The organism is Bacillus sp. MUM 13, from assembly GCF_001866725.1.
Taxonomy (GTDB): Bacteria; Bacillota; Bacilli; order Bacillales; family DSM-1321; genus Peribacillus.
In genome coordinates this window covers 1-45,487 of record NZ_MLYQ01000061.1, presented here as the reverse complement: position 1 = coordinate 45,487, position 45,487 = coordinate 1, and the positions used below count along the sequence as shown (strand labels likewise).

Below are 45,487 nucleotides of genomic sequence, written 5' to 3'. Positions count from 1 at the left end.
ACAAAGACGTTGCCGCAGGACGTGGCGTTGTTAGTCTTTGATCCTTCTCACAAGGCGCTTCAGCATTTTCTTATGTAATCCAGCTTCAGCGCCTAGCTTGCTGTGCAAAAGATGCATAGACCTCAGAAGGCAAAGAGCGCCTTCCAAGGTCTATGCCCTATTTGCTTCGCAAGCTGACCAGGCGCTTGCGCTTTTTTGTGCATAAAGTTTTTGTACAGGCATACATTTTAATAAATGATTGAGGCCTTACAGGAGGTTCCGTGAAATGGAGACGATTCTTGCAGTTCTGCCAAAAAGTATCAGTACTGAATTTGAAAAAATCCCGGCACATGAAGCACAACGAGCAGAGGAGCTGCGGATACGGGTTGGCCGTCCGCTGGAAGTCATTATTGGAGGAAGGCCGACTTTTCTGCCTTATCTGGTGTCGGCTGCAGATGCTGAACAATTGCTTGGCCATTTGAGCCGTTTTTCCATGTACACCCTGGAAGAAGAGCTGAAGCGGGGATATGTAACAATTGCAGGCGGCCACAGGGTAGGGCTTGCCGGAAAGGTGATATTGGAAAACGGCATGGTAAAAGCAATAAGGGAGGTTGCATCCTTCAATATTCGGATAGCCAAACAAAAAATCGGATCAGCCGATAAACTCCTGCCATTTCTTTATGACAGGGAATGGCATCACACGATGATTATAGGAGCTCCGCAAACTGGAAAAACGACGTTATTAAGAGATATTGCCCGCATGATTTCATCAGGCAGCGCTAAGGATAGCTTATTGCCGCATAAAGTCGGGATTGTGGATGAACGTTCGGAAATTGCAGGCTGTGTTAATGGTGTGCCGCAGCTGCAATTCGGGCCTAGGGTCGATATACTGGACAGCTGCCCAAAAGCAGAGGGAATGATGATGCTGATCCGCTCCATGTCGCCTGATGTGCTGGTGGCAGACGAAATTGGCCGTGCGGAAGACACATCCGCTGTATTGGAGGCTGTAAATGCAGGCATTAAATTAATGATAACGACTCATGGACGCTCACTTGCAGAGGTCAAAAGACGCCCTCATATAGGAAAGATTCTTGAACAGGATATTTTCTCAAGATATATTCTGCTGAGCATACAGGACGGGGAAAGATTCTGTCAGGTTCTCGACTCATCAGGAAACATGATTCATTCAGGAAAGAGTGTGATGGCATGCTTAAGATCATCGGAGCTGTAATCATTCTATTGGCTACCACGTGGGCTGGATTCGAAGCAGCCAGGCATTTCAGCCAGAGGACCAAGCAGCTTAGACAGATTAAGATGGCCCTGCAGTCTCTTGAAGCTGAAATTATGTATAGCCATACTCCTCTAAGTGAAGCATCGATTAGGCTGTCAAAGCAGATCGGCTCGCCTTTTTCCGGTTTTTTTGAAGCGTTTTCGAAACGGCTTGCTGCAGGTGAAACTACCGTGAAGCTTGCCTGGGATGAATGCCTTCGTGAAGCATGGAAATCTCTTTCACTTAAACAGGGGGAGTTTGAAATTTTATCTCAATTTGGAGGAACGCTTGGCCGCCATGACAGAGAGCAGCAGCAAAAACAGATAAAGCTTGCCATGGCGCACTTGGACCGGGAAGAACGCGATGCGGCCGAGAAACAGGGGAAATATGAAAAAATGATGAAAAGCCTCGGATTTTTAACCGGTCTTTTGCTAATAATCATGCTTTTGTAGGCATACAGGAGGAATTTTAAATGGGCATTGATGTGGATATCATCTTTAAAATTGCCGGAGTTGGAATTGTAGTAGCATTTTTGCATACCATCCTCGACCAGGTCGGGAAAAAGGAATATGCCCAATGGGTGACACTGTTTGGCTTCATATACATTTTATTTATGGTGGCGACGATAATTGAGGGCCTTTTCCAAAAAATCAAATCAGTCTTTCTCTTTCAATAGGGGTGATCAGCCATTGAAATCCTGAAAATTGTCGGAATTGCCCTTGTGGCTACTTTCCTGGCATTGATTATTAAAGAGCAAAAGCCCAATTTCGCTTTCCTTCTTGTTGTATTTACAGGGTGTGCCATCTTTTTGTTTTTAGCTGATAAAATATATGAAATTATAACCATGCTTGAAAAAATTGCTGTCAATGCCCATGTGAATATGATTTACCTGGAAACCATCCTGAAAATTATCGGCATAGCTTATATAGCAGAATTTGCGTCACAAATCACAAAAGATGCGGGACAAGGTTCCCTTGCTTCAAAAATTGAACTTAGCGGAAAAATTCTAATTTTAGCAATGGCTATACCAATATTGACAGTCATCATTGAAACCATCATTAAGCTGCTGCCAAGCTAGCAGGCCAGGCGGGATGAGGTGAGGATATGAAGCAAATGATCCGCTATATACCATTCTTTCTTTTATTGTTTCTTTTTTTGCAGCCTGATGATGCCCGGGCTTCCGGAAATGAACAGGCAGAGCCTGTCATATCCCAGGACATGGTACAAGCTCAGCTCGACCGAATCGGAGTGGATGATCTGAAGAAGTATTGGGATGACATCATTACACAATATGGCGGCTTTTTGCCGGAAAGCCAAAAAGGCAGCTTCATGGATTTTGTAAGCGGGGACAAGCACTTTTCCTTATCAGAATGGGCCAAAGGCTTCGCGGCGTTTATCTTTCATGAATTGCTTGTAAACGGAAAACTGCTGGGCTCACTGATTTTATTGACGGTTTTCAGCATGTTTCTGCAGTCACTGCAAAACGCCTTTGAAAAGAGCTCAATCAGTAAAGTGGCGTATTCGATTGTTTTTATGGTTTTGATCATTCTGGCTCTTAACAGCTTTCATGTGGCAATACAATATGTCCAGGACACCATATCAGCCATGACCTCGTTCCTAATGGCGCTGATTCCCCTGCTTCTTGCATTGATAGCAACATCGGGAGGGCTCGTTTCAGCCGCCTTCTTTCATCCGGTTTTACTATTTTTAATGAATACAAGCGGAATATTGATCCAGTATATCGTTCTTCCTCTTCTGTTTTTAGCTGCAATCTTAAGCATCGTGAGCACACTCACGGAGCACTACAAAGTCACCCAGCTCGCCCAGCTTCTGAGAAATTGGGCCATTGCCATTTTGGGTGCATTCATGACTGTTTTTCTCGGGGTCATATCTGTCCAGGGAGCATCATCGGCGGTTGCAGACGGCATCACGATCCGGACGGCAAAATTTGTTACAGGCAACTTTATTCCAGTAATAGGAAGAATGTTTACCGATGCCACGGATACTGTCATAAATGCATCTGTACTGCTGAAAAACACTGTCGGAGTATCAGGGGTCATCATACTCTTGCTGATTACGGCTTTTCCAGCCTTGAAAATACTGACAATATCCTTTATCTATAAGCTGGCGGCAAGTCTTCTACAGCCGCTTGGCGGGGGTCCGGTGATATCATGCCTGGACATAATATCTAAAAGCATGATTTACATTTTTGCTGCGCTTGCTCTTGTATCGCTGATGTTTTTTTTAAGCATTACAGTCATTATCGCCGCAGGTAACATCACCCTGATGGTCAGGTAGGGAGGAGAAAAACGGATGAGCTTTTTAACAGGATGGGTAACCAATATAATCTTGTTTGTTTTGCTGGCGACGGTCATAGATATGCTTCTTCCTAATTCATCCATGCAGAAATATGCCAAAATGGTCATCGGTCTTTTGCTGATCGCAGTCATCCTTGCTCCGATCCTTAATCTCTTTCACACTGACTTGAATACATTGATATCAAAAGCTACGGCGTCCTTTACACATGGAGATGAAAAAAAATTAAAAAATTTAACGGAAATGAAGAAAAAAGAAATACAAGCTGAACAGAATGCATATATTTTACAACAAACGGCTGTCCAATTGAAGGCGAAAGCAAAAGAGGAGCTGATGAAAAAATATAAAATGGAGATTGCTTACATTGATATCAAAGTGAAAAATGAGGAACAGCCTAAAATACCTGAAGACCTTCAGAAAATTACGCTGTCATTGAGTAAAGCTTCAGCCAGCAGCAAAAGCAAATCAATCGAAGCCGTAGCGAAAGTGGAAATTAATACGGAAAAAAGTCTTCCTGCAAAAACAGCTGATTTGGAAAAAATCAAGAAGTTCCTGTCATCCCAGTGGTCTGTAGACAAAAAGGTCATTGAAATTACAGGGGAAAGGGGGGACTTATAAATTGAAGGATGATAAAGGCCCACTTTACTGGCTGAGTAAATTAGTGAGAAAGGATGGAGATAAGAACGGAAAAAAACCGCAAATGTATGTGTATGTCCTTATTGTCATCCTGTTCGGAGCCGGCATCATGATGATTTCAAACTTAATGTCTCAAAAACAGTCAGGAGACAGTGCAAGCACAGCTGTTTTTAGTAACCAGTCTGAAAAAACGGACGTTGCTGCCTTCGGAAGGAAAGATGACAGCGGCACTAAAACAACGAAGGATTATGAAAAAAATCTCCAAAATGAATTAAAGGATGCACTTGAATCCATTGCTGGCGTTGAGGATGTAAAAGTGATTGTCTATGCTGATTCCTCGGAAAGAAAAGTGTTTGAAAGAAATAAGACGACCCAGAAGCAGGTGACAGATGAAACAGATAAAGAAGGCGGAAAACGGACAGTTGAAGACACATCAGTGGATGATCAGCTTGTGATTATAAAAGGCGGGGAAAAAGAAGGCCCCATTGTTTCTGAAACACAAAAGCCAAAAATCTCTGGAGTCCTTGTGGTTGCAAAGGGTGCAGAAAACATGCAGGTGAAAAAATGGATCATTGAAGCTGTTACCCGCTCCCTGGACGTTCCGAGCTATCGAGTTTCAGTAATGCCTAAAAAATAAGGAGGAATATAATCATGTTGCTAAAAAAACAAACGGTGTGGCTGTTAACGATGTTAAGTCTTGTGGTGGTTTTATCGGTGTATTATCTGACTTCTCCTGGGAAAACACAATCCGATATGGCAGCTGTCGAGCAAAAAGGGGACAAACAGACTGTTGAAAAAGACAAGGCAAAAGCACCTGTGGCTAAAAAGAGCACAAAATCCGGTTCAGCTGCTGTATCAATTGCCTCTGGCGATGATGATTTTGAAGCGATGAGAATGGAAATGGAAGATGAGCGCTCCCAGCTGAGAGATCAAAATACAACAATCATGGGCAATACAGAATTATCTGCTGAAGAAAGAAACAAAGCATATGAAGCAAATAAAGAAATCGGAGATGAAAAAGTAAAAGAAGGAATCCTTGAGAAACTTATTTCCGGTACAATGAATTATGATGATGCACTTGTCAGAATTGATGGCAAAGATGTGAATGTGACCGTTAAAGCTGACAAGCTAAGCCAAAAAGAAGCCAATGAAATCATCCGTACAGTCGAGAAAGAAGTGGGTGACGCACAAAACGTAGCCGTAGAGTTTCAGCCAAAGAAATAATTCAGGCACTTGAACACAAAGGCATGCAGCGAGCATGCTTTTTTGTGTTTTATCAGCTAATCTTACCCGCTTGTTCCATTTTTAATGGTGGCTCTTTTTTTAAAGATTGTTGTTTTATTAAATAGGCTCTGTGAGGTAATTTCATTGTTAAGTCAGTTTGATTGGAGCGTAATGTGCGAGAGTCAATCCCTTTGTTCCATAGCAACATAGTTTACGAAAACAGCCTTAAAGTTAAATAAATAGCACTTTTCGATAGGGATTCACAAAATTTTTTTTTAGCTGTAAAATAGTGAAGGGCGGAACGGGCATTTCACTCAGCATTGCCGGCAGTATAATCAGAGAGTTCATGAATCAGGCGCATAATCCAGAGGATTCACAATGATTCCCTGCTGTAAATATCTTAAGGAGGAACTGATCATTGAAATATGGTAAGATATTATCGTATGATGTTAGCATCTGGTCATAAAATATATGCATGTTTTCCTTAAATGAATGTAATGCGGAACATTGAAGTAATCTAAGCGGGAGGAATTCCCCGTCAAAACCAGATAAGTTCGGCTAGCCATCAGACTTGAGAGAACGCCTGATGGATCTATCAATTTATATGATTCAGCAGCATAATCTCTGTTATAATGGATGTGAAACTGCCGGGCAGGCCCGGATGGTGATCATAGCTGTAAGAGACTTTGCTGAATGCAAATTTTGTGACTCTCCCAAAAAAACTTTGGGCTTAACTAAACAAGACAAGGGGTGCCAGGATGTTAAAGGTACAGGAACTTAGAGAGCTAATCAAATTAGTAGATCAATCAAGCATAAATGAATTTGTTTATGAACAAGAAGGAATTAAAGTTAAATTAAAGAAAACAAATCAGGAGCAGCCTGTTTCTGTTGTATATCAGGCTCCTGCACAGCCAGCTCCAGCAGCTATGCAAGCGGCTAAGCCGGCTATTGAAGCTCCTAGTGAAAGTGCTGCACCGCAGGTCTCAGAGAGCCAGCCGGCCAGCCAGGAAAACCTACATAAAGTTACTTCGCCAATGGTTGGCACGTTTTATGCTTCTCCATCTCCGGATAAAGGCGCATACGTGCAAACAGGCTCTAAAGTCAAAAAGGATTCTATTGTCTGCATCGTAGAAGCAATGAAACTATTTAACGAGATTGAAGCAGAAGTAGACGGAGAAATTGTTGAAATTCTAGTGAAGGATGGCCAGCTTGTAGAGTATGGCCAGCCATTATTTTTAGTAAAGCCTTAATGAGGAGCTGTTTCACATGATTAAAAAGGTACTGATTGCAAACCGGGGGGAAATTGCCGTCCGCGTCATACGTGCATGCAAAGAAATGGGCATCGAAACAGTTGCCGTATATTCCGAGGCTGACAAAGAAGCTCTTCACGTTCAATTGGCTGATGAAGCTTATTGCATTGGTCCCACTGCTTCTAAGGACAGCTATTTGAATACAACGAATATCATCAGCGCAGCAAAGCTGACTGGCTCTGATGCCATCCATCCTGGGTATGGGTTTTTGTCTGAAAATGCAAATTTCGCAGATCTATGCAGGGAATGCAGCCTGATATTCATCGGCCCAAGCCCTGAAGCCATCTCCAAGATGGGTACAAAGGATGTAGCAAGAGAGACAATGCGTGAAGCAGGAGTACCGATTGTGCCGGGATCCCGCGGAATCATTGAAAATACAGGCCAGGCTATTGAATTGGCAGAAAAAATGGGTTACCCGGTAATCATAAAAGCGACTGCAGGCGGAGGCGGAAAAGGCATCCGGGTTGCACGCAGCGAAGAAGAGCTGGTGAATGGCATTAATATTACCCAGCAGGAAGCTGCGACTGCTTTCGGCAATCCTGGTGTGTATATTGAAAAATATATTGAAGATTTCCGTCATGTCGAGATCCAGGTAATGGCAGATTCTTTCGGCAATGCGATTCATCTTGGAGAGAGGGATTGCTCGATCCAGAGAAGGCTTCAAAAGCTGCTTGAAGAAACACCTTCACCTGCACTTGACAGCGAAATCCGAAAGGAAATGGGCGAGGCAGCTGTGAAAGCGGCCCTTGCGGTTGATTATACAGGTGCGGGCACAGTTGAATTCATCTATGACTATAAAAACCGTTCTTTTTACTTCATGGAGATGAATACAAGAATTCAGGTAGAGCATCCTGTTACGGAAATGGTGACAGGGGTTGACCTGATAAAAGAACAAATCCGTGTTGCATCCGGACAGAAGCTTTCGCTTTCACAAGAAGACGTAACCTTTAATGGATGGGCTATAGAATGCAGGATCAATGCTGAAAATCCTGAGAAGAATTTCATGCCTTCAGCAGGGAAGATCCAAATGTATCTGCCTCCAGGCGGCTACGGCGTACGCGTCGATTCAGCGGCATATCCAGGATATTCCATACCGCCTTATTATGATTCAATGATTGCGAAACTGATTGTGCACGCGCCGACAAGGGAAGAAGCAATTGAAAAGATGAAGCGTGCCCTGAGCGAGTTCGCGGTTGAAGGTATTCATACAACGATTCCTTTCCATATTAAACTTCTCAGCCATGAGCAATTTGTGTCCGGAGAATTTAATACTAAATTTCTTGAATTATATGATGTAATGGATTCATAATGAAAACTAGATGGGAGGCCTGTTGAATGAGCGAAGAAATTCAAATGCTTGAAATGAATGAACACAGCAACGGACTTGGAAAAGTGGAGATTGCCCCTGACGTTATTGAGGTTATTGCAGGGATAGCGGCTGGAGAAGTAGAGGGAGTCGCGTCTATGCGCGGAAACTTTGCATCAGGCGTTGTCGAAAAACTTGGCAAGAAGAACCACGGAAAAGGCGTAAAGGTGGACATAGCCGGCGAAGGCATCAAGCTTGATTTATACTGTGTGATGAAATTTGGAGTTTCCATTCCAAAGGTAGCTCAGGAAGTACAGGATAATATCAGGGAAGCGCTGCTGAATATGACGGCATTGGATGCGGATGAAATCAACATACATGTTGTGGGCATTCAATTCGATAATGCCAAACCTGAAGCAGAATATGAGCAGGAAATGTAATGATTAAAACGAAAACCCGGCCATTGCCGGGTTTTTGTTTGGAAGTGTGCCGGTTTGCGGCATTCTGATGAAAATTCTTTTCTATGATCCTTCTCTATGCTGTTTAAATGGCTTTATATTTAGGCATACAAATAGGTAGATAAAAAGAAATTCTTGTTTAAAGGTTTCTCTGAAGCGCGATTTCTGTTACAGTGTAAAATAGTGATTTATTTACTGGAGAATGATAATTCCTCCATTTTTCGGTTGGATGAAAGACGGACTATCATTAAATCTTAATGTTGTGGGTAAATATTTAATAAATGTTCGTCTTTTTGATGATTTTCATATATAATAGTAGATATTAAAGGAGCAAAACCATGAAAAGAAGATTAGCCCGTGAAAAAGCACTGCAGGCAGTTTACCAAATTGAAATCAGCAAATCTGAAATTGGGGATGCCATGGAAAGTGTTTTAGATGGCAGCAAAACAGATAAGTATTTCGAAGCCTTAGTGAAGGGTACTGTTGAAAACAAAGAAAAAATTGATGAAATCCTGAGTGAAAACCTTGAAAACTGGACCATCGAAAGACTGGCCAACATCGACCGCAATCTGCTGCGCATTGCTGTTTATGAAATGGTGTACAGTGATGATGTCCCAGTTAATGTAGCAATGGATGAAGCTATTGAAATTGCAAAGAAATTCGGTGATGACCAATCCGGCCGTTTTATCAATGCGGTTCTTTCCAAAGTGAAAGATAAGCTGGAATAGAAATCAGGGCTATCTCTTATAGCTTTGGCAGTGCTTGTCAGACAGTGAAACTGCCAGGGCCTTGCCTTGCCTTGCCTTCGGTTTGGAAAGGCAGCCTGATTTCTTTTTGGATCATTCGGTTTCTTTGCAGTAAATACCGACTGGAAGGATGATCTGACATGACAGCTCAATTAATTAATGGAAAAGAAATTGCTCAATCTGTGCGAAACGGTATTAGCGAGGAAGTAGAACAGCTTCGTGAAAAAGGAATCATTCCTGGCCTGGCCGTTATTTTGGTAGGAGATAATCAAGCCTCAAGAACATATGTTAAAAACAAGCAAAAAGCGTGCCAGGAGCTGGGAATCCATTCTGTTCTGATTGAACTCCCTGATAAACTTACACAGGCGGAACTTTCCGGGAAAATACAAGAATTAAACGAAGACAGCAGCATCCACGGGATTTTGGTTCAGCTGCCGCTGCCGCCGCATATCCGGGAAAAAGAAATCATTGAAACCATTTCTCCTGAAAAAGATGCAGACGGATTTCACCCTATCAATATTGGCAGGATGATGACAGGACAAGATGCTTTTCTGCCATGCACCCCGCATGGAATAATGGTCATGCTTGAGCATATTGGCTATGAAATCGAAGGCAAACATGCGGTGATCGTCGGCCGCAGCAATATTGTCGGCAAACCGGCTGGACAGCTTTTCCTCAATAAAAATGCTACTGTTACATATTGCCACTCCAAAACTAAAAATCTTCCTTTTTATACAAGGCAGGCGGATATACTGGTTGCAGCAGTCGGCATCAGGGATACCATTACCGCTGATCATGTCAAAGAAGGCGCTGTTGTCATTGATGTCGGCATGAATAGAAATGATGAGGGCAAGCTGTGCGGAGATGTTTCCTTCGAAGAGGTCAGCCGCAAAGCCTCTTATATTACACCTGTTCCGAAGGGCGTCGGGCCTATGACAATTGCCATGCTGCTCAAAAATACAGTGAAAGCTGCAATGAAAATCCATAATGTGTCACTTTAATAAAAGGCTCTTTTCTTAGAAGCTCCTGTTTTTTAATACGTACTGTGTTTTATTAAACCATGCTGATTCGAGCGAGAAAATCAGTTATCTTGTTCCATAGCAGCAAAGCTTAAGAAAACAGCACAATAAAAAGAGGCAGTTTACTCTCACGTACATGCAAAATGTATCGAAAAAACACATATTACTGTCCAATTCCTTAGAAGAAGCTGCCCTATTGTTTTATAATAAATAGAGGGCAGTTTTTTTTGTATGCTTCCATTTAGGATAGGAATTTTTCTTTAATACATATATAATGGTGTCTGACTCCAGTGTCTGCTTCATCAAGATAGCGAGCTTTGAAGGAGAGAAACGATGGAAAATGAAAAATACTTAAGTGTGTGGGCATTGACGAAATATATCAGGCGAAAATTCGATGCTGACCCGCATCTTCAGAACGTTTACATAAAAGGAGAAATCTCGAACTTTAAGCGCCATTCAAGCGGCCATATGTACTTTACATTAAAGGATGAAAAAGCGCGGCTTTTGGCTGTTATGTTTTCTGCGAACAGCTCGCATCTTAAATTTCAGCCGGAAAATGGAATGAAGGTGCTGGCAAGGGGAGATGTTTCTGTATACGAACAAAGCGGCCAGTATCAGATATATGTGAAATCGATGTCTCCGGATGGAGTCGGAGACCTTTATTTGGCATATGAACAGCTAAAGAAAAAGCTTGAAAATGAAGGGCTGTTTTTACAGAGCCATAAAAAAGCCATTCCCAGGTATCCTGTCACGGTCGGGGTGATCACTTCGCCGACGGGAGCTGCATTGCGCGATATTCTGACAACAATCAAAAGAAGATATCCCATTGCAAAAGTGATCATTTATCCTGCCCTTGTTCAGGGGGCCAATGCTGCAGCCTCCATTGCCAAGGCCATTACGATCGCCAATGCAAGAGCAGAGGCGGATGTCCTGATTGCAGGAAGGGGCGGGGGATCTATTGAGGAATTATGGGCATTTAATGAGGAAGTAGTGGCACAGTCCATTTATGATTCTGATATTCCCATCATTTCTGCAGTAGGACATGAAACGGATTTTACAATCGCAGATTTTGCCGCGGATCTCAGGGCCCCGACACCGACGGGAGCGGCCGAGCTTGCTGTGCCTCATTATAATGAAATCCTTGAGAAAATAATGAACCGGAAAATACGGCTTACACGCTTTATCCATGAAAGAATGAACCTTGAAAACAGCAAATTGGCACGCCTTGAAAAATCATATGCATTCCGCTATCCAAGAAAAATGTATGAGCAAAAAACAGAACAGCTTGATCGGGCAACAGAGCGGCTGCAGCGGGGGAGCAGCAGATATTTTGTCAAAAAAAGCGAGCAGCTCAATAACATTCATGCAGTTCTCAAAAAACAGCATCCAGAACAGCAGCTTACTGAAATGAGAGGAAAGCTGGAACAGCGGCTAAAAGATCTTAACCGCCGGATGGAAGGAGTTCTCAGGGAAAGTACCCAAAACTTTATCCGAATGACGGCTACCTTGTCGGCTCTAAGTCCTCTGAAAATTATGGAGAGAGGATATGGTCTCGTTTTTGACAATAAAGAAACCCTGGTTAAAAGCACGGCGCAGGTAAAAAAAGGCGAACTGATTGAAGTGCAGATTAAAGATGGAACGCTAGAATGCGAAATAAAAGAAATAAAGGAGAGAAACGGCGATGAGTGAAAAGAAAGAAATGAGCTTTGAAGAAGCAATGGATAATCTTGAAGAAATTGTCGAACAGCTTGAAGAAGGAGATGTGCCGCTGGAACAGGCCATTTCCATTTATAAAAAAGGCATGGACCTTTCGAGACTATGCCATCAAAAGCTGAAAGCGGTGGAAGATCAGATGGCCCAGATCCTTCAGGAGGACGGAGAGCTAGCAGGCTTCTCAGTTCAAGAGGAGGAGTAAAATATTGAGTACATTCCAGGAATTTTCTAAGCAGTATAAAGACATCACTGAAAAACAGCTTATCGAATATGTAAGCAGGCTTCATTCGCCTGCTGTTTTAAAGGAAGCCATGGCATATTCCTTGAACGCCGGCGGCAAAAGAATCCGCCCATTGCTGATCTACGCCGTTTTGTCTTCCTTCGGCAAGGATCCGGATGCCGGAATTCCTGCAGCATGCGCAATTGAAATGATTCACACCTATTCATTGATACATGATGATCTGCCCAGCATGGATGACGATGATTTAAGAAGAGGGAAGCCAACCAATCACAAGGTTTATGGGGAAGCAAATGCCATCCTTGCGGGCGATGCCTTGCTGAGTCTCAGTTTCCAGCTGATTGCTGAAGATGATCATCCAAGTGTTACACCAGAGATGAAACTTGAGCTTATATCACAAATGAGCAAGGCTTCAGGTGCAGAAGGCATGGTCGGAGGACAAATAGCTGACCTTGAAGGTGAAAATAAAGAGCTTAGCCTAACTGAGCTGGAGTATATTCATGAACATAAAACAGGTAAAATATTAGCATACAGTGTACTTGCCGGTGCAGTTTTATCAGGTGCAGGAGAAACCGAAAGAAAGCATCTTGAACGTTTTTCCTTCCATCTCGGCCTTGCCTTCCAAATTCAGGATGATATTCTTGATATTGAAGGCTCAGAAGAGAAAATCGGAAAACCGGTCGGAAGCGATTTGGATAACCATAAAAGCACCTATCCATCACTTTTGACCTTACAGGGAGCGAAGAAAAAGCTTTATGAACATATTGGTGCAGCACATGAAGAACTTCGGAATGCGGGTTTTGAATCCGGTTTGCTTCACGACATTACTGATATGATCGGAAACCGGGACCATTAATATTGTTGTCATTGAATGAATTTGTTAAGAAATCGTTAATATGGTATACTCTACTTGCGATTTCAAGCAGAAAATTGTCGTATAATGAAGTCCGGCATTCTTATACCCTCAACTTGCTGGGAAAATGGAATGACGGTCAATAACACTGCTGCGGTGCAATGAAAAAATCCTCAGCAATAGATCTCTTATGTTGAAAATGCTAAGCCTGTTCTGGCTGCAGTTTGCCTTATTGAAGCGGAAGGGCCGGTGCATATATGTTTAAGCCGCTGATTCACCCAGGTGTCGGCGGTTTTTTACAATACCGTCCGGACCCTGGAGCATGAACAGGCAAGTATATTGCCATATAAATGAATGTTAGTAAGAGCAGATTTTGCCCGTGAAAGAAGGGCCATAGTTTTTAGCCGCACCGCCTCTGTTAACCTGGCGGCTGTTCTCAAGAAAAATAAAATGACTTTTTCTAGCAAAAGCAACCAGTCGCAATAACATGGCTGTGCGGCTATTATGCTTTTACAACTAGGAAATTAGGAAAGTGAGTGATCCAATTTGGATCTTCAGTCTATAAAAGACCCTTCATTTTTGAAAAAAATGAATAATGAAGAATTAGAAGCCCTGAGTGCAGATGTAAGGAAGTTTTTAGTAGAAAAATTATCCATCACCGGCGGTCATATCGGCCCTAATCTTGGAGTGGTTGAGCTGACAATAGCCCTTCATAAGGAATTTAACAGCCCAAAAGACAAAATTCTTTGGGACGTCGGCCATCAATCGTATGTTCATAAAATCCTGACGGGCCGTGCCGGGGAATTCGATACGCTGAAAAAATTTAAAGGTCTATGCGGATTCCCGAAAATGGCGGAAAGCGAGCATGATGTCTGGGAAACAGGACACAGCTCCACTTCCCTTTCAGGAGCAATGGGAATGGCTGCGGCCCGTGATCTGAAAAAGGAAAATAACTATGTTCTTCCCGTAATAGGCGACGGTGCACTGACTGGCGGAATGGCTCTCGAAGCTCTGAATCATATCGGTTCAGCAAAAACAGATATGATTGTCATCCTTAATGATAATGAAATGTCGATAGCCCCGAATGTCGGAGCATTGCACACCGTTCTCGGAAAGCTCAGGACTGCGGGCAAATATAATTGGGTCAAGGATGAGCTTGAATACCTGCTAAAAAGAATCCCTGCTGTCGGCGGGAAAGTAGCTGCAACAGCTGAAAGAATTAAGGATAGCCTTAAATATCTGCTTGTATCCGGCATTTTCTTTGAAGAGCTGGGCTTTACCTATTTAGGCCCTGTTGACGGACATAACTATGACGAACTGTTTGAAAACTTCAGATATGCAAAAAAAACCAAGGGTCCTGTTTTGCTGCATGTGATTACTAAAAAAGGCAAAGGATACTCGCCTGCTGAAACCGATAAAATCGGGACATGGCATGGCACAGGCCCTTATAAGGTAGAAACAGGCGCATTTGTCAAAACGCCTGCATCTGCACCGGCATGGAGCTCCCTTGTCAGCGAAACCGTAAGAAGGCTTGCCCGAGAGGATGAAAGAATCGTTGCCATTACCCCTGCTATGCCTGTTGGTTCAAAGCTTGAAGGATTTGCAAGCGAGTTTCCGGAGCGCATGTATGATGTGGGGATTGCCGAACAGCATGCGGCTACATTTGCTGCTGGCATGGCCACACAAAACATGAAGCCGTTTTTGGCAATTTATTCAACTTTCCTTCAGCGTGCATATGATCAGGTGGTACATGATATTTGCCGCCAAAATTTGAATGTATTCATTGGGATTGACCGTGCAGGACTTGTCGGCGCAGATGGGGAAACCCACCAGGGCGTATTTGATATCGCCTTTATGAGACATATTCCGAACATGGTCTTGATGATGCCTAAAGATGAAAATGAAGGGCAGCATATGGTAAATACAGCGTTAAAGTATAATGATGGCCCGATTGCCATGCGTTTCCCAAGAGGAAATGGCTGGGGAGTGCCGATGGATGAAGATCTGAGGCAAATTCCGATTGGAACATGGGATGTGTTAAAAGAAGGCACTGATGCCGTTATTCTGACTTTTGGAACCACGATTCCAATGGCTCTTGAAGCTGCTGAGATTCTTCAGAAGCAAGGGTATTCCATTAAAGTGGTGAATGCAAGATTCATCAAGCCGCTGGATGAAAAAATGCTGCATGAATTATTCAGTGCAAAGCTTCCTGTTCTTACTATTGAAGAAGCTGTTCTGCAAGGCGGTTTCGGAAGCTATGTGCTTGAATTTGCGCATGATCACGGATACCAGAATATTATCGACCGTATGGGAATTCCTGATCAATTCATTGAGCATGGAAGTGTTGAACGCCTCCTTGAAGAAATCGGCATGACCACAGAAGATACTGTAGCCAGATTAAAATCGATAACACCTAAAAAGCAAAAAAGGGCTTGAGTAAATGAAGGCAAAGAAAGAAAGACTGGATGTACTGCTAGTGGAACAGGGACTTGCGGAAACGCGCGAAAAAGCTAAGCGTTCCATTATGGCAGGACTTGTTTATGCAAATGAAGAAAGACTGGACAAACCAGGCGAAAAAGTACCGTCTGACATCGTTTTGACCATAAAGGGAAAGGTGATGCCCTATGTTTCAAGAGGCGGCCTTAAACTGGAAAAAGCGCTGAAAAACTTTGATTTGACTGCTGAGGGGAAAGTGCTCCTTGATATTGGCTCATCAACCGGAGGATTCACGGATTGCGCCCTGCAAAACGGAGCAAAAATGTCTTACGCCCTTGATGTAGGGTATAATCAGCTGGCATGGAAGCTGCGGCAGGATGAGCGTGTAAAAGTAATGGAAAGGACCAATTTCCGTTACGTGACCCCGGCTGATCTGGACGGGCCTATGCCGAATTTTGCGAGCATAGACGTTTCCTTTATTTCTTTAACCCTGATACTGCCGGTGCTGAAAACATTGCTCGTACCGGGAAGCAATGTTGTAGCGCTGGTGAAACCGCAGTTTGAGGCAGGGAAAGACCAGGTTGGCAAAAAAGGTATTGTCCGCGAGCCTAAGATCCATAGAGATGTCCTGAGCAAAATCATAACTTTTGCCCAGGAACAGGGCTATGACATCAAAAACGCTTCGTTCTCCCCGATTACTGGCGGAGACGGCAATATCGAGTTCTTGCTTCATTTGCACTGGGAAGGCTCTAAACAAAAGGGAGAAATCCTTCTTGATCAGAGTGTGGAAGCCATTGTTGAGGAAGCCCATAAGGAACTGAAAAATCCGAACAGGGAATAAAATACTTTCGGCACTAATCCCAAGGCGATGTGCACTCGTCTTGGGATTTTTTTGTCAGGCGCCCAAAAAACGAGAAATAAATGTACAATTTACTGTAAATCCGCTAACATTGATTTTATATGGCTACAATAGAGATAAATGAACATGGGCAGCAGGGGAGAAAAGCCTGTCTGACATGTCAGGAACTACGCTTTCCGCTTGTGGAAAGCTAAATACTCGTGAGGTGCTTCTTTTTGATGAATAAAGGTCAGCGACATATTAAAATTAGAGAAATTATTGCAAACAACGATATAGATACACAGGATGAGTTAGTTGATGAACTGAAGAGTGCCGGTTTTAATGTAACTCAGGCAACAGTTTCCCGGGATATTAAAGAGCTTCATTTAGTAAAGGTACCTTTAATGGATGGAAGATATAAATACAGCCTTCCTGCAGACCAGAGATTCAATCCGCTTCAGAAGCTAAGGCGAATGCTGATTGACGCATTTGTAAGGATAGACTCTGCAGGCAATCTGCTGGTAATGAAAACATTGCCGGGAAATGCCCAGGCAATAGGTGCCCTGATGGATAATCTGGACTGGGAAGAAATTTTGGGAACGATTTGCGGGGATGATACGTGCTTGATCATATGCAGGACTCCTGAAGATGCCGAAGTGATTTCCAGCAAATTTTTGGACATGCTCTAAAATACCAGGTGAGGTGATCTAGGATTGTTAACTGAATTATCCATAAGGAATTTTGCAATTATAGAGGCTCTGTCGATTTCATTTGAAAAGGGCCTGACTGTTTTAACCGGAGAAACGGGAGCCGGAAAATCAATTATAATTGATGCAGTCCATCTTCTTGTTGGAGGCAGGGGATCTGCAGAATTTATCCGCCACGGAGAAAACAAGGCGGAGATAGAAGGTTTGTTTGAACTGGATGAAGAAAAGCATCCTGTATATGCGAAGGCTGCGGAATTTGGCATTGATGTCAGCGATGGAATGATCGTTTTGAGGCGTGATATGTCATTAAGCGGCAAAAGCGTCTGCCGGGTAAATGGGAAATTGGTGACCATTGCCGTCTTAAGGGAAATAGGCAGGACACTCATTGATATTCACGGCCAGCATGAGCATCAGGAATTAATGGATGAGCGCCTGCACTTGCCATTGCTTGATCAGTTTGGAGGCGAAAAAATTTCATCGGCCCTTGCAGAATATAATGATCTTTACCGTAAATATGATGCAGCGGTCAAGCAATTGAAAAACCTGAGCCAAAACGAACAGCAAATGGTGCACCGCCTTGATTTAATCCAGTTTCAATTTGAAGAAATCCAAAATGCAGCACTCAGGCTTCAGGAAGATGAAGAGCTTGCTGAGGAACGGAAAAAAATCAATAACTTTGAAAAAATCCATGAGGCGCTCCAAACGAGCTATATGGCTTTGAGCGGTGAGCAAAGAGGGCTTGATTGGCTGTCAGTAGCTATGAATGGCCTTGAAGAGGCAGCAAGTCTTGATGACAGTGTCAAGGAAACATCTGAAACTGTTTCAAACAGCTTTTTTATTTTGGAAGATGCCGTATCACAAATCAGGGATAGCCTTGATTCACTGGAATATGATACAGAACGGCTGGATTTCATCGAAACCCGGTTAAATGAAATTAACCAGCTGAAGAGGAAATACGGAAAATCAATTGATGATATATTGGAGTACGCAGCGAAAATTGAAGAAGAAATTGAAACGCTCCAGAACCGGGAAACACATATTGCTAAATTGGAAAAGCAGATATCATCCATTAAAGCGGATTTATGGCTGGAAGGAAAAAATCTCTCTGAGCTGAGACAAAAGTTTTCCAGGCAGCTGACAAAGAAAATTCAGCAGGAGCTAAAAGAGCTTTATATGGAAAAAACGGTCTTTGAAGCACACTTTCATAAAACGGCACATTCTGTTAATGATCCGGCTGAACAGGACTTTGGAGTCAAAGGCATGGATGTAATGGAATTTTATATTTCAACAAATCCCGGGGAACCTTTAAAGCCGCTTTCTAAAATTGCATCCGGCGGTGAACTGTCCAGGATCATGCTTGCCTTAAAGAGCATATTTTCCAAACACCAGGGAATTACCTCCATTATCTTTGATGAAGTGGATACAGGTGTCAGCGGCCGAGTGGCACAGGCCATTGCTGAGAAAATCTATAAAGTGGCCGTGGACTCCCAGGTCCTCTGCATTTCCCATCTTCCGCAAGTAGCAGCAATGGCAGATACGCACTTATTCATCGCGAAAAATATTAAAGCAGGACGCACTAATACTTCTGTCCAGCCATTATGCAAGGAAGACAAAGTGAAGGAAATCGGAAGAATGATTTCAGGTGTGGAAATTACAGATCTTACAAAACAGCATGCCCAGGAACTGCTGCACCAGGCAGAAAAGCTTAAAACGGCACAATAAGGCTGTCATTTACAGGGTATTCTTGAGGCTTCCTTATCCGGCTTGCAGGTTCGGAGTTCCGCGCTTGTCTATAGAATCATTTTCACCATAATAAGGCCCTTTATACATGTTTGCAGCCAGCCTTGCCGCCATACAGAGTTCATACATTTCATTCCATGAAAAGCTATCCAAAAACGGATAGCTTTTATTTTTTGCTGAAGTTATAAATGCTTGCAGGAAAGGCTAAATTATAGGTGTAGCCATAAAGGTTTCAGAAGCGAGGAGAGTGGATAGATTGAAATTTGTATGGATCAGCAGAATCATCGGTGGAATTCTCCTTGTTTCGCTAATAGCATTAGGGTTATACCAGCCGCTTCAAGAGTATATTTCGATACCAAATAAAATTGTCCTTTTTGAAGGAGAACATTATAGTTTGCCTAAATCAATGCCTGTAACGGCAGCAGTGCCGTCTCATGATAAAGGGATTTCCCTTGAAAAAGAAAATGATTCTCTGCATGTTAATGCTGAGAGGCCGGGAACTGATGAACTTTTATTGGATTTTGCAGGATTTCCGATTAAAAAAGTAGACGTTCAAGTAATTAAAGATTTCAAAGTCATTCCGGGAGGGCAATCCATTGGAGTTAAGCTGAATACGCTTGGTGTCCTGGTTGTCGGCCATCATCTGGTAGATACGGTTAAAGGGAAAAAATCACCCGGGGAACTGGCTAAGGTGCAGATTGGAGACATCATCACAGAAATTAATGGCCATGTCATCAAGAAAATGTCTGATGTAACTCCGTATGTACAAGCTGCCGGAGAAAAGGGAAAACCGCTGAACCTGGTCATCAGCCGCGAAAAGAAAACCATTAAAACTGCACTATATCCCTTAAAGGATAAAAATGAGGGTTCTTATAAACTGGGCCTTTATATCAGGGACTCTGCAGCGGGTATTGGCACCATGACCTTTTTTCATCCTGATTCAAAAAAATATGGGGCGCTTGGCCATGTGATTTCGGATATGGATACCAAGAAGCCTATTGTCGTGAAAGATGGGCAAATCGTGCGTTCGACAGTTACGTCGATAGAAAAAGGCAGCAATGGAGATCCGGGAGAAAAATTAGCCCGTTTTTCATCCAACAGGAAAATCATTGGAAATATAGTCAGGAACAGCCCTTTTGGCATTTTCGGCACGCTGAACGAACCAATGGGCAATGGAATAGCTGATAAACCGATTCCCATCACTTTATCACATGAAGTAAAAGAGGGGCCGGCGCAAATTTTGACGGTTGTGGACGGTTCTAAAGTGGAAGCATTTGATATTGAAATCGTGAGTACAATTCCTCAGAAGTTTCCGGCAACAAAGGGTATGGTTATTAAAGTGACTGACAAGGAGCTCCTTGAAAAAACAGGAGGAATTGTCCAGGGCATGAGCGGAAGCCCGATCATTCAAAAAGGCAGGCTAATCGGTGCCGTTACACATGTGTTCGTCAATGATCCAACAAGCGGATATGGAGTCCATATCGAATGGATGCTGAACGAAGCAGGTATCAATATCTATGATAAAGCAGTGAGCTATCCAAAGGCCAGCTGACTGCTGGAAAAAAAGGAGCTGAATGTCAGTTCCTTTTTTTGCTGTATATATTGCTGTCAGCGGTCCCTGGGAGCTTCCTCCGGAAAAAGACCTTTTCCAAAAGGTCCTTCTCTTAAGGTGTTTTTGTTGGGTCCACTGAGCCTAAGGAGCGAGACTCCTCCAAAAGGTGAGAACCCGCAGGCGCAGCCGGCTCACCGTCTGCCCCGCGGAAAGCGGGCATCTGAAGCAGAAATCAGCCACCTTGTTCCATAGCCTCAAAGTTTACGGAAACAGCTTTCAACAAAAAAGAATTCGGAAGCCTGATTTTTAAAAATGTGTTAAAATAAAGATAATTCGACAAATGGGATAAGGATTGACAAATATAGTCGAAAATAAGAGATATCACGAGAAAAATATTGATTAGGTATAATTTTTAGAAAAATAAAAGGAAATGAGTATCCATTGTCGAAAATTTCAATTACAATAGATTTAATATTATAGAAAAAATGACCAATTGTAGTTGAGGAGGAAATCAAAGGTGAAAAAAATCCAAGTTTGCATAGTTGATGATAATAGAGAACTTGTTGCTCTGCTCGAAGAATATATTTCGTCTCAGGAAGATATGGAAGTTGTCGGGGTGGCCCATAATGGACAGGATTGTCTTGGAATGCTCGAAGGGACGGATCCGGATATTTTGATTCTGGATATTATCATGCCGCATCTTGACGGGCTGGCCGTTTTGGAAAAGCTGCGTGAAATAAAGCGGGGCTCAATGCCGAATGTCATTATGCTTACTGCATTTGGGCAGGAAGATGTCACGAAAAAAGCAGTGGATCTCGGAGCATCTTACTTTATATTGAAGCCGTTTGATATGGAAAATCTTGCGAATCACATCCGCCAGGTGAGCGGGAATTCTGTGCAGATGACCGCGAAGCCATCGTTCAGCTACCGTTCCCAAAATGAGTCCAAGCCAAGAAATCTTGATGCAAGCATTACTAGCATTATCCATGAAATTGGTGTGCCGGCTCATATTAAGGGTTATTTATACCTTAGGGAAGCGATTTCCATGGTTTATAATGATATCGAACTGCTTGGCTCTATAACAAAAGTGCTTTATCCGGATATTGCCAAAAAATACAATACCACAGCGAGCCGTGTAGAACGGGCAATCCGCCATGCGATTGAAGTTGCTTGGAGCAGAGGGAACATTGATTCGATTTCTTCGCTGTTTGGCTATACAGTCAGTATGACTAAAGCAAAACCGACAAATTCAGAATTTATTGCCATGGTAGCTGATAAGCTTCGTCTGGAACATAAAGCTTCTTGAAAAGGCTAGGATAATGTTCTGGTGTAAACACATAGATGGAAAAATGATGATCTCAGGCTTGTTACTTTTACCCCGCTTCATTTCATCACCTTTTTTTCTGCAATCCATTACTTTCAGATATTTTTCAGGAAGCAGAGCCTCGCAGTTGATGAGGCTTTTTTTTATTATATAGCAACGTACGTTCTATTTACAATGATTATAGAGTGGTTATGTGCAGATTTTTTAAAATATTCTTAGTACTTTAATGAAATATATGGTAAACGAATTATTTTCTTTTATAATTATAGGAAGAAAGGACGAAAATATTTGCCGCGGAAAGGAATATATTCCTATGCTTATCGAAGAAAATGAACATTTGCTGATTGAAGAAGAAAATGATGTGATTTATATAACGGTCTTAAAAAAGGGTTTTTCACTTCTGGATATGAATCCGCTGCTCACGAAGCATCCGAGAATCCTTATCAGTCAATTTAAAGCATTGAGGGATGCAGCTGCTGAAGGAAAAGGGGAGAAAGTTGCAATTGGAGAGCTGAAGCCTGAGATAGATTGGAGCGTGTCCCCGGATTTAATGTCTGCCTCCATTCGTTTAAACTGCACGGAAAAAGATTTGGCGGAAAATTACGGAGACTATTTGTCCAAAATAATGGCTGCTCTACGTGAAAAAGGTATCGTTGAGGGCGTGTTAGCCGAGACACTAAGAAAGGGTTTGCTTGCACAACAGGATATCTTGATTGCTCAAGGCCTTGAACCTATTCATGGCAAAGATGCTGTCATCACATATTTTAAAAGGTCCGTGCGGAAACCTGCGATAAAAGAAGATGGAAAAGCGAATTACTATGATATGAGTTTTCTTGATGAAGTGAAAACAGGCGCTTGGCTCGGAGAAAAAATTCCGGTTACTGAAGGTGTGGCTGGAAGAAATATTTTGGGTGACTACATATATCCCAATAAAGGCGCAAACAAAAAATGCATGTATGATAAAGATACTGTTGGAGCTTTTAAAGAGGGAGACAAAATCGTCCTGCGGGCACTCAAGGATGGAGTCGTTGAATTTGAGGGCGGAAAAATCAAAGTAGGGAACCATCTCATCATTGAAGGTGATGTAGGTCCTGAAACGGGAAACATTGACTTCATCGGTTCTGTGACGGTAAAAGGAACGGTGATGGCTGGCTTTGCTGTCAGGGCGGAAAGGGATATTTCTGTTTTAAGTGAAATGGGTGTACATAATATTGATGAAATTGAATCAAGAAATGGTGATGTGTTTATCAAAGGAGGTATTTTCGGAGGCAGCAGATCTAAGATCAAAGCCTGCGGCAGCATATTTGTGAAACATAGCAATGATTGCATTTTGGAAGCTGGCGACAATATACATATCGGGTATTATTCTATTGGCAGCGACCTGAAGGCAAATAACATTATCACAGATGAGAAAAAAGGGAGATTAATCGGCGGGAGAGCTGAGGCGTATGGGAAGATTAAAGCAGCAGTGATAGGGAATATCCTTGAACGGAAAACAATTATTCAGGTAACCGGTTTTGACCGGAGTAAACTTATAGAAGAGCTGAACAGTCTTCTTCATTGTTATAAAGAGAAAATGGTGCGGTCGGAAAGCCTGAAAGTACGGCTTGAGGACATGGCGGGTGATGAGTCTGCGGAAGGGAAGGACTCAAGATGGGAACAAGTGCAAAGAGAATACGATGAAGTGATAGCGGAAATTTTTCAGTATGAAAAACAAAGAAAGTCCTTAATGGAAATTCTTGAAGCTAAGGGAGAAGGTGAAGTCACGATTGGGGAAAAAGCATTCCCCGATACGACACTTCAGATCAAAAGCTTAAGCAAAAGAATTCATCAAGCCACAAAGGGAACTTTTTACTGTCAGGACAACTCGATGCATTTTGAATAATTGCAGAAATTATTATGTTATGACCATATTTTTCATCTCCATTCATAGAAATAGGGTAAGCCTGTTTTTATGGAAGGGGATGTTTTTTTGACGCAAATTTTTGCACATAGAGGATCAGCGGGGACACATCCTGAAAACACGATGATTTCCTTTGAAGAAGCTTACCGGGCAGGGGCTGACGGCATAGAAATCGATGTTCAGCTGACAAAGGATGGGAAAGTTGCGGTTATTCATGACGAAAAACTGGACAGGACTACCAGCGGAAAAGGATATATAAAAGACAGCAGCATGGCTGAAATTAAACGGCTGAATGCAAGTCATAAATACACCGGGAAATATGGGAAAACGGCTGTGCCGGAGCTTGAGGAAGTACTGGACTTTCTTCGGGGCACGAATTTGATGTGCAATATTGAATTGAAAAACGGGGTATTTTTATATCCTGGCATGGAAGAAGCCGTTATCAAGCTGGTCAGAGCTTACAGGATGGAAGAAAGAATCATATTTTCATCATTCAATCACTACAGCCTGATTTATTGTCATAGGCTGGCACCTGAAATTGAAACAGCGCCGCTATACCGGGATGGGCTATTCATGCCTTGGATCTATGCGAGGGCAATTGGGGCAAAAGCGATGCATCCGTCTATAGCCTGTGCCCCGGATCCTATTATTGAAACGGCAATAAAAGAAGGAATCAAGACAAGGCCATATACAATCAATAGCGAGGATAAGATGAAGAGGCTATTTGAAATACGCTGCAGTGCTATTATTACAGACTACCCCGAAATCGCAGTAACACTCAAAAAAAATTACCAATGAAGCTAAAATTAGAGAAGCCCCATGCCAAAATGAAGGAAAAAAAGCCGGACTTATTACAAAATAAGTCCTGCTTTTTATATGTATTCCTGCCAGGGTGCTGATTAACACCCGGCCGCATGGGGTATTTCTGTGCTATTTGAATCGGGCAGTGACTTTTTTATTTTTCCTGTCACGATGCAGGATAAATCCGGCTATGAATCCGACGCCGGCGACCATAAGGATAAATCCGGTTAAGCATTGAAGCCAGAGAAAAGGAAACGGGAACTTTAAGATGCCAAACAGCATATCTCTCATAATGGCAATTCCATAGACTGCAAACAATCCGGGAATAAAAAGGATTAAAAAGGCTACCAATCGTCTCATAAAATATCCCTTCTTTGCTAAAAAAACTCTCATTCAAAATGATAAAGTATAAAAAAAAATTGTCAAGCTTGTTTTCATTGATTAAAATGAAGGAGAATACTATGAAAAATATTGCGCATTTTAGTTGATACTATGAAAGAAATTGCATACAGGCAGGAGGCTCTTTCTTTGCAAAAGGTTTTGTTAATCGGGGGAGGAAAAGAAGGCAACGCCATATTGAAGCTCCTCGCAGAAAGTGATGTTTTTCAGGTGGTCTGTGTAGCGGATATCAACCCGCAGGCTCCTGGCATAGTTGAAGCTGGCAGAATTGGCATTCCGTCTGCTTCTGACTGGAGAAGTGTCGAGGCCGATTCTTATGATATTATCATTGAAGCAGCTGGAAATAAACAGCTGGCAGATGAAATATACCAAGTTTCCAATGGCCGCAGCGTCCTTATTCCGGGTGAAGTGGCATCCATTCTTGCCAGGCTTTTCGAAGACAAAAGGGCGCTTATTCAGGAACTGGAAAAGGAAACCTCCAAGCACGATTCAATTTTCAATACACTTAATGACGGCATGATCGTCATTAATAAAGAGGGCTATATCACACTTTTTAACAAAAGTGCCGAAAAGATTACAGATTCCACGCGAGATAATGTGATTGGCAGGCATATTCTGGAGGTCATCCCGACAAGCCGTCTGCCGGTGATTATCCACACTAATCGCATGGAAGCCAATCAGGAGCAAATTCTGAACAACGGCCTGAAAATTATTACCACCAGGATGCCGCTGCTGGATGAAGATAATAACGTTATCGGCGCCTTTGCGGTATTTAAGGATATTACAGAAGCTGTGAACCTTGCAGAACAAGTTACTGATTTAAAAGAAATCCAGACCATGCTCGAAGCCATTATCCAATCAAGCGATGACGCTATATCTGTTGTGGATGAAGAGGGCAGGGGGCTTTTGATCAATCCTGCTTACACACGAATAACAGGCCTCAGCAGGGAACAGGTAATCGGACAGCCGGCAACTGCAGATATTTACGAGGGAGACAGCATGCATATGCAGGTGCTTGAAACGAGAAGGCCTGTGAGGGGCGTCAATATCCGTGTAGGCCCTAAACGCAGAGAGGTTATTGTTAATGTGGCTCCAATTATCGTGGATGGGCGGCTGAAAGGCAGTGTCGGGGTTATACATGATGTTTCGGAAATTCAAAAGCTTACCCAGGAATTAAATCGGGCTAGACAGATTATCCGCACACTGGAAGCTAAGTATACATTTGATGATATCATCGGAGAATCTGAAGAAATGAAGCTTCCGATCCAGCAGGCCAAGCTTTGTGCAAGAACGCCTGCAACCGTTCTTTTAAGAGGAGAATCTGGAACGGGCAAGGAGCTCTTCGCACATGCCATCCATAATGCGAGCGATAAAAAATATAATACTTTTGTCCGGGTGAATTGTGCAGCCATATCAGAGTCCCTTCTTGAAAGCGAGCTTTTTGGCTATGAAGAAGGTGCCTTTTCAGGCGCAAAAAGAGGCGGAAAAAAAGGCTTCTTTGAAGAAGCGAACAATGGCAGCATTTTTCTCGATGAAATAGGTGAACTCGCAGCCAATATCCAGGCTAAACTTCTGCGCGTTCTTCAGGAAAATGAAGTTGTCAGAGTCGGCGGCACGAAGCCTATTCCAATTAACGTCAGAGTGATAGCTGCCACAAACCTGAATCTGGAGAAGGCCATTGCAAATGGAAGCTTCAGGGAAGATTTATATTTCAGGCTGAACCGGATGCCCATTCATATTTCGCCGCTGCGAAGCCGGAAGGAAGACATCGGGGAACTTTGCGGCCGACTCATCCAGAAAATCAACCAGGAATATGGCAGGAATATTGAGGGGATTACTGATGATGCCATTAAAAAATTAAAGCAATATAACTGGCCGGGCAATGTCAGGGAGCTTGAAAATGTTCTTGGCCGGACCATTATTTTTATGAAGCTTAATGAAATGGTCATTGATGAAAAGCATATACCGGATTTTCTTGAAAGTGACGATGACACCGCATCCATTCAAAAAGGAATAAAACCGCTACAGAATTCAGAAAAGGCCACACTGGCTGAGGTTATGGATCAGTTTGAGAAACAGACGCTCATGGAAGCGCTGAGAGAACACGGAGGCAATAAAACAAATACTGCAAAGACTCTTGGAATATCAATCAGAAATTTGTATTATAAAATGGAAAAGTACCACCTTGAAAATTTTAGCGTGCAATAATTTGCAAAACATGCAAGAAATTTCAGGTTATGATATGTTTATGAAGTCTGCAATGCTTGTTAAAAAGGATTTTATGATTTGGCACGCATCTTGCATATAAGTTATGTGTGAGGTAATCTTTATATCACTAGGAAGGCTCTGCTGCAGATTGGCAATAAGGCGCGGTGCTCCTTCTATGGGGAACTCTCGCATGTCCGGAGGTACGGAGCCTATCCGTCCGCAGAAAGAGAGTGCCTATACACAATGTCAGGAGAGGCTGGCGATGGGCAGGCAGGGAATTAGCCTTTTGTTATGCCCGCCATCATGACGTAGCCGTGAGACGATACATAAAAGCCATGCAATAATCTGCACAGCTTTCTTTAAGCTTAACGTACATGATATTCACTCTCTGGCACAAATATGCTTATGCTTATTCAAAGGACCTGACAGGGATTTCCCTGCTTGCGTGTGAAAAAGCAAAGCAGCCAATCAAATAAACTGCATCTTTTGGGGAGGATTTTTTAAATGGAAATTTTTCAATATCTGGAGAAGTACGATTACGAACAGCTTTTGTTTTGCCAGGATAAACAATCAGGGTTAAAAGCCATTATTGCCATTCATGATACCACTCTGGGACCTGCACTTGGCGGCACACGCATGTGGACTTATGCATCAGAGGATGCGGCCATTGAGGATGCCCTGCGCCTTGCGAAAGGGATGACATACAAAAATGCAGCAGCAGGATTGAATCTTGGAGGCGGAAAGACGGTCATCATCGGCGATCCGCGCAAAGATAAAAATGAAGAAATGTTCCGTGCGTTCGGAAGATATATCCAAGGCTTAAATGGCCGCTATATCACTGCTGAGGATGTCGGCACAACTGTAGCTGATATGGACCTTATCCATGAGGAAACCGATTTTGTTACAGGCATCTCGCCTGCATTCGGCTCTTCAGGCAATCCGTCCCCTGTAACAGCTTACGGGGTGTACAGAGGAATGAAGGCTGCTGCTAAAGAAGCATTTGGAACTGATTCTCTTGAAGGGAAGGTCATTGCCGTTCAGGGAGTTGGAAATGTTGCATACAACTTGCTGCGCTACCTGCACGAAGAAGGAGCTAAGCTGATTGTAACGGATATCAATGCAGAGTCTGTAAAAAGAGCTGTTGACGAATTCGGTGCAAAAGCTGTAGATCCTGATGAAATTTATGGAGTGGAATGTGACATTTATGCTCCTTGTGCTCTTGGAGCGGTAATTAACGATGAAACCATTTCAAAAATTAAAGCTAAGGTTATTGCAGGAGCTGCAAACAATCAGCTGAAGGATACCGCGCATGGAGACCAGATTCATGAAATGGGAATTGTCTATGCACCTGATTACGTAATTAATGCCGGCGGAGTTATTAATGTTGCCGATGAACTATATGGCTATAACCGAGAGAGAGCCCTTAAAAAGGTTGAAGGCGTTTATGCGAGCATTGAAAAAGTTATCGAAATTGCCAAGCGTGACTCCATCCCTACTTATTTAGCGGCTGACCGCATGGTTGAAGAAAGAATTGAGCGGATGAGAAACTCCCGCAGCCAATTCCTTCAAAACGAAAAAAACATATTGAATCGCCGTAAATAACCGGAATAGTTCTTTAGCTTGAAGGTCTTGCTGAAGCATTAGCTATACGGACCTGGAAAATACGCTGCTGTGAATTAGAAGGCTGACCATGAAGATGAGTCAGCCTTTTTACGGAATCCTGTTTGCGGAACAGGAGGGCCCACTTTAGAAACAATTTTTGTTTTCGGATGGGTTCATTTTGCATCTATATTGCGTTTGGAGGGTCGGAAGGTGCCTGAAACAAGACATCGGATTCTGGTGATTAATCCGGGTTCCTCTTTCACGAAAATTGGTGTTTTTGAAAACGAAAGATCTGTTATGGACCGGACGGTTTTACATGATGCCGGCTCCTTTCGGGAAAATGAGGCTATTGCTGCCCAATATGGGTTTAGAAAGAAGGCCATTTTAGAAACACTTGATGAAGAGGGTATCAACCTTTCCAAATTCCATGCCGTTTGCGGACGCGGCGGGCTTTTAAGAGCAATTGAAGGCGGCACCTACCTGGTGAACGAGGAAATGCTGGCGGACTTGAAATCGGGATTTAATGGACAGCATGTTTCTAATCTGGGAGGCATTTTAGCATTTGAAATTGCAGACGGTTTGAATATCCCTGCCTTTATCGTGGATCCCGTTGTAGTCGATGAGATGGAGCCGGCTGCCAGATTTTCAGGATTTCCTTTAATTGAGAGAAAGAGCATATTTCATGCGCTCAATCAAAAGGCGGCTGCAAGAAAAGCGGCAGCAGAAAAGAAAAAGAAGTACGAAGACCTCCAATTGATTGTAGCCCACATGGGACAGGGAGGCATTACCGTCGGGGTACATAAAAAAGGGAAAGTCATAGATGTCAATAATGGCCTGGACGGCGATGGGCCATTTACGCCGGAACGCCCTGGAACTGTTCCGGCCGGTGATTTAATCAGGCTCTGCTTTTCGGGAAATTATTCCTGCAAGGAGATGATGGAGCTTTTAACACAGAAAAGCGGGCTTTTTGGCTACCTTGGCACAAGCAATCTTTCAAAAGCGGAAAAGATGGGTGAATGCGGCGACAAACAGGCAGAAGCTGTTTATGAGGCCATGGCCTATCAGGTTGCCAAAGAAATCGGTGCCGCAGCTGCCGTGCTTTCAGGCCAGGTCGACGCCATCGTTTTAACAGGAAGCCTTGCTTATGAAAAGGGCTTTTCAGGAGCCATTTCCGGGAGGGTGAGCTGGATAGCAGATGTCTTTGTCCATCCAGGGGAAAATGATATGCAGGCACTTGCCGAAGGCTCTCTCAGGATTTTAAGATCAGAGGAAGAAGCAAAGAGATACCCAGACTGCACGTCCATTAGTGCGGAGGAAATCCCGGGGCTTTACTTCGGATGAAGGCAGAATGCAGAAAAATACAGTGATCAAATCAATGATTCTAAAATCAAAGTATATGCAGGAGGCTTTATAATATGGCTGAAGAATATGATCTTGTCATACTTGGCGGAGGGACGGGCGGTTATGTAGCCGCTATCCGTGCAGCGCAGCTTGGGCTTAAAACAGCTGTTGTAGAAAAAGGTAAGCTTGGCGGGACATGCCTTCACAGAGGGTGCATCCCATCCAAAGCGCTGCTAAGAAGTGCAGAAGTATACAGCACTTCAAAGAACAGTGAAGAATTCGGTGTAGTGACAGGTGAAGTGAGCCTGAATTTCCTAAAGGTCCAGGAGCGCAAAAACAAAATTGTCGAGCAGCTTCATAAAGGAGTTCAGCATCTGATGAAACAAGGTAAAATCGATGTATTTGAGGGAACAGGCAGAATCCTTGGACCATCCATTTTCTCTCCGCTTCCCGGCACGGTATCCGTTGAAATGAACAATGGCACAGAAAATGAAATGCTTATCCCAAAAAATGTGATTGTGGCAACAGGATCAAGGCCAAGGACACTTCCCGGACTTGAAATCGACGGCAATCTGGTGCTTACCTCAGAGGAAGCCCTTCAGCTTGAAAGCCTGCCGGCATCCATGATTATTGTTGGAGGCGGGGTCATCGGGATAGAGTGGGCATCCATGCTGAATGATTTTGGTGTGGAAGTGACAGTCATTGAGTATGCAGACCGAATCCTGCCGCTTGAGGATAAGGAAATTTCAAAAGAAATGCAGCGGCTATTAAAGAAAAAAGGCATAACCTTTGCAACTGGAGCTAAAGTGCTTCCTGAAACGCTGAAAAAAGACGGCAATGTGGTCATTTCGGCTGAAATGAATGGCGGTACGAAAGAGTTCACTGCAGATAAGATGCTCGTCTCTGTCGGAAGGCAGGCAAATGTGGAAGGCATAGGACTTGAAAATACGGATATCCAGCTGGAAAAGGGCTATATCGCCACAAACACCATGTTCCAGACGAAAGAATCCCATATCTACGCGATTGGCGATTGCATTGGCGGCCTGCAGCTTGCCCATGTTGCCTCCCATGAAGGTATTACGGCTGTTGAGCATATAGCCGGGGAAAATCCGCATCAAATGGATTACAGCTTGGTCTCTAAGTGTATCTATTCAAGCCCGGAGGCTGCCAGTGTAGGTTATACAGAAGAAGAAGCAATAGCCAAAGGCTTCACAGTCAAAAAGGGGAAATTCCCGTTTAAGGCGATAGGTAAAGCCTTGGTATTTGGTGAATCAGACGGATTTGTCAAGATTATCGCCGATGAGAAAACCAATGACATCCTTGGTGTTCACATGATCGGCCCGCACGTGACAGATATGATATCTGAAGCAGGGCTTGCTAAGGTGCTGGATGCAACTCCTTGGGAAGTTGCCCATACCATCCATCCTCATCCGACATTATCGGAGGCAATCGGAGAAGCGGCACTCGCTGTGGAAGGCCTGGCCATCCACGCTTGATGTTTTGTGTGCCTTTTGGCGCATCTGCAATACCTGGGAAATGTTTGATGTCCAGCTTAGCGGGTCTTCCCGGAAGGCTGGATTGCAGCTCATCGGAGTAAACGAGATATAAAGAATTTTTCTATTAAATTTTAACCTGTCAGGAGGGTTATATGATGGTTGAAAATCGTCATAAAGAGTTAGGCCTAAGCAATGAAACGGTGCTGGAAATGTATGAAACCATGCTGCTTTCCCGCCGTATTGATGAAAGAATGTGGCTATTAAACCGTTCAGGAAAAATACCTTTCGTAATTTCCTGCCAGGGGCAGGAAGCGGCCCAGGTTGGCGCTGCTTTTGGCCTTGACCGGAATAAGGACTATGTTCTTCCTTATTACCGTGATGTAGGTGTTGTGCTTGCATTCGGAATGACAGCAAAGGACTTGATGCTGTCAGGGTTCGCGAAAGCAGAAGACCCTAACTCAGGCGGACGCCAGATGCCTGGACATTTCGGACAGAAGAAAAACCGGATTGTAACTGGATCCTCTCCTGTTACTACACAGGTTCCTCATGCTGTTGGAATTGCCCTTGGAGGCAAAATGGAAGGCAAGGACCTGGTAAGTTTTGTTACGTTTGGCGAAGGTTCATCCAATCAGGGTGATTTCCATGAAGGAGCCAACTTTGCCGGAGTCCACAAGCTTCCAGTCATTTTTATGTGTGAAAATAATAAATATGCCATTTCTGTCCCAATCGAAAAGCAGCTTGCATGCGAAAATGTATCTGATCGTGCAATTGGGTACGGAATGCCGGGAATAACTGTAGACGGAAATGATCCTCTTGAAGTATATGCAGCAGTAAAGGAAGCGGCTGACCGCGGACGCCGCGGAGAAGGACCCACTTTGATTGAAACAGTTTCATACCGCTTCACACCGCATTCAAGTGATGATGATGACCGCAGCTACCGTGCTCCAGATGAAGTAGCTGAAGCAAAAACGAAGGATCCGGTCATTATGTTTGGCGCCTACTTAAAAGAAACAGGCGTGTTAAATGATGAATTGGAAAAGCAAATAAATGATAAAGTCATGGAAATCGTAAATGAAGCAACAGACTATGCAGAAAATGCACCATATGCAGATGCAGAGTCAGCTTTTAATTACGTCTATGCAGAGAAATAGGGGGAAGTAAAATGCCGGTAATTTCTTATATAGATGCTGTTACGATGGCGATTAGAGAAGAAATGGAAAGAGACTCCCGCGTCTTTGTACTTGGAGAGGATGTCGGGAAAAAGGGCGGCGTGTTCAAAGCAACAAACGGGCTGTACGAGCAATTCGGCGAACAGCGTGTAATGGATACGCCCCTTGCTGAATCAGCGATTGCAGGAGTTGGAATCGGTGCAGCCATGTATGGAATGAGGCCGATTGCAGAAATGCAGTTCGCAGATTTTATCATGCCTGCCATAAACCAGATCATTTCAGAGGCAGCGAAAATCCGCTACCGCTCGAATAATGACTGGACATGCCCGATTGTGGTCCGTGCTCCTTATGGCGGCGGTGTTCATGGAGCGCTTTACCATTCACAATCTGTTGAATCCATTTTTGCCAATACTCCTGGCCTTAAGGTTGTTATGCCTTCTACACCTTATGATGTGAAGGGTTTATTAAAAGCAGCAATCCGGGATGAAGATCCTGTCCTGTTTTTTGAACATAAACGGGCATATCGCCTGATTAAGGGAGAAGTGCCAGCTGATGACTATGTGCTTCCTATCGGGAAAGCAGATGTGAAACGCGAGGGAGATGACATTACAGTCATTACATATGGTTTATGTGTGCATTTTGCGCTTCAGGCAGCTGAAAAATTAGCCAGCGACGGAATTTCTGCGCATGTTCTTGATCTGCGTACAATATATCCGCTTGATAAGGAAGCAATTATTGAAGCGGCTTCCAAAACCGGAAAAGTGCTGCTTGTTACAGAGGATAACAAAGAGGGAAGCATCATCAGTGAAGTTTCTGCCATAATTGCGGAAAATTGCCTATATGATCTTGATGCGCCAATCATGAGGCTTGCAGGACCTGATATCCCGGCGATGCCTTATGCACCGACCATGGAGAAACACTTCATGGTTAATCCGGAAAAAGTAGAAAAAGCAATGAGAGAGCTAGCTGAATACTAATATCATTCCTAAAAGGAGGTCAATGCATTGGCTATCGAGCAAATGAAAATGCCCCAGCTTGGCGAAAGTGTAACAGAAGGAACAATCAGCAAGTGGCTGGTTAAACCCGGTGACCATGTCAATAAATATGATCCAATTGCTGAGGTAATGACAGATAAGGTAAATGCCGAAGTGCCTTCTTCCTTTACAGGCACGATTAAGGAATTAAAGGCAGAGGAAGATGAGACCCTTGCAGTCGGCGAAATCATCTGTACGGTAGAAACAGAGGAATCAGGCGATAATGGATCTTCTGTACCAGCCCAAGCAGAACAGGCACCTGTTAAAGAAGCTGCTGCCCCTGTTTCCGGCGGACAAGCAAAAGCCAGATATTCACCAGCTGTTTTGAAGATCTCACAGGAAAATGGCATTGATCTGTCCCAAGTGTCAGGCACAGGAAAAGACGGACGTATTACCCGTAAGGATTTAATGAATATTATTGAATCCGGAAATATTCCTGCTGCTGCTGCCGAGTCAGGTCCAGAGTCAAAAGCAGCTTCAGATATTGCCGCACCACAGGCCGCTCCTCAGGCAGCAATCAAGCAAGCTCCAGATCGTGTCCGTACAGAGCAGGCTTCTGTGCCCGTTTCACATGGAGATAAGGAAATTCCTGTAACAGGCATCAGAAAAGCCATTGCAGCCAATATGCTGAAGAGCAAGCACGAGGCGCCTCATGCGTGGACAATGGTAGAAGCAGATGCAACCAATCTTGTCGCATACCGTGATTTGCGAAAAGCTGAATTCAAGCAAAAAGAAGGCTACAACCTTACCTATTTTGCTTTCTTTGTAAAAGCTATTGCACAGGCTCTTACGGAATTCCCTCAAATCAATTCGATGTGGGCAGGAGACAAAATCATCCAAAAGAAAGACATCAATATTTCAATTGCTGTCGCGACAGAAGATGCCTTGTTTGTTCCTGTCATCAAAAATGCGGATGAAAAAACAATCAAGGGTATTGCACGCGAAATCACAGAATTAGCGCAAAAAGCCAGAACAGGAAAACTGAAGGCTGATGAAATGCAGGGCGGCACGTTCACGGTGAATAATACCGGTTCATTTGGTTCTGTACAATCGATGGGGATTATTAACCATCCTCAGGCAGCGATTATTCAAGTGGAATCCATTGTGAAACGTCCAGTAGTGATTAATGGCATGATTGCTATACGCGATATGGTTAATCTTTGCTTATCTCTTGATCACCGTGTGCTGGATGGACTTGTTTGCGGAAGATTCCTGGCTAGGGTCAAGGAGATTATCGAAAACATTTCCAGTGAGAATACTTCTATTTATTGATTGATTCATGCATGTAAACGCCGGCTTATGCCGGCGTTTTTTTTTTGGAATTACTGAACATCAATAAAAGCATTTCAAAATAAAACCCTATTCCATTTTTTTTGATAGTTAAATATGTTAGAATATTGATATTATTCATGTATCTAAAAGGAGGGCAGTTTTCTTGTCCATACTGACTGAGCGTTCGCTCTGTATGCTCCAATGGAGAAAGCAGATTTAATGCTGTATGGAAAAAAGAAAGCGATTACAATGGATCTGAAAAATGTTAAACATCTGTCATTTCCCGAAGCTTCCTTTCAGAAATGGAAGGAAGCTATAGAAGAAAGTTTAAAAGGAAAAAGCATCGATCGCTTACAGACCCTTACATCTGAAGAAATTGCCCTGCACCCCCTTTACACAGCGGAAAACAGCACAAGAGAGGAATGGCCGGGGCTCTATCCTTATACAAGAGGCATTTCGGCTGCAGGCTACCGTGAACAGGAATGGCTTGTATGCCAGCCTGTTTCCGGCACAAGCAGAGGAGAGGCAAACCGCAGGATACAGGAAGCCCTGAAAAGGGGTCAAAACGCCATATTCTTTTCAGCAGATATGCTTCCAGGCAGCATAGAAGAAGCAAACGAGCTTTTTAACAATCTGCTTTTGACGGAGATTCCGATTTTTTTGGATGTATCGGGCAAGCAAAACCAGTTTTTCTCCTTGCTGAATGATTACTGCAAACAGTCTTCCATTGATTCGGGCGAGCTTAGCGGTGTCATGGCAGAGGATTTAATAGCAGAATGGGTTGTGAACGGAAAGATTCCAGAATATCCGGAATTATATTTTAAACGCTGGTTCTCTGCAATCAAGGAGGCCCAAGAACGTTTTCCGGATGTAAAAACCATTCTCATAAAATCACCAGTCTTCCATAACGGGGGGGCGAATGCTGTGCAGGAGCTTGCTTTATCGCTTTCTTCAGCCGTCAAATATTTGGAGGAAGGGCAGAAGCAGGGACTATCCCTGTTTGAAATCACTTCTAAAATGGTATTCTCCTTTTCATTGGATTCCAATTATTTTATGGGCATTGCGAAGCTGCGTGCCGCCCGCCGTCTGTGGGCCATATTGTCAGAAGCGTACGGAGCGCCGGGTGACTGGTTTAAAATGCATATTCATGCTGTTACTTCCGAGGTTACTGAAACACTGTATGACCGTTATGTTAATGTTCTCAGGACGGCGGGCCAGGCCTTTTCTGCAGCAATTGGCGGCATCCAATATCTTCAGGTTCACCCATATGACCATGTTCAGGGGAATTCCGGGGAATCAGCAGAGAGAATCGCCCGCAATATCCAGAATATTTTGAAGGAGGAAACGCATATTACATCTGCTGCCGATCCCGCAGGAGGTTCATGGTATGTTGAGCAATTGACAAATGAACTGTCGGATAAAGCATGGAGGAAATTTCTGCAGATCGAGCAATCAGGAGGAATTCTCCAAGGGTTGCTGACAGGAAGGATCCAAGGGGAAATCAGGGATGTTTATGAGAAAAAAAGGCTTCAAGTTGAATTACGGAAGGATAGTCTGATAGGGACAAATGTCTATCCTGATCCGGGAGACCATGCATTGACCCCTGGCAAGATTGACATTTCTTATCTGGAGACGGATTCTGCCTTCGTTGATATAGAACCAATCAAAACAGTGCGCCTGTCTGCCGGGTTTGAACAGCTAAGGCTTCGAAGCAACAAACATAGTCAGAAGACCGGACATCCGCCAGTGATGGGGATAATCTGCCTGAAGGATCAAAAAACCCATAAACCCCGCCATGATTTTATTGCAGCACTGGCAGCTTCAGGGGGAATTGAAGTTTCTGCGAGCGCCGGCCTTCATTCCGCTGAAGAGGCAGCCTCATTTGTGAAAAATACTAATCTGCCGGTCTATTGCCTGTGCGGAAGCGATGACAGTTATCAGGAGCTTGGGCTGCAAATACTCCAAGAAATTAAAAGAGAGTATCCCAAAAAGAGGATGTATGTGGCCGGATTGCAGACAGGGGACGCTTTTGAGGCGCTGGCAGGGGCCGGTGCGGACTATCTTTATAAGGGAATAAACGCGGCAGCTATTTTAACACAATTGCTTAAAGAGCTGGGAGTGAATGAAGATGATAAAGCCTGACTTTTCCAAAGTTAACCTTTCCCAAACAGCTGTAGAAGGCTCAAGAAAAGAATGGAAAATGAAAGCGGAAGAAGCTGTAAATGCCCAAATTGAAGATTTGCTTTATGAAACAAATGAAAAAATCTCCATTAAACCTTTATATGAAACTATGGATTCCGAAAACCTTGAGCATATGAATGGTTTTCCCGGTATTGCGCCATATACAAGAGGCCCTTATCCCTCCATGTATGTGAACCGCCCATGGACAGTCAGGCAGTATGCGGGCTTTTCTACGGCAGAGGAATCGAATGCCTTTTATCGGCGCAACCTTGCCATGGGGCAAAAAGGGCTCTCGGTTGCTTTTGATTTAGCAACCCACAGGGGATACGATTCCGATCATCCCAGGGTCGTAGGTGATGTTGGAAAAGCTGGTGTGGCAATAGACTCCATTCTTGATATGAAGAGGCTCTTTGATGGGATTCCCCTGGATAAAATGTCAGTTTCCATGACCATGAACGGCGCTGTTCTCCCTATTCTCGCGTTTTATATTGTAACGGCGGAGGAACAGGGAGTCACCCAGGAGAAGCTGTCAGGAACGATCCAAAATGACATATTAAAAGAATATATGGTCCGCAATACGTATATATATCCTCCTGAAATGAGCATGAAAATCATTGCGGATATATTCGAGTATACGTCAAAATATATGCCAAAGTTCAATAGCATCAGTATATCTGGATATCATATGCAGGAAGCTGGTGCCCCAGCAGATATCGAACTTGCCTATACACTGGCTGACGGGCTGGAATATGTCCGCACAGGGATGAAGGCAGGAATTGACATAGACTCATTCGCTCCCCGGCTGTCTTTCTTTTGGGGTGTTGGAATGAATTATTTCATGGAAGTGGCAAAAATGAGGGCTGCCCGCTTTATCTGGGCAAAGCTGATGAAGCAGTTTAACCCGCAAAATCCTAAATCCATGGCACTTCGGACACATTCGCAGACCTCTGGATGGAGCCTGTCCCAGCAGGATCCTTTTAATAATGTAACCCGCACGCTGCTTGAAGCCCACGCAGCAGCTCTTGGGCATACACAGTCACTGCATACAAATGCACTTGATGAAGCCATTGCGCTGCCTACCGACTTTTCTGCAAGAATCGCCAGGAATACTCAGCTCTTTCTTCAGGAGGAAACTGGTATTACTAAGGTGATTGATCCATGGGCAGGTTCATATTATCTGGAATCCTTGACAAATGGATTGATTGAACGGGCATGGGAGCATATTGAAGAAATAGAAGCACTCGGGGGAATGGCTAAAGCGATTGAAACTGGACTGCCCAAAATGAGAATCGAAGAAGCCGCAGCAAAACGGCAGGCAAAAATTGATTCAGGACAGGAAACCATTGTAGGAGTAAATAAATACCGCCTTGAAAAAGAAGATCCGATTGAAATTCTCGAAATTGATAATACGGCTGTACGCGAAAGCCAAATCAGAAAACTTGAATCTTTAAAACTAGCAAGGGACGAAGAAGAAGTCCATATGGCTTTGAAGCAGCTTGCAGATGCAGCAGCAAGCGGAAGGGGCAATCTGCTGGAATTCGCTGTCCAGGCAGCACGAAGCAGGGCTACACTTGGAGAGATTTCTGATGCGGTTGAAAAAGCGGCAGGGCGGCATAAAGCGGCAATCCGTTCGATCAGCGGTGTATACAGCGCAGCCTATTCCCAAAATGCAGATATGGAAGAAGTACAGGAAATGACAAGGGAATTCATGGAGAATGAGGGAAGGCGCCCAAGGCTGCTAATGGCAAAAATGGGGCAGGATGGCCATGACCGCGGAGCAAAGGTTGTATCAACAGCATTCGCTGATTTAGGGTATGATGTCGATATTGGCCCGCTTTTCCAGACTCCGGAGGAAACAGCTCTCCAAGCTGTTGAAAATGATGTGCACGCAATCGGAATGAGCTCGCTTGCAGCTGGCCATAAAACCTTACTGCCGCAGCTTGTCAGTGAATTAAAGAAACTGGGCAGAGAAGATATTGTGGTCATTGTGGGAGGCGTCATACCTGCCCAGGATTATGATTTCCTTCTGCAAAACGGAGCTTCGGCTATTTTTGGCCCTGGAACGGCCATCCCGCAATCAGCAAAAATGGTCCTGCAGGAAATCTACCGCCGCCTCGGCTATGAGGAAGTGGCGGAATAATGCCAGATCATAAACCTGAATGGAAGGATGAAAACAGCCAGGAAGGATTTGCTTCTTCTTATATAAAAGGAAAAGAGGCTGTTTCAGACAATGACAGCAGCAGGCCGGGGAAATTCAAGAAAAAACAGGAGAAGCCTGAAGATCTTGATGAGCTGAAAGCGGGAATACTGGCAGGGGACCGTGCAAGTCTTGCCAAAGCCATCACTCTTTGTGAAAGCAATGCTTCCAGGCATTTTGAAACGTCACAAAAACTTCTCCAGTCCATTCTTCCTTTTACAGGAAATTCATTGCGGATAGGAATTACAGGTGTGCCCGGAGCCGGGAAAAGCACATTCATCGAAGCGTTAGGAATGTTCTTATGTGAAAAAGGCATGAATGTGGCAGTCTTGGCCGTTGATCCAAGCTCTTCTGTAAATGGAGGAAGTATTTTGGGTGATAAGACGAGGATGGAGGAGCTCTCGAGAAACAAAAGAGCCTTCATCCGCCCTTCCCCGTCAGGCGGCACTCTCGGCGGCGTGCACCGCAAAACCCGGGAAACCATGCTCATGTGCGAGGCTGCCGGATTTGATGTCATCCTGGTCGAAACAGTGGGTGTCGGGCAGAGCGAAACAATTGTCAGGGACATGGTGGATTTTTTCATGCTGCTTGTTCTGACTGGAGCGGGGGACGAGCTCCAGGGAATGAAAAAAGGAATATTGGAGCTTGTTGATGCCATTATTGTCAATAAAGCAGATGGTGATAATAAAAAAGCAGCCCAGCGCACAAAAATGGAATACAGCCGGATCCTTCATTTTCTGCAGCCTGCTACACAAGGCTGGGAAGCGAAAGCCTGCACCTGCTCATCTCTAACCGGGGAAGGAATTAATTCCATCTGGGAAATGGCCGGACAGTTTGCCGGAGATGCCAAAAAAACGGGTGTGTTTTTTGAACGAAGAAGAATGCAGTCCAAGCAATGGCTTTATGCCCTCATTAATGATAACCTGCATGATTTTTTTTACAGAGATGAAGGAGTAAAAAATCTGCTCCCTGTAATTGAAAACCAGGTCATGTCAGGCAGCAAAACCATTGCAGCGGGAGTACAGGAAATTTTCCATGTGTTCTTTGAAGGCAATTTTCATAAAAAATAGCAAAAAAAAGGGATAGCAGCATCTGCTATCCAAGGTCAGGAATTAGGGGTGTCACGATTACATTTTACTTATTCCCGATATTCGCCATGTTAAACCGATTATTTATCAAAGCTGATATATTGAATCCATACAGGTAAGTTGATAAAATAAGAGTGTATAGTTAAACTTGGAAGGAGAATTATTATGAGCATGGATTTCAATATTTTTATGAATGATGTTGTAAAACAAGCCCGCGATGAAATTAAAAACGCTGGATATACAGAATTAAAGACACCTGAGGATGTTGAATCTGCATTTTCACAAAAGGGAACGACCCTTGTTATGGTAAATTCAGTCTGCGGCTGCGCAGGAGGAATTGCAAGGCCAGCGGCTGCTCACTCCGTTCATTATGATAAGCGCCCGGATCACCTGGTAACTGTATTTGCAGGACAGGATAAAGAGGCAACGGAAAAAGCGAGAGCCCATTTTGAAGGCTATCCGCCATCTTCCCCATCTTTTGCACTGCTGAAAGATGGCCAATTTGTTACCATGATCGAAAGACACGAAATTGAAGGCCATGACCCAATGAGTGTTGTGAATAAGCTGCAAGGATACTTCGAGCAATACTGTGAAGAAGTATAAAAATTAAGAGATCCGATGATTCGGGTCTTTTTTTGTGCTCATTTCTTAAAAGTTGTTACTTTTTAATGTATTTTGTGGGGCAATCCCATTGTTAAGTCAGGTTGATTGGAGAGTAAGGTGCGAGACTCCTGCGGGAAGGGGAGACCCCGCAGGAACAGCCGAGGAGGCTCAGCGCCTGCCCCGCGGAAATGAGTAGAAATCAACCACCTTGTTCCATAGCAACAAAGTTTAAGAAAACAGTCTTTTTTATGAAGAATTATCAGTAAACGCTTTCTTATAATCATTAAATATACATAAATAATTAAGGATAATAGTTTAAAATATTATTTTTATGAATAATATTGCATAAAAATTTATATGTGTTAAAATACATTTTATCGTATAGTTATTAAAAAATAATCAAACAGAAAATTATCGGAGGAAATCATCATGAGTATAAAAAGAAAACTTGGACTCTTGCTATCTATTATTTTGCTGGCTGGTGCTCTTGCTGCCTGCGGAACATCCGGAAACAAGGATGGAGCAAACAGCAGCGGAGGGAAGACACTTACAATGGCAACTTCTGCGGATTATCGGCCATTTGAATATGTGGAAACATCCACAGGAGATGAAATTAAAGGCTTTGATGTAGATTTGGCTAAGTTAATTGCTAAAAAACTTGGCTACACAATAACTGTTAAGGACATGGATTTTAATGGACTGGTGCCGGCCCTTCAAAACAAACAGGCCGACTTCGTCATGGCAGGTATGACTCCAACCCCTGACAGAAAAAAGAGTGTAGACTTCAGTGATGTTTATTACACGGCGAATCACATGATTGTTGCGAAAAAAGACAGCAATATCAAAACTCCTCAGGATTTAAAAGGAAAGACAGTAGGCGTCCAGCTTGCTTCCATCCAGGAGGGCATCGCATCAGACCTTGTGAAAAAGGATAAAATCAGCCTGAAGATAGAAAAAAGAAACCGAATTCCAGAATTAGTGGAGGAAATAAAAGCAGGCCGCTTTGATGCTGCCATCATCGAGGATACAGTTGCGAAAGGTTACCTGAAAGGCAACAAAGACCTGACAGGAAACGTGATAAAAACAGCCCAGAATGGGGCAGGATCTGCTATTGCTTTCCAAAAGGGAAGCAAGCTGACTGATAAATTCAATAAAGAACTAAAGAAGCTGCAGGATGATGGAGAAGTGAAAAAGCTTGTCATAAAATGGTTTGGAGATCAAGCTTCAAAATAATTTGAGCTTTCCACTGGTGAAGCGTCCAGAAAGCATCATGCCTTCTGGACGTTTTTCCGCGCTTGTCCCTTATTTACGGGCTATGGATAGATTAATAGGAAAGGGCGAAGAACATGAATCTTGATTTTAAAAGCATTATGCCGTCCCTCCCATATATTTTGGGAGGCATATCAACAACGATAAAAGTAGTCATCGTTGCTGCAATTATTGGTTTTGTACTTGGGATACTATTATCTCTATTAAAAATAAGCAAAATTAAAATTTTAAATTGGATTGCTGATTTTTATACCTCGATTTTCCGGGGAACACCGCTCGTTCTTCAGCTGATGCTCATTTACTTCGGTTCGCCTCAGCTGTTTGGCGTGCAGATTGAAGCCTATGAAGCTGCATTTTTATCATTCGGATTGAATTCAGCAGCATATATCTCAGAAATTATCCGCGGGGGCATACTCGGCGTGGACAAAGGCCAAAGAGAAGCGGCTTTGGCACTGGGAGTTCCCTACAGAAGCATGATGCTTAATATCATACTCCCGCAGGCAATTAAAAATATCCTGCCAGCGCTAATGAATGAATTGATTTCTTTGACCAAGGAATCAGCGGTGGTAACGACCATTGGACTTGGAGACATTATGAGGCGCGCCTATATTGTCGGCGGGGAAAAGTATAAGTTTTTTGAGCCCATCCTATTTGCCGGGGTCATCTATTATGTAATGGTCATGATTCTTACAATCATCGGAAAAGTAATTGAAAGGAGGATGAGGCGCAGTGATTAAAGTTGAAAATCTCCGTAAAAGCTTTGGAAAGCTTGATGTGCTCAAAGGCATAAGCACAACAGTGAAAGAAGGAGAAGTTGTCGCAATCATCGGTCCATCCGGCTCAGGGAAATCGACCTTTTTAAGATGCATGAATCTCCTTGAACAGCCGACAGAAGGCACCATTACCATTAACGGAATGGAAGTCACGGATAAAAAAACCAATATTATGAAGGTGCGTGAAAATGTTGGCATGGTCTTTCAGCATTTTCAGCTCTTCCCGCATAAAACAGTCATGGAGAATCTGACATATGCTCCTATGAAGGTTAAAAAATTGTCCAAAAGCGAGGCAGAAGGAAAGGCAATGGAGCTTTTGAAAACTGTAGGCCTTTCGGATAAGGCAAATGAATATCCGGTCCGTCTTTCCGGCGGGCAAAAACAGCGTGTGGCCATAGCACGTGCTCTTGCAATGAATCCAGGCGTCATTTTGTTTGATGAACCTACATCGGCTCTTGATCCGGAAATGGTTAAAGAAGTTTTGTCAGTCATGAAGAACTTGGCGGATACAGGCATGACGATGTGCATTGTTACACATGAAATGGGATTTGCCCGTGAAGTGGCAGACAGGGTGTTGTTCCTCGATGATGGAGTCCTTGTTGAAGACAGCTCGCCGCAGGAATTCTTTTCTAACCCAAAAAGCCCGCGGGCAAGAGACTTTTTGGAAAAAGTGCTTTAAACGGGTCCAGGTAAGCTCAAAAAGTGAGCCGGATTATAAGCCAGCCATGATAGAATAAAAGAAAGGGGCTGCCTCCAGCGTCATCATTGGTGACTTAATGGAGCAGCCTTTTTTGTGATATTTTCGGATGGCCATTTATATGTGATTTTTTTCACACATGTAAAATTGCCTTAAATGAGGTATGATTATTTGTAAGATATTTTTTGATAGAGCAAGATAATGTATAACGAAGAATTTGCGGCAAGGTGGTACAAAACATGTTTAAAATAAAAATCGGTTACCGGACCATTAAAACGGCTGTCGGGACAGCGCTGGCAATTATTCTTGCCCAGCTTTTTGATCTGCATAGTTTTCCTTCTGCAGGCATCATAACCATTTTGTGCATTCAAGCCACAAAAAAGAAATCTCTGCGGGCGTCATGGTCGCGGTTTCTGGCCTGCATGCTTGCGATGATTTTTTCAAGCTTCCTATTCGATGCCATCGCTTTTCACCCTCTTGTAATCGGCCTGATTCTTCTGCTGTTTATTCCTGCAACTGTAGCATTAAAAATCAATGAAGGAATCGTGACAAGCAGCGTCATCATCCTGCATCTATATTCAGCAGGGCGCATCACTCTCAATTTATTGCTAAATGAAACAGCTTTGATTGCCATTGGAATCGGAGTGGCGCTTGCGATGAACTGGTATATGCCAAGCGTTGAAAACAAAATGATCCGTTATCAGGAGGAAATAGAAGAAAACTTCAGCAGGATACTCCGGCAAATTTCAAAGTACCTGAGAACAAACGCCAGCGACTGGGACGGGAAAGAAATTACTGTGACAAACAACATCATAGCCGAAGCGAAATCCCTTGCCTTTCGGGATGTCGAAAATCATTTCCTGCGTGAAGAAGATATTTATTATCATTATTTTAAAATGAGGGAAAAGCAATTCGATGTCATTCAGCGAATCCTTCCTCTCGCCGCGAACATTCCAGCAAAGGTGAAGCAAAGCGGGATGCTTGCTGATTTTATTAAAGACTTGGGTGAAAATGTCCACCCCCAGAATACAGCCATCATTTATCTTGAAAAACTGAAAGTAATGGAAGAGGACTTTAAACAAATGGAGCTTCCCAAATCCAGGGAAGAATTTGAATCAAGAGCTTCTTTATTTCAGCTGATGAAGGAAATGGAAGAGTACCTGATGCTGAAGCATTCCTTCAAAGGTTTGCCTCATAGGGGCAAGGTAAGAATGAAAAAAAGGGCAACTGCTTAAACTAAGCAAAACAGAAGGAAAGAAAGGATTTTTCCAATGAAATTTTTGCTTTCTTTATTGCTCGCAGTTTTCCTGTTCCCTGTATCAGCATCAGCTCTTCAGCCGGGGAATTCCCTGGTTATCATTAATAAGTCTTCAAATAAGCTGGCCTTTATAAAAGATAACAAGGTGCAGCAGGTTTATCCCGCAGGAACCGGGAAAAGCGATGATTTAACACCTGAGGGCTTGTTTACGGTTAAAGTGAAAGCAGTGGATCCTTATTACCGGAAAAAGGATATACCCGGCGGTGACCCCAGAAATCCGCTTGGAACAAGATGGATTGGTTTTGATGCAAAGGGGACGGACGGCAGGATCTATGGAATACATGGTACAAACGATCCTTCTTCAGTTGGCAAGCACATATCCCATGGCTGTGTAAGGCTTCTCAAAGAAAATATAGAAACTCTTTATGAAATGGTGCCGATTGGGACAAAAGTCTTGATCACAAAATCCAGCAAGGATTTCCAAAGCATCGGGCGCCAATATGGAGCAATTCAATAAAAAAGAGAGAAAAT

The 45,487-nt window shown here is 43.4% G+C and carries 41 protein-coding genes; 40 read left to right on the top strand and 1 reads right to left on the bottom strand.

Annotation, left to right across the window (positions count from 1 at the left end; translation table 11 throughout):
- Window positions 1-265: 265 nt before the first annotated feature.
- From spoIIIAA to BIV59_RS14975, 24 genes are all read left to right on the top strand, one after another.
- Window positions 266-1,210 (top strand): stage III sporulation protein AA, encoded by a 945-nt coding sequence (gene spoIIIAA / locus BIV59_RS15095; protein ID WP_071352275.1) that lies wholly within the window; start codon window positions 266-268, stop codon window positions 1,208-1,210.
- Complete coding sequence (spoIIIAB, locus tag BIV59_RS15090) at window positions 1,186-1,701, top strand: stage III sporulation protein SpoIIIAB (protein WP_071352274.1); 516 nt, start codon at window positions 1,186-1,188, stop codon at window positions 1,699-1,701. The genes spoIIIAA and spoIIIAB overlap by 25 nt, the downstream gene beginning before the upstream one ends.
- A 20-nt stretch (window positions 1,702-1,721) precedes the next feature.
- The gene (gene spoIIIAC / locus BIV59_RS15085; protein ID WP_071352273.1) at window positions 1,722-1,925 is read left to right on the top strand and encodes a stage III sporulation protein AC; all 204 of its coding nucleotides are present in this window, start codon (window positions 1,722-1,724) and stop codon (window positions 1,923-1,925) included.
- A gap of 12 nt (window positions 1,926-1,937) precedes the next feature.
- Complete coding sequence (spoIIIAD, locus tag BIV59_RS15080; RefSeq protein ID WP_170846165.1) at window positions 1,938-2,327, top strand: stage III sporulation protein AD; 390 nt, start codon at window positions 1,938-1,940, stop codon at window positions 2,325-2,327.
- Window positions 2,328-2,353: 26 nt separating this feature from the next.
- Window positions 2,354-3,547, top strand: a complete 1,194-nt coding sequence (gene spoIIIAE / locus BIV59_RS15075) for a stage III sporulation protein AE (RefSeq protein ID WP_071352271.1) — start codon at window positions 2,354-2,356, stop codon at window positions 3,545-3,547.
- Between the two features lie 15 nt (window positions 3,548-3,562).
- Window positions 3,563-4,183 carry a stage III sporulation protein AF gene (spoIIIAF, locus tag BIV59_RS15070; protein WP_071352270.1) on the top strand — a complete coding sequence of 207 codons (621 nt, stop codon included), beginning with the start codon at window positions 3,563-3,565 and terminating at the stop codon, window positions 4,181-4,183.
- Window position 4,184: 1 nt separating this feature from the next.
- Window positions 4,185-4,838, top strand: a complete 654-nt coding sequence (gene spoIIIAG, locus BIV59_RS15065; protein ID WP_071352269.1) for a stage III sporulation protein AG — start codon at window positions 4,185-4,187, stop codon at window positions 4,836-4,838.
- A 14-nt stretch (window positions 4,839-4,852) separates the two neighbouring features.
- Window positions 4,853-5,425 carry a SpoIIIAH-like family protein gene (locus BIV59_RS15060; protein ID WP_071352268.1) on the top strand — a complete coding sequence of 191 codons (573 nt, stop codon included), beginning with the start codon at window positions 4,853-4,855 and terminating at the stop codon, window positions 5,423-5,425.
- A gap of 758 nt (window positions 5,426-6,183) precedes the next feature.
- A complete protein-coding gene (gene accB / locus BIV59_RS15050; protein ID WP_071352266.1) occupies window positions 6,184-6,675 on the top strand; it encodes an acetyl-CoA carboxylase biotin carboxyl carrier protein in 492 nt (163 codons plus the stop codon).
- 16 nt (window positions 6,676-6,691) lie between these two features.
- Entirely contained in the window at window positions 6,692-8,044 is a 1,353-nt protein-coding gene (gene accC, locus BIV59_RS15045) for an acetyl-CoA carboxylase biotin carboxylase subunit (RefSeq protein WP_071352265.1), read from the top strand.
- 26 nt (window positions 8,045-8,070) lie between these two features.
- Complete coding sequence (locus tag BIV59_RS15040) at window positions 8,071-8,481, top strand: Asp23/Gls24 family envelope stress response protein (protein WP_071352264.1); 411 nt, start codon at window positions 8,071-8,073, stop codon at window positions 8,479-8,481.
- Window positions 8,482-8,837: 356 nt separating this feature from the next.
- Entirely contained in the window at window positions 8,838-9,227 is a 390-nt protein-coding gene (gene nusB, locus BIV59_RS15035) for a transcription antitermination factor NusB (protein WP_071352263.1), read from the top strand.
- Window positions 9,228-9,385: 158 nt separating this feature from the next.
- The gene (gene folD / locus BIV59_RS15030) at window positions 9,386-10,246 is read left to right on the top strand and encodes a bifunctional methylenetetrahydrofolate dehydrogenase/methenyltetrahydrofolate cyclohydrolase FolD (protein WP_071352262.1); all 861 of its coding nucleotides are present in this window, start codon (window positions 9,386-9,388) and stop codon (window positions 10,244-10,246) included.
- A 351-nt stretch (window positions 10,247-10,597) separates the two neighbouring features.
- Entirely contained in the window at window positions 10,598-11,953 is a 1,356-nt protein-coding gene (gene xseA, locus BIV59_RS15025) for an exodeoxyribonuclease VII large subunit (RefSeq protein ID WP_071352261.1), read from the top strand.
- Window positions 11,946-12,179 carry an exodeoxyribonuclease VII small subunit gene (locus BIV59_RS15020; protein WP_071352260.1) on the top strand — a complete coding sequence of 78 codons (234 nt, stop codon included), beginning with the start codon at window positions 11,946-11,948 and terminating at the stop codon, window positions 12,177-12,179. The genes xseA and BIV59_RS15020 overlap by 8 nt, the downstream gene beginning before the upstream one ends.
- A 1-nt stretch (window position 12,180) precedes the next feature.
- The gene (locus BIV59_RS15015) at window positions 12,181-13,071 is read left to right on the top strand and encodes a polyprenyl synthetase family protein (RefSeq protein WP_071352259.1); all 891 of its coding nucleotides are present in this window, start codon (window positions 12,181-12,183) and stop codon (window positions 13,069-13,071) included.
- A gap of 543 nt (window positions 13,072-13,614) precedes the next feature.
- Window positions 13,615-15,504, top strand: a complete 1,890-nt coding sequence (gene dxs / locus BIV59_RS15010) for a 1-deoxy-D-xylulose-5-phosphate synthase (protein WP_071352258.1) — start codon at window positions 13,615-13,617, stop codon at window positions 15,502-15,504.
- Between the two features lie 4 nt (window positions 15,505-15,508).
- On the top strand, window positions 15,509-16,345 hold the full coding sequence (locus tag BIV59_RS15005) for a TlyA family RNA methyltransferase (RefSeq protein ID WP_071352257.1): 837 nt from the start codon (window positions 15,509-15,511) through the stop codon (window positions 16,343-16,345).
- 236 nt (window positions 16,346-16,581) lie between these two features.
- Entirely contained in the window at window positions 16,582-17,031 is a 450-nt protein-coding gene (gene ahrC / locus BIV59_RS15000) for a transcriptional regulator AhrC/ArgR (protein WP_071352256.1), read from the top strand.
- 24 nt (window positions 17,032-17,055) lie between these two features.
- Window positions 17,056-18,771 carry a DNA repair protein RecN gene (recN, locus tag BIV59_RS14995; RefSeq protein ID WP_071352255.1) on the top strand — a complete coding sequence of 572 codons (1,716 nt, stop codon included), beginning with the start codon at window positions 17,056-17,058 and terminating at the stop codon, window positions 18,769-18,771.
- 274 nt (window positions 18,772-19,045) lie between these two features.
- Window positions 19,046-20,341 carry a SpoIVB peptidase gene (spoIVB, locus tag BIV59_RS14990; protein WP_071352254.1) on the top strand — a complete coding sequence of 432 codons (1,296 nt, stop codon included), beginning with the start codon at window positions 19,046-19,048 and terminating at the stop codon, window positions 20,339-20,341.
- Window positions 20,342-20,858: 517 nt separating this feature from the next.
- Window positions 20,859-21,647 carry a sporulation transcription factor Spo0A gene (spo0A, locus tag BIV59_RS14985; protein WP_071352253.1) on the top strand — a complete coding sequence of 263 codons (789 nt, stop codon included), beginning with the start codon at window positions 20,859-20,861 and terminating at the stop codon, window positions 21,645-21,647.
- A 331-nt stretch (window positions 21,648-21,978) separates the two neighbouring features.
- Window positions 21,979-23,550 (top strand): DUF342 domain-containing protein, encoded by a 1,572-nt coding sequence (locus BIV59_RS14980; RefSeq protein WP_170846164.1) that lies wholly within the window; start codon window positions 21,979-21,981, stop codon window positions 23,548-23,550.
- An 87-nt stretch (window positions 23,551-23,637) separates the two neighbouring features.
- Entirely contained in the window at window positions 23,638-24,366 is a 729-nt protein-coding gene (locus tag BIV59_RS14975) for a glycerophosphodiester phosphodiesterase (protein WP_071352251.1), read from the top strand.
- A gap of 132 nt (window positions 24,367-24,498) precedes the next feature.
- On the opposite strand, the gene BIV59_RS14970 is transcribed toward BIV59_RS14975, so the two are convergent.
- Entirely contained in the window at window positions 24,499-24,729 is a 231-nt protein-coding gene (locus BIV59_RS14970) for a DUF2627 domain-containing protein (RefSeq protein WP_071352250.1), read from the bottom strand.
- Between the two features lie 168 nt (window positions 24,730-24,897).
- Between BIV59_RS14970 and BIV59_RS14965 the strand changes: the two genes are divergently transcribed.
- The 16 genes from BIV59_RS14965 to BIV59_RS14890 all read left to right on the top strand — a co-directional run bounded on the left by BIV59_RS14965 (window position 24,898) and on the right by BIV59_RS14890 (window position 45,473).
- Window positions 24,898-26,976, top strand: coding sequence for a sigma 54-interacting transcriptional regulator (locus tag BIV59_RS14965; protein WP_071352278.1), 2,079 nt, complete (start codon window positions 24,898-24,900; stop codon window positions 26,974-26,976).
- Between the two features lie 504 nt (window positions 26,977-27,480).
- A complete protein-coding gene (bcd, locus tag BIV59_RS14960) occupies window positions 27,481-28,578 on the top strand; it encodes a branched-chain amino acid dehydrogenase (protein WP_071352249.1) in 1,098 nt (365 codons plus the stop codon).
- Window positions 28,579-28,788: 210 nt separating this feature from the next.
- Window positions 28,789-29,919: a butyrate kinase gene (gene buk, locus BIV59_RS14955; protein WP_071352248.1), complete on the top strand. Its 1,131-nt coding sequence runs from the start codon at window positions 28,789-28,791 to the stop codon at window positions 29,917-29,919.
- Window positions 29,920-29,993: 74 nt separating this feature from the next.
- Window positions 29,994-31,415 (top strand): dihydrolipoyl dehydrogenase, encoded by a 1,422-nt coding sequence (gene lpdA / locus BIV59_RS14950; RefSeq protein ID WP_071352247.1) that lies wholly within the window; start codon window positions 29,994-29,996, stop codon window positions 31,413-31,415.
- Window positions 31,416-31,570: 155 nt separating this feature from the next.
- Window positions 31,571-32,566, top strand: coding sequence for a thiamine pyrophosphate-dependent dehydrogenase E1 component subunit alpha (locus BIV59_RS14945; RefSeq protein WP_071352246.1), 996 nt, complete (start codon window positions 31,571-31,573; stop codon window positions 32,564-32,566).
- 11 nt (window positions 32,567-32,577) lie between these two features.
- Window positions 32,578-33,561 (top strand): alpha-ketoacid dehydrogenase subunit beta, encoded by a 984-nt coding sequence (locus BIV59_RS14940; RefSeq protein WP_071352245.1) that lies wholly within the window; start codon window positions 32,578-32,580, stop codon window positions 33,559-33,561.
- A 27-nt stretch (window positions 33,562-33,588) separates the two neighbouring features.
- Window positions 33,589-34,890, top strand: a complete 1,302-nt coding sequence (locus tag BIV59_RS14935; protein ID WP_071352244.1) for a dihydrolipoamide acetyltransferase family protein — start codon at window positions 33,589-33,591, stop codon at window positions 34,888-34,890.
- Between the two features lie 219 nt (window positions 34,891-35,109).
- Window positions 35,110-37,032 (top strand): methylmalonyl-CoA mutase family protein, encoded by a 1,923-nt coding sequence (locus tag BIV59_RS14930; RefSeq protein WP_170846163.1) that lies wholly within the window; start codon window positions 35,110-35,112, stop codon window positions 37,030-37,032.
- Window positions 37,019-39,211 (top strand): methylmalonyl-CoA mutase, encoded by a 2,193-nt coding sequence (gene scpA / locus BIV59_RS14925; protein ID WP_071352243.1) that lies wholly within the window; start codon window positions 37,019-37,021, stop codon window positions 39,209-39,211. The genes BIV59_RS14930 and scpA overlap by 14 nt, the downstream gene beginning before the upstream one ends.
- Window positions 39,211-40,338, top strand: a complete 1,128-nt coding sequence (meaB, locus tag BIV59_RS14920) for a methylmalonyl Co-A mutase-associated GTPase MeaB (RefSeq protein ID WP_071352242.1) — start codon at window positions 39,211-39,213, stop codon at window positions 40,336-40,338. Before scpA ends, meaB begins: the two co-directional genes overlap by 1 nt.
- A gap of 183 nt (window positions 40,339-40,521) precedes the next feature.
- Window positions 40,522-40,959 carry a BrxA/BrxB family bacilliredoxin gene (locus BIV59_RS14915; protein ID WP_071352241.1) on the top strand — a complete coding sequence of 146 codons (438 nt, stop codon included), beginning with the start codon at window positions 40,522-40,524 and terminating at the stop codon, window positions 40,957-40,959.
- Window positions 40,960-41,394: 435 nt separating this feature from the next.
- Window positions 41,395-42,192, top strand: coding sequence for a transporter substrate-binding domain-containing protein (locus tag BIV59_RS14910; RefSeq protein ID WP_071352276.1), 798 nt, complete (start codon window positions 41,395-41,397; stop codon window positions 42,190-42,192).
- A 113-nt stretch (window positions 42,193-42,305) separates the two neighbouring features.
- Window positions 42,306-42,965 (top strand): amino acid ABC transporter permease, encoded by a 660-nt coding sequence (locus BIV59_RS14905; RefSeq protein ID WP_071352240.1) that lies wholly within the window; start codon window positions 42,306-42,308, stop codon window positions 42,963-42,965.
- Window positions 42,958-43,680 (top strand): amino acid ABC transporter ATP-binding protein, encoded by a 723-nt coding sequence (locus BIV59_RS14900; protein ID WP_071352239.1) that lies wholly within the window; start codon window positions 42,958-42,960, stop codon window positions 43,678-43,680. The genes BIV59_RS14905 and BIV59_RS14900 overlap by 8 nt, the downstream gene beginning before the upstream one ends.
- A 257-nt stretch (window positions 43,681-43,937) precedes the next feature.
- A complete protein-coding gene (locus BIV59_RS14895) occupies window positions 43,938-44,933 on the top strand; it encodes an aromatic acid exporter family protein (RefSeq protein WP_071352238.1) in 996 nt (331 codons plus the stop codon).
- Window positions 44,934-44,969: 36 nt separating this feature from the next.
- Window positions 44,970-45,473: a L,D-transpeptidase gene (locus BIV59_RS14890; protein ID WP_071352237.1), complete on the top strand. Its 504-nt coding sequence runs from the start codon at window positions 44,970-44,972 to the stop codon at window positions 45,471-45,473.
- Window positions 45,474-45,487: the final 14 nt, after the last annotated feature.

Coding starts and splice junctions, on each gene's coding strand:
- spoIIIAA (WP_071352275.1), top strand. CDS start 266: ATGGAGACGATTCTTGCAGTTCTGCCAAAAAGTATCAGTACTGAATTT.
- spoIIIAB (WP_071352274.1), top strand. CDS start 1,186: ATGCTTAAGATCATCGGAGCTGTAATCATTCTATTGGCTACCACGTGG.
- spoIIIAC (WP_071352273.1), top strand. CDS start 1,722: ATGGGCATTGATGTGGATATCATCTTTAAAATTGCCGGAGTTGGAATT.
- spoIIIAE (WP_071352271.1), top strand. CDS start 2,354: ATGAAGCAAATGATCCGCTATATACCATTCTTTCTTTTATTGTTTCTT.
- spoIIIAF (WP_071352270.1), top strand. CDS start 3,563: ATGAGCTTTTTAACAGGATGGGTAACCAATATAATCTTGTTTGTTTTG.
- BIV59_RS15060 (WP_071352268.1), top strand. CDS start 4,853: ATGTTGCTAAAAAAACAAACGGTGTGGCTGTTAACGATGTTAAGTCTT.
- accB (WP_071352266.1), top strand. CDS start 6,184: ATGTTAAAGGTACAGGAACTTAGAGAGCTAATCAAATTAGTAGATCAA.
- accC (WP_071352265.1), top strand. CDS start 6,692: ATGATTAAAAAGGTACTGATTGCAAACCGGGGGGAAATTGCCGTCCGC.
- BIV59_RS15040 (WP_071352264.1), top strand. CDS start 8,071: ATGAGCGAAGAAATTCAAATGCTTGAAATGAATGAACACAGCAACGGA.
- nusB (WP_071352263.1), top strand. CDS start 8,838: ATGAAAAGAAGATTAGCCCGTGAAAAAGCACTGCAGGCAGTTTACCAA.
- folD (WP_071352262.1), top strand. CDS start 9,386: ATGACAGCTCAATTAATTAATGGAAAAGAAATTGCTCAATCTGTGCGA.
- xseA (WP_071352261.1), top strand. CDS start 10,598: ATGGAAAATGAAAAATACTTAAGTGTGTGGGCATTGACGAAATATATC.
- BIV59_RS15020 (WP_071352260.1), top strand. CDS start 11,946: ATGAGTGAAAAGAAAGAAATGAGCTTTGAAGAAGCAATGGATAATCTT.
- BIV59_RS15005 (WP_071352257.1), top strand. CDS start 15,509: ATGAAGGCAAAGAAAGAAAGACTGGATGTACTGCTAGTGGAACAGGGA.
- ahrC (WP_071352256.1), top strand. CDS start 16,582: ATGAATAAAGGTCAGCGACATATTAAAATTAGAGAAATTATTGCAAAC.
- BIV59_RS14980 (WP_170846164.1), top strand. CDS start 21,979: ATGCTTATCGAAGAAAATGAACATTTGCTGATTGAAGAAGAAAATGAT.
- BIV59_RS14970 (WP_071352250.1), bottom strand. CDS start 24,729: ATGAGACGATTGGTAGCCTTTTTAATCCTTTTTATTCCCGGATTGTTT.
- bcd (WP_071352249.1), top strand. CDS start 27,481: ATGGAAATTTTTCAATATCTGGAGAAGTACGATTACGAACAGCTTTTG.
- lpdA (WP_071352247.1), top strand. CDS start 29,994: ATGGCTGAAGAATATGATCTTGTCATACTTGGCGGAGGGACGGGCGGT.
- BIV59_RS14945 (WP_071352246.1), top strand. CDS start 31,571: ATGGTTGAAAATCGTCATAAAGAGTTAGGCCTAAGCAATGAAACGGTG.
- BIV59_RS14940 (WP_071352245.1), top strand. CDS start 32,578: ATGCCGGTAATTTCTTATATAGATGCTGTTACGATGGCGATTAGAGAA.
- BIV59_RS14930 (WP_170846163.1), top strand. CDS start 35,110: ATGCTGTATGGAAAAAAGAAAGCGATTACAATGGATCTGAAAAATGTT.
- scpA (WP_071352243.1), top strand. CDS start 37,019: ATGATAAAGCCTGACTTTTCCAAAGTTAACCTTTCCCAAACAGCTGTA.
- meaB (WP_071352242.1), top strand. CDS start 39,211: ATGCCAGATCATAAACCTGAATGGAAGGATGAAAACAGCCAGGAAGGA.
- BIV59_RS14915 (WP_071352241.1), top strand. CDS start 40,522: ATGAGCATGGATTTCAATATTTTTATGAATGATGTTGTAAAACAAGCC.
- BIV59_RS14905 (WP_071352240.1), top strand. CDS start 42,306: ATGAATCTTGATTTTAAAAGCATTATGCCGTCCCTCCCATATATTTTG.
- BIV59_RS14895 (WP_071352238.1), top strand. CDS start 43,938: ATGTTTAAAATAAAAATCGGTTACCGGACCATTAAAACGGCTGTCGGG.
- BIV59_RS14890 (WP_071352237.1), top strand. CDS start 44,970: ATGAAATTTTTGCTTTCTTTATTGCTCGCAGTTTTCCTGTTCCCTGTA.